Annotated in this window: 47 protein-coding genes and 1 rRNA gene (1 of these 48 running past the window's edge); 24 read left to right on the top strand and 24 right to left on the bottom strand. The window is 65.1% G+C overall.

What is annotated here, in order from left to right; all coding sequences use genetic code 11:
* Nucleotides 1–531 carry the 5' end (the start) of a putative bifunctional diguanylate cyclase/phosphodiesterase gene (locus BLR29_RS12905; RefSeq protein WP_092137386.1) on the bottom strand. 795 nt of this gene lie to the left of the window's left edge, so the window shows 531 of its 1,326 coding nt (coding positions 1–531); its start codon is at nucleotides 529–531; the stop codon falls past the left edge of the window.
* 276 nt (nucleotides 532–807) lie between these two features.
* Here BLR29_RS12905 and BLR29_RS12900 point away from each other — a divergent pair, with 276 nt between their 5' ends.
* The 8 genes from BLR29_RS12900 to BLR29_RS12865 all read left to right on the top strand — a co-directional run bounded on the left by BLR29_RS12900 (nucleotide 808) and on the right by BLR29_RS12865 (nucleotide 10,588).
* Nucleotides 808–2,427 (top strand): methyl-accepting chemotaxis protein, encoded by a 1,620-nt coding sequence (locus BLR29_RS12900; protein WP_092137385.1) that lies wholly within the window; start codon nucleotides 808–810, stop codon nucleotides 2,425–2,427.
* A 33-nt stretch (nucleotides 2,428–2,460) separates the two neighbouring features.
* Nucleotides 2,461–2,937: a chemotaxis protein CheW gene (locus BLR29_RS12895; protein WP_092137384.1), complete on the top strand. Its 477-nt coding sequence runs from the start codon at nucleotides 2,461–2,463 to the stop codon at nucleotides 2,935–2,937.
* Nucleotides 2,934–4,247 (top strand): CheR family methyltransferase, encoded by a 1,314-nt coding sequence (locus BLR29_RS12890; RefSeq protein WP_092137383.1) that lies wholly within the window; start codon nucleotides 2,934–2,936, stop codon nucleotides 4,245–4,247. The genes BLR29_RS12895 and BLR29_RS12890 overlap by 4 nt, the downstream gene beginning before the upstream one ends.
* Nucleotides 4,240–4,965 carry a chemotaxis protein CheW gene (locus tag BLR29_RS12885; RefSeq protein ID WP_092137382.1) on the top strand — a complete coding sequence of 242 codons (726 nt, stop codon included), beginning with the start codon at nucleotides 4,240–4,242 and terminating at the stop codon, nucleotides 4,963–4,965. Before BLR29_RS12890 ends, BLR29_RS12885 begins: the two co-directional genes overlap by 8 nt.
* Entirely contained in the window at nucleotides 4,962–7,307 is a 2,346-nt protein-coding gene (locus BLR29_RS12880; protein WP_092137381.1) for a hybrid sensor histidine kinase/response regulator, read from the top strand. Before BLR29_RS12885 ends, BLR29_RS12880 begins: the two co-directional genes overlap by 4 nt.
* Nucleotides 7,304–8,341, top strand: a complete 1,038-nt coding sequence (locus BLR29_RS12875) for a chemotaxis response regulator protein-glutamate methylesterase (RefSeq protein WP_092137380.1) — start codon at nucleotides 7,304–7,306, stop codon at nucleotides 8,339–8,341. Before BLR29_RS12880 ends, BLR29_RS12875 begins: the two co-directional genes overlap by 4 nt.
* Nucleotides 8,342–8,439: 98 nt before the next feature.
* On the top strand, nucleotides 8,440–9,492 hold the full coding sequence (locus BLR29_RS12870; RefSeq protein WP_369804601.1) for a response regulator: 1,053 nt from the start codon (nucleotides 8,440–8,442) through the stop codon (nucleotides 9,490–9,492).
* Nucleotides 9,493–9,808: 316 nt separating this feature from the next.
* A complete protein-coding gene (locus BLR29_RS12865) occupies nucleotides 9,809–10,588 on the top strand; it encodes a DUF4397 domain-containing protein (RefSeq protein ID WP_092137379.1) in 780 nt (259 codons plus the stop codon).
* A gap of 53 nt (nucleotides 10,589–10,641) precedes the next feature.
* Here the strand turns inward: BLR29_RS12865 and BLR29_RS12860 are convergent, their stop codons facing one another.
* The 4 genes from BLR29_RS12860 to BLR29_RS12845 all read right to left on the bottom strand — a co-directional run bounded on the left by BLR29_RS12860 (nucleotide 10,642) and on the right by BLR29_RS12845 (nucleotide 15,037).
* The gene (locus tag BLR29_RS12860) at nucleotides 10,642–10,974 is read right to left on the bottom strand and encodes a helix-turn-helix transcriptional regulator (protein WP_092137378.1); all 333 of its coding nucleotides are present in this window, start codon (nucleotides 10,972–10,974) and stop codon (nucleotides 10,642–10,644) included.
* A 171-nt stretch (nucleotides 10,975–11,145) separates the two neighbouring features.
* Complete coding sequence (locus BLR29_RS12855; RefSeq protein WP_092137377.1) at nucleotides 11,146–12,648, bottom strand: tripartite tricarboxylate transporter permease; 1,503 nt, start codon at nucleotides 12,646–12,648, stop codon at nucleotides 11,146–11,148.
* A gap of 13 nt (nucleotides 12,649–12,661) precedes the next feature.
* Nucleotides 12,662–13,123 (bottom strand): tripartite tricarboxylate transporter TctB family protein, encoded by a 462-nt coding sequence (locus BLR29_RS12850; RefSeq protein WP_092137376.1) that lies wholly within the window; start codon nucleotides 13,121–13,123, stop codon nucleotides 12,662–12,664.
* 426 nt (nucleotides 13,124–13,549) lie between these two features.
* The gene (locus BLR29_RS12845; RefSeq protein ID WP_092137375.1) at nucleotides 13,550–15,037 is read right to left on the bottom strand and encodes an MATE family efflux transporter; all 1,488 of its coding nucleotides are present in this window, start codon (nucleotides 15,035–15,037) and stop codon (nucleotides 13,550–13,552) included.
* A gap of 296 nt (nucleotides 15,038–15,333) precedes the next feature.
* Between BLR29_RS12845 and BLR29_RS12840 the strand changes: the two genes are divergently transcribed.
* Nucleotides 15,334–16,761, top strand: a complete 1,428-nt coding sequence (locus BLR29_RS12840; protein ID WP_092137374.1) for an NAD-dependent succinate-semialdehyde dehydrogenase — start codon at nucleotides 15,334–15,336, stop codon at nucleotides 16,759–16,761.
* 161 nt (nucleotides 16,762–16,922) lie between these two features.
* Here BLR29_RS12840 and BLR29_RS12835 read toward each other — a convergent pair whose 3' ends face one another.
* From BLR29_RS12835 to BLR29_RS12805, 7 genes are all read right to left on the bottom strand, one after another.
* Nucleotides 16,923–18,143, bottom strand: coding sequence for a DUF2252 domain-containing protein (locus BLR29_RS12835; RefSeq protein WP_092137373.1), 1,221 nt, complete (start codon nucleotides 18,141–18,143; stop codon nucleotides 16,923–16,925).
* 55 nt (nucleotides 18,144–18,198) lie between these two features.
* Nucleotides 18,199–18,558, bottom strand: coding sequence for a cytochrome C oxidase subunit IV family protein (locus tag BLR29_RS12830; protein WP_092137372.1), 360 nt, complete (start codon nucleotides 18,556–18,558; stop codon nucleotides 18,199–18,201).
* 8 nt (nucleotides 18,559–18,566) lie between these two features.
* The gene (locus BLR29_RS12825) at nucleotides 18,567–19,274 is read right to left on the bottom strand and encodes a heme-copper oxidase subunit III family protein (RefSeq protein WP_092137790.1); all 708 of its coding nucleotides are present in this window, start codon (nucleotides 19,272–19,274) and stop codon (nucleotides 18,567–18,569) included.
* A gap of 17 nt (nucleotides 19,275–19,291) precedes the next feature.
* Entirely contained in the window at nucleotides 19,292–19,960 is a 669-nt protein-coding gene (locus BLR29_RS12820) for a cytochrome c oxidase subunit 3 family protein (RefSeq protein ID WP_092137371.1), read from the bottom strand.
* A complete protein-coding gene (gene ctaD / locus BLR29_RS12815; RefSeq protein ID WP_092137370.1) occupies nucleotides 19,957–21,714 on the bottom strand; it encodes a cytochrome c oxidase subunit I in 1,758 nt (585 codons plus the stop codon). The genes BLR29_RS12820 and ctaD overlap by 4 nt, the downstream gene beginning before the upstream one ends.
* 19 nt (nucleotides 21,715–21,733) lie before the next feature.
* On the bottom strand, nucleotides 21,734–22,903 hold the full coding sequence (locus BLR29_RS12810) for a cytochrome c oxidase subunit II (RefSeq protein ID WP_092137369.1): 1,170 nt from the start codon (nucleotides 22,901–22,903) through the stop codon (nucleotides 21,734–21,736).
* A gap of 260 nt (nucleotides 22,904–23,163) precedes the next feature.
* Complete coding sequence (locus BLR29_RS12805; protein WP_092137368.1) at nucleotides 23,164–23,667, bottom strand: hypothetical protein; 504 nt, start codon at nucleotides 23,665–23,667, stop codon at nucleotides 23,164–23,166.
* Between the two features lie 316 nt (nucleotides 23,668–23,983).
* Here BLR29_RS12805 and BLR29_RS12800 point away from each other — a divergent pair, with 316 nt between their 5' ends.
* Both BLR29_RS12800 and BLR29_RS32420 read left to right on the top strand, forming a co-directional pair.
* A complete protein-coding gene (locus BLR29_RS12800) occupies nucleotides 23,984–24,166 on the top strand; it encodes a hypothetical protein (protein ID WP_092137367.1) in 183 nt (60 codons plus the stop codon).
* A gap of 38 nt (nucleotides 24,167–24,204) precedes the next feature.
* On the top strand, nucleotides 24,205–24,369 hold the full coding sequence (locus BLR29_RS32420; protein ID WP_176860939.1) for a hypothetical protein: 165 nt from the start codon (nucleotides 24,205–24,207) through the stop codon (nucleotides 24,367–24,369).
* A gap of 55 nt (nucleotides 24,370–24,424) precedes the next feature.
* Here the strand turns inward: BLR29_RS32420 and BLR29_RS12795 are convergent, their stop codons facing one another.
* Nucleotides 24,425–24,610 carry a rubredoxin gene (locus BLR29_RS12795; protein WP_092137789.1) on the bottom strand — a complete coding sequence of 62 codons (186 nt, stop codon included), beginning with the start codon at nucleotides 24,608–24,610 and terminating at the stop codon, nucleotides 24,425–24,427.
* 91 nt (nucleotides 24,611–24,701) lie between these two features.
* Nucleotides 24,702–28,730 (bottom strand): DUF748 domain-containing protein, encoded by a 4,029-nt coding sequence (locus tag BLR29_RS12790; protein WP_092137366.1) that lies wholly within the window; start codon nucleotides 28,728–28,730, stop codon nucleotides 24,702–24,704.
* 313 nt (nucleotides 28,731–29,043) lie between these two features.
* Here BLR29_RS12790 and BLR29_RS12785 point away from each other — a divergent pair, with 313 nt between their 5' ends.
* Nucleotides 29,044–30,357: an MFS transporter gene (locus tag BLR29_RS12785; protein WP_092137365.1), complete on the top strand. Its 1,314-nt coding sequence runs from the start codon at nucleotides 29,044–29,046 to the stop codon at nucleotides 30,355–30,357.
* A gap of 80 nt (nucleotides 30,358–30,437) precedes the next feature.
* Here BLR29_RS12785 and BLR29_RS12780 read toward each other — a convergent pair whose 3' ends face one another.
* From BLR29_RS12780 to BLR29_RS12770, 3 genes are all read right to left on the bottom strand, one after another.
* Nucleotides 30,438–31,508: an extracellular catalytic domain type 1 short-chain-length polyhydroxyalkanoate depolymerase gene (locus BLR29_RS12780; RefSeq protein ID WP_092137364.1), complete on the bottom strand. Its 1,071-nt coding sequence runs from the start codon at nucleotides 31,506–31,508 to the stop codon at nucleotides 30,438–30,440.
* A gap of 588 nt (nucleotides 31,509–32,096) precedes the next feature.
* A complete protein-coding gene (locus BLR29_RS12775; protein WP_255371251.1) occupies nucleotides 32,097–32,408 on the bottom strand; it encodes a hypothetical protein in 312 nt (103 codons plus the stop codon).
* Between the two features lie 137 nt (nucleotides 32,409–32,545).
* The gene (locus BLR29_RS12770) at nucleotides 32,546–32,833 is read right to left on the bottom strand and encodes a transposase (protein ID WP_092137363.1); all 288 of its coding nucleotides are present in this window, start codon (nucleotides 32,831–32,833) and stop codon (nucleotides 32,546–32,548) included.
* A gap of 276 nt (nucleotides 32,834–33,109) precedes the next feature.
* Between BLR29_RS12770 and BLR29_RS31940 the strand changes: the two genes are divergently transcribed.
* The 4 genes from BLR29_RS31940 (at nucleotide 33,110) to BLR29_RS12755 (ending at nucleotide 37,225) form a co-directional block, all read left to right on the top strand.
* Nucleotides 33,110–33,364, top strand: a complete 255-nt coding sequence (locus BLR29_RS31940) for a hypothetical protein (protein WP_143018453.1) — start codon at nucleotides 33,110–33,112, stop codon at nucleotides 33,362–33,364.
* Between the two features lie 515 nt (nucleotides 33,365–33,879).
* Nucleotides 33,880–34,836: a LysR family transcriptional regulator gene (locus BLR29_RS12765; RefSeq protein ID WP_092137362.1), complete on the top strand. Its 957-nt coding sequence runs from the start codon at nucleotides 33,880–33,882 to the stop codon at nucleotides 34,834–34,836.
* Nucleotides 34,837–35,138: 302 nt separating this feature from the next.
* Nucleotides 35,139–35,801: a response regulator gene (locus BLR29_RS12760; protein ID WP_092137361.1), complete on the top strand. Its 663-nt coding sequence runs from the start codon at nucleotides 35,139–35,141 to the stop codon at nucleotides 35,799–35,801.
* A gap of 71 nt (nucleotides 35,802–35,872) precedes the next feature.
* Entirely contained in the window at nucleotides 35,873–37,225 is a 1,353-nt protein-coding gene (locus BLR29_RS12755; protein ID WP_369804600.1) for a cobyrinate a,c-diamide synthase, read from the top strand.
* Between the two features lie 156 nt (nucleotides 37,226–37,381).
* Here BLR29_RS12755 and BLR29_RS12750 read toward each other — a convergent pair whose 3' ends face one another.
* On the bottom strand, nucleotides 37,382–37,843 hold the full coding sequence (locus BLR29_RS12750) for a MarR family winged helix-turn-helix transcriptional regulator (RefSeq protein ID WP_092137359.1): 462 nt from the start codon (nucleotides 37,841–37,843) through the stop codon (nucleotides 37,382–37,384).
* A gap of 43 nt (nucleotides 37,844–37,886) precedes the next feature.
* Nucleotides 37,887–39,500: an MFS transporter gene (locus BLR29_RS12745; RefSeq protein WP_092137358.1), complete on the bottom strand. Its 1,614-nt coding sequence runs from the start codon at nucleotides 39,498–39,500 to the stop codon at nucleotides 37,887–37,889.
* Nucleotides 39,501–40,087: 587 nt separating this feature from the next.
* Here BLR29_RS12745 and BLR29_RS12740 point away from each other — a divergent pair.
* Complete coding sequence (locus tag BLR29_RS12740; RefSeq protein ID WP_092137357.1) at nucleotides 40,088–41,179, top strand: porin; 1,092 nt, start codon at nucleotides 40,088–40,090, stop codon at nucleotides 41,177–41,179.
* Between the two features lie 212 nt (nucleotides 41,180–41,391).
* Here BLR29_RS12740 and BLR29_RS12735 read toward each other — a convergent pair whose 3' ends face one another.
* The 4 genes from BLR29_RS12735 to BLR29_RS12720 all read right to left on the bottom strand — a co-directional run bounded on the left by BLR29_RS12735 (nucleotide 41,392) and on the right by BLR29_RS12720 (nucleotide 48,597).
* Nucleotides 41,392–42,894: an AdeC/AdeK/OprM family multidrug efflux complex outer membrane factor gene (locus BLR29_RS12735; protein ID WP_092137356.1), complete on the bottom strand. Its 1,503-nt coding sequence runs from the start codon at nucleotides 42,892–42,894 to the stop codon at nucleotides 41,392–41,394.
* Nucleotides 42,891–46,037, bottom strand: a complete 3,147-nt coding sequence (locus BLR29_RS12730) for an efflux RND transporter permease subunit (protein WP_092137355.1) — start codon at nucleotides 46,035–46,037, stop codon at nucleotides 42,891–42,893. The genes BLR29_RS12735 and BLR29_RS12730 overlap by 4 nt, the downstream gene beginning before the upstream one ends.
* Nucleotides 46,038–46,063: 26 nt before the next feature.
* Nucleotides 46,064–47,227, bottom strand: coding sequence for an efflux RND transporter periplasmic adaptor subunit (locus tag BLR29_RS12725; RefSeq protein WP_143018452.1), 1,164 nt, complete (start codon nucleotides 47,225–47,227; stop codon nucleotides 46,064–46,066).
* Nucleotides 47,228–48,189: 962 nt separating this feature from the next.
* Nucleotides 48,190–48,597, bottom strand: coding sequence for a hypothetical protein (locus BLR29_RS12720; protein ID WP_092137353.1), 408 nt, complete (start codon nucleotides 48,595–48,597; stop codon nucleotides 48,190–48,192).
* 478 nt (nucleotides 48,598–49,075) lie between these two features.
* Between BLR29_RS12720 and BLR29_RS12715 the strand changes: the two genes are divergently transcribed.
* The 7 genes from BLR29_RS12715 to BLR29_RS12685 all read left to right on the top strand — a co-directional run bounded on the left by BLR29_RS12715 (nucleotide 49,076) and on the right by BLR29_RS12685 (nucleotide 57,136).
* Entirely contained in the window at nucleotides 49,076–49,621 is a 546-nt protein-coding gene (locus BLR29_RS12715) for a sigma-70 family RNA polymerase sigma factor (protein ID WP_092137352.1), read from the top strand.
* Between the two features lie 357 nt (nucleotides 49,622–49,978).
* Nucleotides 49,979–51,379, top strand: a complete 1,401-nt coding sequence (locus tag BLR29_RS12710) for a lysine N(6)-hydroxylase/L-ornithine N(5)-oxygenase family protein (protein ID WP_092137351.1) — start codon at nucleotides 49,979–49,981, stop codon at nucleotides 51,377–51,379.
* A 3-nt stretch (nucleotides 51,380–51,382) separates the two neighbouring features.
* Nucleotides 51,383–52,630 carry an MFS transporter gene (locus BLR29_RS12705; RefSeq protein ID WP_143018451.1) on the top strand — a complete coding sequence of 416 codons (1,248 nt, stop codon included), beginning with the start codon at nucleotides 51,383–51,385 and terminating at the stop codon, nucleotides 52,628–52,630.
* Nucleotides 52,620–53,243 (top strand): GNAT family N-acetyltransferase, encoded by a 624-nt coding sequence (locus BLR29_RS12700; protein WP_176860937.1) that lies wholly within the window; start codon nucleotides 52,620–52,622, stop codon nucleotides 53,241–53,243. The genes BLR29_RS12705 and BLR29_RS12700 overlap by 11 nt, the downstream gene beginning before the upstream one ends.
* A complete protein-coding gene (locus BLR29_RS12695) occupies nucleotides 53,227–55,089 on the top strand; it encodes an IucA/IucC family protein (RefSeq protein WP_092137348.1) in 1,863 nt (620 codons plus the stop codon). Before BLR29_RS12700 ends, BLR29_RS12695 begins: the two co-directional genes overlap by 17 nt.
* Entirely contained in the window at nucleotides 55,089–55,832 is a 744-nt protein-coding gene (locus BLR29_RS12690; RefSeq protein WP_092137347.1) for a siderophore ferric iron reductase, read from the top strand. The genes BLR29_RS12695 and BLR29_RS12690 overlap by 1 nt, the downstream gene beginning before the upstream one ends.
* A 95-nt stretch (nucleotides 55,833–55,927) precedes the next feature.
* Nucleotides 55,928–57,136 carry an aromatic ring-hydroxylating oxygenase subunit alpha gene (locus BLR29_RS12685; RefSeq protein ID WP_092137346.1) on the top strand — a complete coding sequence of 403 codons (1,209 nt, stop codon included), beginning with the start codon at nucleotides 55,928–55,930 and terminating at the stop codon, nucleotides 57,134–57,136.
* A 250-nt stretch (nucleotides 57,137–57,386) separates the two neighbouring features.
* On the opposite strand, the gene rrf is transcribed toward BLR29_RS12685, so the two are convergent.
* Nucleotides 57,387–57,500 (bottom strand): 5S ribosomal RNA (rrf, locus tag BLR29_RS12680).
* Nucleotides 57,501–57,671 lie beyond the last annotated feature (171 nt).

The raw sequence follows: 57,671 nt of genomic DNA, 5'->3' as shown, positions 1-57,671 counted from the left end.
CGGCTTGAAGAAGCGGATGGTGCGTCCGCCATCGTGCTTGGCCCGGGCCAGCGCCAGGCTGGCGGCGGCCAGTACGTCGGACGAGGTATCGCCCCCGGCTGGCATCACGCAGGCGCCAACGCTGGCCAGCACGTGGTGCCGGCGGCCATTCAGTTCATGGGGGGCGGACAGCATCGACAGGATGGCGGCGCTCACATGGCGCACCAGCGTGGGGTCCGAGATGGAAGTCAGCAGCACACCGAATTCGTCGCCGCCCACTCGTCCGATGACGGCATCGCGCGGCGACGCATCGCGCAGGCGACGGGCCACATGCTGCAGGATGGCATCGCCCTCGGCATGGCCGTGCATGTCATTGAAGGCGCGGAAATCGTCGATGCCAATCAGCAATAGGGCAAAGCGCGGCGTCGGCTCGCTTTGCAGACGCGCCTCCAGTCGCTTCAAGAATGCCTGGCGGGCGGCCACGCCGGTCAGCGGATCGATATCCGCCGGCGGCAAAGCGCCAGTCGCCTGTGCCTCCGACTTGGCCACCATCCCTGCCTTATCAGTTGTGATGAACATGGTTCCCGCTCAAGCTATTTGGCAAGTGTGACGAAAACCATGGAAAAATCAAGCGCTTCGGTTTTTCGGCGCGAGCGCGCAACGGCGCGGCCTGGCGGGCCGGCAGCCGTCGTTGAAATGACCGGGGCGTTACAGTACCCTACGCCGCAATTGCCAGCCACCCGCAACAGGGTTCCCCCCACTGGGTGATGGCGCCTTGCCGCCGGCCATGCCAGGCGGCCCAACAAGAAAATCCTCGCGAACCCGACCGTGAAACACTGGACCATTCGCACGCGCATCCTGGCGAGCTTTACTTTCATCCTGCTGGTCATGACCCTGATGAGCGTCGTGGCCTACAACCGCCTGTCCGCCATCGAGCGCGAGACCACGATCATGCGCACCGACGCGCTGCCGGGGCTCAACTACAGCGCCGCCATGCGTGGAATCTGGGGCGAGATCTATGTCCTGGCATGGCAGACCGTGACGGCACAGGACGGCGCGGAGCGCACCCGGCTGCTCGCCCAGACGCGGGACGCCACCACGCGCCTGGATCGCCTGGAGCAGTTGTATGAAGCGACCATCATCCGCGATGACGATCGCAGCCGTTTCCGGACATTCCGGGAAATTCGCGCCAGGTATGACCAGGCCGCGCAGTCCTACCTGGATCCGGCCAAATGGAAGGATACGACCGCCGCGGAGGCCGCCCTGCGCGGCAGCGCGCACGACATCTGGCTGGATGGCCGCAAGACCCTGCAGATGCTGGTGGACGACAACAACGCCGTCAACGACCGCGCGGCGGCCGGCATTGTCGGCTCCGTGACGGCCGCCAAGACCAATATCGAGGCCTCGCTGGCGATTGCGGTGCTGGCCGCCGCGATCTGCGGCTTCCTGCTGCTGCGTGCGATCACCGTGCCGATGCGCTCCATCGTGTCCCTGCTGACCACCATGCGCGGCGGCGACCTGCGCCAGCGCATGGCCCTGGAACGCCGCGACGAATTCCTGGCCGTGGAGGAAGGCTTCAACCAGATGTCCGGCGAGCTGACGTCGCTGGTCGGCCAGGCGCAGCGCTCCGCCATCCAGGTCACCACCTCGGTCAACGAGATCGCCGCCACCGCGCGCCAGCAGCAGGCCACGGCCACCGAGACCGCGGCCACCACCACCCAGATCGGCGCCACCTCGCGCGAAATCTCCGCCACCGCGCGCGACCTGGTGCGAACCATGGGCGAGGTGTCGCATGCCGCCGAGCAGACCGCGGGACTGGCCGGCACGGGGCAGGTCGGTTTGTCGCGCATGGAAGCCACCATGCACCACGTGATGGAAGCCGCAGGATCGGTCAACACGCGCCTGGCCACGCTCAACGAGCGCGCCGGCAATATCAACCAGGTGGTCACCACCATCGCCCGCGTGGCCGACCAGACCAACCTGTTGTCGCTGAATGCGGCCATCGAGGCCGAGAAGGCCGGCGAGTATGGCCGCGGCTTCTCCGTGGTGGCCACGGAAATCCGCCGGCTGGCCGACCAGACCGCCGTGGCGACCTACGACATCGAACAGATGGTCCGCGAGATCCAGTCGGCCGTGGCCGCCGGCGTGATGGGCATGGACAAGTTCTCCGAGGAAGTCCGCCGCGGCATGTCCGAGGTGACGCAGGTGGGCGACCAGCTGTCGCAGATCATCGGCCAGATCCAGTCGCTGGCGCCACGCGTGCAGATGGTCAACGAAGGCATGCAGGCCCAGGCCGGCGGTGCCGAGCAGATCAATCAGGCGCTCATGCAGTTGTCGGAGGCCGCGCAGCAGACCGTGGAATCGCTGCGCCAGTCCGGTCAGGCCATCGACGAACTGACGCTGGTGGCCAACGAGCTGCGCAGCGGCGTCTCGCGCTTCAGGGTCTGAGCGAGCCCCGCCCTGCTCCCCCGCTCCCCCGACATGACACTGTTCCTGCTGTTCCGCATTGGCACCGACCACTACGCGATCGACACCGCGGAGGTGGCCGAGGTGCTGCCGCTGACCACGGTGAAACAGATCCCCGGCGCGCCGGGCTGGGTGAGCGGGCTGATGGTCCGGCACGGGCAGCCCGTGCCGGTCATCGACATGAGCGCGCTGGCCACCGGCACGCCCGCGGCGGCACGGACCAGCACGCGCACGGCGCTGGTGCACTATCGCCGCCCCGAGGCGGATAGCGATGCGCCAACGCGCCTGCTGGGGTTGCGGCTCGAATACGCGACCGAAACCCTGCGTTGCGATGCGGCGTCGTTCGTCGATGGCGGCATCGATCCCGCCCATGCACGGTATCTGGGTCCGGTGCGCCATGACGCACGCGGACTGGTGCAATGGGTGCGCGTGTCCGCGCTGCTGCCCGATGCGGTCCACGCGCTGCTGTTCCCCGAATCGGCCCCGGCATGACGGACGCCCCGCACCCCCAGACCCCGATCGAGGCCCTGCTGAAGGAACGCATCGGACTCGACGCGGCCTCCGTTGGCGCCGGCGTCATCGCGCGCGCCATCCAGGAGCGCCAGGTCGCCGTGGGCACGCACGACACCACGAGCTACTGGAACCTGCTGCACGTGGTGCCCGACGAGCTGCAGGCCCTGATCGAGGCCGTGGTCGTGCCAGAAACGTGGTTCTTCCGCCATCGCGAAGCGCTGCTGGCGCTCGGCCGCTTTGCGGCGCAATGCGTGTTCGGCCGTGACGTGCCGATGCTGCGCGTGCTGAGCGTGCCCTGTTCGACCGGCGAGGAACCCTACTCCATCGCCATGGCCCTGCTGGACGCGGGGCTCCCGCCCGAGCGCTTTCGCGTGGATGCGGTGGATGTCAGCGCACGTGCGCTGGAACGTGCGCGCGCCGGGCAGTACGGCAACAATGCATTCCGTGGCAGCCCGCTGGATTTCCGCGATCGCTACTTCACGCCCGTCGCGGCCGGTTACCGTATCGCGGACAAGGTACATGCCCAGGTGCGGCTGCTGCAGGGCAACCTGCTCGACCCGGTGCTGCTGGCCAGCGAGCCGGCCTACCACGTGGTGTTCTGCCGCAACCTGCTGATCTATTTCGACCCGGACACGCAGCAGCGCGCCGTGAAAACACTGACCCGGCTGACAACGCCGGACGGCATGATCTTCGTCGGTCCGGCCGAGGCGAGCCTGCTCACGCGCGAAGGGCTATCCGGCGCGGGCATTCCGCTGGCGTTCGCCTTTCATCCCCAGGCGGCGCGGCCGCCCTTGCAGCCGGCTGCGGCGTCCGCGATACCCTTGCCTGCCGTGCCCGCCGCGCCTCGCATGCCGTCCGGCGGGATCGCGCGGATACGGCCACCGCATGGCGCGGTGGCACGCACGCCGCAAGTCGCCGCACACCTCGCACATGCTGCACACGTCGCCACCGCTCCGGCCCCCGCACCGTCGCGCGATGCCGATGCCCTTTCCGCCATCGCCGCCCTCGCCGATCGTGGCGAACTGCCCGCCGCCACGGCCGCTTGCGAACGCCACCTGGCCGCGCACGGCCCGTCCGCCGATGCCTATTGCCTGCTGGGCGTGCTGCACGACGCCTCCGGCCACGCGGCGGACGCGCATGCCGCCTATCGCAAGGCCGTGTATCTGGACCCCGGCCACGAGGAAGCGCTCTATCATCTGGCCGCTTTGCTCGACAGCGAAGGCGACGCCGCGGGCGCGCACCGCCTGCGCGAGCGCGCCCAACGTCATGCCCGTGTAAGCCATGGCTGAACCCCTGACCGCCCCGCCCTCCCTTGCCGCCGGACTCGATGCCTGCTGGCGCCGTATCGGCGTCTCCGGCGACGGCTCCTGCCCGCTGCTGGCCACCCACATCCATTGCCGCAATTGCCCGACCTACGCGCAGGCCGCCGTGACGCTGCTCGACACGCTGTCGGCCGGCCAGCTGGCGGACCCTGAAGCACTGGATGCCGCCAACGCCGGCGATGCGCAGGCGGACCGCGCGGCCGGCCAGTCGTGCGTCGTGTTCCGCGTGGGCGACGAATGGCTGGCACTGCCGACTGCCGTGCTCGGTGAAGTCACCGCGCCGGCACCCGTGCACTCGCTGCCGCAGCGTCGCCACGCCGCGCTGGTCGGGGTGGCCGCCGTGCGCGGCGCGCTGCTGACCTGTGTCTCGCTGGCGCTGTTGTTCGGCGGCACCGAAGCCGGAGGCAAGCCCGACCGGGGAAGCGACAAGACCGACAACAAGGGCGATACGCAACGCGCGGCGCGGTTCCTGATCCTGGGCCAGGGGCGCAATGCCATCGCGCTGCCGGTGTCGGAAGTCGCCGGCGTCCGGCGCGTGCCCGCCGCCGCGCTGATGCCGTTGCCGGCCACCCTGGCACGCGCCTCCGCCCATTACACGCAAGCCTTGTTCGAGCATGAAGGCCATACGGTCGGCCTGCTGGATGCCGGCCTGTTGCGGCACGCGTTGTCGCGGAGCCTGTCATGAATCCGGAACAATTGCGCGATGCGTCGATGCTGGACCTCTTCGCGCTGGAGGCCGAATCGCAGGCCGAGGTGCTGAACGCGGGCCTGCTGGCGCTGGAGCGCGACCCGGCGGCCGCCATTCACCTCGAGGCCTGCATGCGCGCCGCGCATTCGCTCAAGGGCGCCGCGCGCATCGTGGGACTCGATGGCGGCGTGCGGGTGGCGCATGTCATGGAGGATTGCCTGGAGGCCGCGCAGCGCGGCGGATTGCGGCTGACACCGGCGCACATCGACGCGTTGCTGCAGGGCACCGACCTGCTGCAGCGCATTGGCCATCCTCCCGGTGGTGACGTCAACTGGGCGGAGCGTGACGGCAAGGCCGAGATCGACGCCTATGTCGCACGCATGGGCGCGCCGCTCGACAACGCCATGACGATGCCCGCGCCGGCGTCAGCCACGATCGTGGCCGAAACGCCCCCGGCTGCCTCAACCGTCGAGGCCGCAGCGACAGCCACAACGGCCGACCTCGCGCCCACTCCGGCCGTCATCCCGCCGGCCACCCTGCGTGCGCCGGAGCCGCCTGCCGCCGCGCCCGCCGATCCCACGGATGGCCAGGAGCGGACGCTGCGCGTCAACGCGGATCGCCTTGACCGCCTGTTGGCCATGGCCGGTGAAGCGATGGTCGAGTCGCACTGGCTGCGCCCGTTTGGCAGCGCGATGCAGCAGGCGCGGCGGCAACAGATGCGCGCCCTGCAGGCGCTGGACGGCATCCAGGCGCTGCTGGCCAGCCCCGATGGCACCGTGCCACGCCTGCGTGCGGCGCTGGCCGACGCGCGCCAGATCCTGGAAGACAGCCACGGGCAGATGTCGCAGCGCGTGGCGGAATTCGACCAGTACGATCATCGCGCGAGCCGGCTCTCGCGCCGGCTCTACGACACGGCGCTGTCGTGCCGCATGCGTCCGCTGTCCGACGGCATCACCGGCTTCTCGCGCATGGTGCGCGACCTGGGCCGGTCACTGGGCAAGACGGTGCACCTTTCGCTATCCGGTGAAAACACCCAGGTGGACCGGGACATCCTGGAACAGCTCGATGCACCGCTGGCCCACCTGCTGCGCAACGCCGTGGATCATGGCATCGAGGCGCCGGAGGTCAGGCGGGCCGCGGGCAAGCCCGAGGAGGGTCGCATCTCGCTTCACGCGCGCCACAACGCCGGGCGGCTGGTGATCGTGATCTTCGACGACGGCGCGGGCGTAGACCTCGAGGCGTTGCGCGCCACCATCGTGCGGCGCGGGCTGGCGCAAGTGGAAACGGCGGCGCGCCTGTCGCAGGCGGAACTGCTCGAGTTCCTGCTGCTGCCGGGCTTCAGCCTGCGCGAAACGGTTTCCGAAGTCTCCGGACGCGGCGTCGGACTCGATGCCGTGCAGGACATGGTGCGCGCCGTGCGCGGCAGCCTCAGGCTGTCGCAGCAACCCGGCACCGGCCTGCATTTCCACCTGGAGCTGCCACTCACGCTGTCCGTCGTGCGCGCGCTGCTGGTGGAGGTGTCCGGCGAGGCTTACGCCTTTCCGCTGGGCCACGTGCTGCGCGCCATGGCCGTGCGCCGCGACGACATCGAGCAGATCGAGCAGCACCAGCATTTCCGCTACGACGGCCGTCCCGTCGGGCTGGTCAGCGCGGCCCAGCTGCTGCAGCGGCCCGAGCATCCACAGGACGGCGATGCTGTGCCCGTCGTGGTGATCGGCGAACAGGACCGCGTCTATGGCATCGCCGTCGATCGCATGCTCGGCGAGCGCATGCTGGTGGTGCAACCGCTGGCGCAGGGACTCGGCAAGATCAAGGACATCGCCGCGGGCAGCCTCACGGACGACGGCACGCCAGTGCTGATCTTCGACGTCGAGGACATGCAGCGGTCCGTCGAGAAGCTGGTGTCGGAGGGCCGTATCGAGCGCGTGCGCCAGGCCGGCACCGAAGCCACGCTCGTGCGCCGCAAGCGCGTGCTGGTGGTGGACGACTCCCTCACCGTACGCGAGCTGGAGCGCAAGCTGCTGGCCGGGCGCGGCTATGACGTCGTGGTCGCGGTCGACGGCATGGACGGCTGGAACGTGCTGCGTGCGGAGCCGTTCGACCTCGTCATCACCGACGTCGACATGCCCCGCATGGATGGCATTGAACTGGTGAGCCGCATCCGGGCCGAAGCGCGCTTTGCCCAGCTTCCCGTCATGATCGTCTCGTACAAGGACCGCGAGCAAGACCGCGAGCGCGGCCTGCAGGCCGGCGCGGACTACTATCTGGCCAAGGGCAGTTTCCACGACACCGCACTGCTCGACGCAGTGCAGGACCTCATCGGGGAGGCACGCGCATGAAGATCGGGATCGTCAACGATTCTCCGCTGGCCGTGGCCGCCCTGCGCCGCGCCATCGCGCTGGACGCCACGCACGAGATCATCTGGGTCGCCGGCGATGGGGAGCAGGCCGTGCAACTGGCCGCAAGCCATACGCCGGACCTGATCCTGATGGACCTGCTGATGCCGGTCATGGACGGCGTGGAGGCCACGCGTCGCATCATGGCGGACTCGCCATGCGCCATCGTGGTGGTGACCATGGACCTGGGCCGCAACGCCAACCAGGTCTTTGCCGCAATGGGCCACGGCGCAATCGATGCCGTGGACACGCCCACGCTGGCGGAGCCCGACGCGCAACTGGCCGCCGGCCCGCTGCTGCGCAAGATCCGGAATATCGCGCGACTGCTGGGCGGACGCGCGGCCGCGCCGCCATCGCTGACCGCTGCCACGCGGGCCCCCGCCGCTCCGCGACTGGTGGCCATCGGCGCGTCCGCGGGCGGACCCGCCGCGCTGGCCAAGCTGCTTGGGGCGCTGCCGGCGGACTTCGACGCGGCGATCGTCGCCGTGCAGCATGTGGACGAAGCGTTTGCGCCGGGCATGGCCGAGTGGCTCGATGCGCAATGCGCGCTCCCGGTGCGCATTGCGCGTGCTGGCGAGCCCCCCCAGGCGGGCACGGTGGTGCTCGCCGGCACCAACGACCACCTGCGGCTGGTGGCGGGGGCGCGGATGGCCTACACGCCCGAGCCCGGCGACTACCTGTACCGGCCGTCCATCGATGTGTTCTTTGAAAGCGTGGTGGAGCATTGGCGCGGCGAGGCCGTGGGCGTGCTGCTGACCGGCATGGGCCGCGACGGCGCGGCGGGCCTCAAGGCGATGCGTGACCGCGGCTACCTGACCATTTCACAGGACCAGGCGACGAGCGCCGTCTACGGCATGCCCAAGGCCGCGGCGGCGATGGGCGCAGCCAGTGAAATCCTGCCGCTGCCGCTGATTGCCGCGCGACTGGTGCGGGCCTTTGGCGGCCGACGCGCCGGCGCGGCTTGCCCGCCGACATAGCGAGGTTGGGAATTCAGCCATCACGACGGGGTCCCGCTTCAACGGGCGACGGGAATGGCACAGGGACCCCGAAGAAAGACAAGAACAGGATGCGGAACATGCCAAGACACAATGATCCGGCCGGTGCGGCGGCCGATAGCGCAACCCCTGGCGCGACCCATGGCGCGGCCAGGGCGGCCAGCAGCGAATACATGGCGATGGTGCTGCTGGTCGACGACCAGGCCATCATCGGCGAGGCCATCCGTCGGGCGCTGGCGGGCGAGCCGGACATCGACTTCCACTACTGCGCCCAGCCCGACGATGCCGTGGCCGTGGCCGAGCGCACGCAGCCCACGGTCATCCTGCAGGACCTGGTCATGCCCGGTACGGACGGGCTGACGCTGGTGCGCCGCTATCGCGAAAACCCGGGCACGCGCGATATCCCCATCATCGTGCTGTCCACCAAGGAAGAGCCGACGATGAAGAGCGCGGCATTTGCCGCGGGGGCCAACGACTATCTGGTCAAGCTGCCGGACACGATCGAACTGGTGGCCCGTATTCGCTATCACTCGCGCTCGTACCTGAACCTGCTGCAGCGTGACGAAGCCTACCGCGCATTGCGCCAGAGCCAGCAACAGCTACTGGAAACCAACCTCGAACTGCAGCGGCTCACCAATTCCGATGGCCTCACGGGCTTGTCCAACCGCCGCTACTTCGACGAATACCTCGGCGCGGAATGGAAGCGTGCGCAGCGCGAGCAGACCCAGCTGGCCTTGCTGATGATCGACGTCGATGCCTTCAAGGCGTACAACGATACGTACGGGCACGTGGCCGGTGACGAAGTGCTGCGCCGCGTGGCGGCGGTGATCCGCGAGAACTGCGCACGCCCTGCGGACCTGCCTGCGCGTTTTGGCGGCGAAGAGTTTTCGATGATCCTGCCGGCAACGTCGCCAGGCGGCGCGCGCCTGCTGGCGGAGAAGGTGCGACGCGCGATTGAATCGCTGCGCATCCCGCACACCGGATCGCCCACAAGCCAGTTCGTCACCATCAGCATTGGCGGCGCAGTGATCGTGCCCGATGCTGACGCGAACTTCAGTCGTCTCGTCGAGGCCGCCGATACCGGCCTCTACCAGGCCAAGCGAAACGGGCGCAATCAGGTCGTGATGGTGTAACTCTTTCCGGGGCCTCGATGGCGAGGCGCCCGGCCCCCTCGACGACACGTCGCAGCGAGCGCCGGATCGATACGCCAAGGCGCTGCAAGGATGGCGCTCGCGATGTAAGAATTTCCACACGCATCCGTTCTGGATGCCCCTGGACCCGCCGGTTTGTATCCGCTACACGCACGCATCGCGACGTGCGTGTCAGCCTTGCAACCAGATTGTCGGACTCCTCCGACAGTGGATTCGGAACCCTCCGCCTGCCTGCCTCCACCCGCCATGCCTATCGTTGCATCAGGCAAGCGCAATCCCAATGGCATGAGGTGAATCCATGAAACCAATCAAGAGCAAGATCCTTCTGGGCCTGGCACTGGCGGCCACGGCGGTGCTGGCTGCATGCAGCGGCGGTGACGACAGCATTGACGATCGCGTGGGCCTGAGCAAGCCGTCGGTGCGCGTGATCCATGCGATCACGGCGGGCCCCAATGTCGACGTCCTGCAGAACGGCACCAAGACCTCGCTGCAGAACATTCCGTACAAGACGGTGTCCGGCTATTTCGACGTTGCCACGGGCAGCAACCTGTTTGCGTTCAACCTGACCGGGACGGCGACGCAGATCGGCGCCACGACGGTCGATGCCCATACGGGCCACAAGTACACGGTGGTCGCGTTGCCAGGCACCGCAACAGCGGATGTGATCCAGATCGACGATCCCTATGGCAAGGGCATTCTGTCCACCTCCGCACGCATTCGCGGCCTGAACGCGTCGATCAACGCGCAGAACGTCGACATGTACCTGACCACGCCTGCGCTCGACCTGAACACCGTGTCGCCGACGATTGCCGGCGTCTCCTACAAGAACGCGGTGCCGCCTTCGGGGCAGGATTCGATCTATGTGGATGGCGGCACGTATCGCCTGCGCATCACCACGGCGGGCACCAAGAGCGTGATCTTCGATTCGGGGGCGCTGACGGTTGCCAGGAACGACGACTGGCTGATCACCACGATCCCGGCGGACGGCTTTGGTGCCGTGATTCCCAACCGGATCAAGGTGCTGGTGGCGCAAAGCAATACCAGCAATACGACGGCTCAAGAACTCGTGACGCAGTAAGCAGGCAACTGCCCGCCGCGCGCCCTTCAGCGCCGCAACAGGACGCCGCCGCTTCAGGCGGTGTCCTGCTTTTGTGCGTCGCCTGCGTCCTCATCGTTGCTGGCGAGGTCGGACTTGAGCACGTCGAGATGAGACAGGTAGGCGTCCAGCTCCGCGCGGCCACTGTTGGTGATGGAATACACGCGGCCGTTGCCCTCGACCAGTTCGGCCGTGATGGAGCGCGCAATCATCAGGCTGCGCAGGACCGGCCGCAGCGCACGGATGTTCTTGTCGATGCCGCGCTCGCGCAGTCGCTCCATCAGATTGAAGACGGTGGACGGGCTAGCCTGGACAAGCTTGAGGATATAGAGCCGGGATACGACCCGGTCGAGTGATGGCGTTTTCATGGGCGCAGTCGACGCAGCCAGTGCGGGAATTCGGATCATCATGCGCAGCCCATGACTGCAGCCGCAGTCGGGCAAGTTCTCTCTTAAAAAAACGGGGTGCGCGAGGCACCCCGAAAGCTTGCGTTATGCACGCCGGTTTCCGCCGGCGCCGTTCCGGTGCGCCACGGAGCGCTACTCTTCCTGGAACGCTTCTTCGCGCTTGGCCTTGATCGACGGCAGGGCCACCACAGCCACCAGTGCGGCGGCGGCGATCAGCAGGCCCATCGACAACGGACGCGTCACGAATACGCTGAAGTCACCACGCGACAGCAGCAGCGAGCGGCGGAAGTTCTCTTCCATCATCGGTCCCAGCACGAAGCCGAGCAGCAGCGGTGCCGGTTCGCACTTGAGCTTGATGAACAGGTAGCCGATCACGCCGAAGGCTGCGGTCTTGAACACGTCGAAGGTGTTGTTGTTGACCGAGTACACGCCGATGCCGCAGAACGTGAGGATGGCGGGGTACAGGTAGCGGTACGGCACGTTCAGCAGCTTCACCCAGATGCCGATCATCGGCAGGTTCAGGATGATCAGCATGAGGTTGCCGATCCACATCGAGGCGATCAGGCCCCAGAACAGCGCCGGGTTGCTGGTCATCACCTGCGGACCGGGCTGGATGTTGTGGATGGTCATCGCACCCACCATCAGCGCCATCACGGCGTTAGGCGGAATACCCAGCGTCAGCAGCGGGATGAACGAGGTCTGTGCCGCGGCGTTGTTGGCCGATTCCGGACCTGCCACGCCTTCGATCGCGCCCTTGCCGAATTCATGCGCATACTTCGACGTCTTCTTTTCCAGCGAGTAGGCTGCAAACGAAGCCAGTGCCGCACCGCCGCCGGGCAGGATGCCCAGTGCGGAACCCAGCGCCGTGCCACGCAGTACCGCCGGGATCATGCGCTTGAAGTCCGCCTTGGTCGGCCAGAGGTTGGTCACCTTGTTCGTGAACGTTTCGCGCGCCTCCTTCTGTTCGAGGTTCGCGATGATTTCCGCGAAACCGAACATACCCATCGCCAGCGCGACGAAGTCGATGCCGTCGGTGAGCTCCGGGATGTCGAACGAGAAACGTGCGGCGCCCGAGTTCACGTCGGTGCCGATCAGGCCCATCAGCAGACCCAGCACGATCATCGACACCGCCTTGGGCAGCGAACCCGAAGCCAGCACCACGGCACCGATCAGGCCCAGCACCATCAGCGAGAAGTATTCGGCGGGGCCGAACTTGAACGCCAGTTCCGACAGCGGCGTTGCGAAGGCCGCCAGGATCAGCGTGGCCACGCAGCCGGCGAAGAACGAGCCCAGACCGGCGGTGGCCAGCGCCACGCCGGCACGGCCACGTCGTGCCATCTGGTAGCCGTCGATGGTGGTCACCACCGACGACGATTCACCGGGCAGGTTCACCAGGATGGCGGTCGTGGAACCACCGTACTGGGCGCCGTAGTAAATACCGGCCAGCATGATCAGCGCGGCCACCGGGGGCAGCGTGTAGGTCACCGGCAGCAGCATGGCGATGGTGGCCAGAGGCCCCAGGCCCGGCAGCACACCGATCAGGGTACCCAGCACGCAGCCCAGAAAGGCGTACGCGAGGTTCTGGAGGGACAATGCCGTGGAGAAACCCAGGGCAAGGTGACTGAACAATTCCATGTGATGCGTCTCCTTAGCCGGTAATGAAGGCCGGCCATACCGGCATCTGCAGGTTGATGCCGTACACGAAGGCGCCAAGGCTGATCAGCACGAGCACCACGCCATTGGCGAGCGCGCCCTTCCAGCTGAATTCGTGGCTCGCCATCGACGAGACCAGCACCAGCACGAACACCGACAACACCATGCCGAGCGGCTTGAGCAACAGGCCGAACAGCACCACGGAACCGAGAATCCACAACAGGGTTTTCAAGTCCCAGCGAGCGAGCTGATCTTCCTCGCGCTTCATCGACAGGGAACCCACCGTTACGATGGCGCCCAGGAAGGCAAGCACCAGTCCGAGCAGAAACGGAAAATATCCGGGTCCCATCTTGGCGGCTGTTCCCATGGAATAGCCGCGCGCGACGAAGGAAAAGCCCAGACCGACCAAGACGAACATCAGGCCGGAGGCAAAGTCCTTTTGGCTGCGTATGCGCAAAACGAATCTCCTCAAAGTTATGAAAAGCGGTACCGCATGGCACGCCGGCTCGGACGCCCCACACTGCGAACGCGCAGATACGTACACGTTCGACGCGATGGTGCGAACAGTAGAGACGCGATCTTTCAGCCGCCTTTCATTTGTCTGGGGTCTAGGGTATTTCCCAATGAGGCCCACCGTCATGCGTTTTTCGGCAATACATCATGATGTGATGCATCGCATCGCGAGGCCGCACGCGATGTAAGGCAAATGAAAGCGCGCCTCGAAAGGTGAACGTAAGGGAAGGACGCCGCCTGATGCGGCAAGACGGAAAAGCGCGCGGTGCGGGCCTTTCGGTTGGCTTACAGTTTCGCCGCGACGCCGCACGGCGCGCAGCGAATGTCTCTCATGCGAAGAAGTGGATGCTTGTTTCGGCGCGGCGTGGCATCAGCGCAGCGGTGCCGCTGCCGCATTGACGCCTTCGACGGCGCCATCGGTGCCATCCGCGTCCTCGCACGGCGTGCCCATGCTCGTATCCGGCGCCTGGCCCACCGCTTGCGCGTGCGGCGCACCAGGCAGGATGTGGCTGCGCTTCCAGTTGCCGAAGCGGTAGTAGCCAAACGCCAGCGCGACGGATACCACCGAGCCTAGCGGGAAGCTCCACCAGATCGATTCCGCACCGATATGCGGACCGAGCAGCCATGCAAACGGCAGGCGAATCACCCACATCGAGATGAACAGGATGAGCAGCGGCGCCATCACGGCACCCGTGGCACGCACGGTGCCGAACACGACGATGGTGAAGCCGAAGAGGATGAACGACCAGAGCACCACGATATTGATGTGCTGCGCAATGCCGATGGCGGTGCTGTCATCGCCGAGGAACAAGCCGAGCGAATGGCGGTTGAACAGGTAGATCAGTCCGACCAGCGCACCGGTCATCGCTACGTTGAACAGCAGGCCCACTTGCGTGACACGCGACACGCGCGCCCACAATCCCGCGCCGACGTTCTGCGCCACCATCGACGACACGCTGGCGCCCACGGCCAGCGCCGGCATCTGCACGTACGTCCACAGTTGCGACGCCACGCCATACGCCGCAGTGGTCTGCGAGCCATAGGTATTGACGAGCGACATCATCACGATGGCCGACGACGAGATCACGACCATCTGCAATCCCATCGGCAAGCCCTTGTTCACCAGTGCGCGCAGGATCGCCGGATCGGGCTTCAGCAGCGCCAGTTGCTCCCGATGCAGCAGCAGGAAATGGCGGCGCTTGTAGAGCAGCGCGATCATCGCCACCAGGCTCGTCATCTGCGCGATCAGTGTGGCCAGCGCGGAGCCCGCGATACCCAGCGCCGGCAAGGGGCCGATGCCAAAGATCAGCACCGGGTTGAGCACCACGTCCAGGATCGCCGACAGCAGCATGAAGTAGAACGGCGTGCGCGAATCCCCCGCGCCGCGCAGCGTCATCATCACGAAGTTGTAGAAGTACATGAACGGCAACGCCACGAAGATGATGCGCAGGTAGATCACGGCCAGCGGCGCGGCGTCTGCCGGCGTGTGCATCGCCGTCAGGATATGCGGGGTGAAGATGAAACCCAGCACGGCGGCGAGCACGGATAACCCCACGAAAAACGTGGTGCTGGTGCCGACGATGCGGCGCGCCTCATGGATGTCGCGCGCGCCGACCGCCTGGCCGATCATGATCGTGTTGGCCATGCTGATGCCGAACACCACGCCCAGCAGGAAGAAAAGGATGATGTTGGCGTTGGACGTCGCGGTCAGCGCCGCTTCACCCAGGAAGCGGCCCACCCAGACCGAATTGATGGACGCATTGAGCGACTGCAGGATGTTGCTGCCCAGCACCGGCAGGGAAAACAGCAGCAGGGTCCGGCCGATCGGGCCCGTGGTCAGTCTGGCGTCAGGCTTCATGGCGGGGAAGTCGTCAGGCGCCGCTGGAAATGGCGGGAGCCGGTGCGCGTACGAGTGGGAATCTGGCAGTCTAGTCCGCGTGGACCTGCCCTCACAAGCCTGGCGGAGGTGGCCGATTATCGGCCGCGCCGCCCGCCTGCCTGGCAGGAATGCGGCAGGGATCCACCGAGGTCCGCGGCGGCCGGTGAAGGCCCTGTGCGCGAACCGCCCCAACGCGTTAAGCTTGCGGTTTCTCGACCCGACCCGCTTGCGGCACGCCGCCCCGGCGCGCCGTCCAACTCACTCAGGAGACACGCATGTATCAGGATCTCGCCCTCTACATCGATGGGGAATTCATCAAGGGAGGGGACCGTCGCGAGCAGGACGTCATCAATCCGGCGACGCAGGAAGTCCTCGGCAAGCTGCCGCACGCCAACCGCGCGGACCTGGACCGTGCCCTGGCTGCCGCACAGCGCGCCTTCGAGACGTGGAAGAAGACCTCGCCGCTGGAGCGTTCCGCGATCCTGCGCAAGGTGGCGGAGCTGACCCGCACCCGCGCCAAGGAAATTGGCCGCGACATCACGCTGGATCAGGGCAAGCCGCTGGCCGAAGCCGTTGGCGAAGTCATGATCTGCGCCGAACACGCCGAATGGCACGCCGAGGAAGCCCGCCGTATCTATGGCCGCGTGATCCCGCCGCGCAACCCGGCCGTGCGCCAGATCGTCGTGCGCGAACCGATCGGCGTCTGCGCCGCCTTCACGCCGTGGAACTTCCCGTTCAACCAGGCCATCCGCAAGATCGTCGCCGCATTGGGCGCGGGCTGCACGCTGATCCTGAAGGGCCCGGAGGACTCCCCGAGCGCCGTGGTCGCGCTGGCTCGCCTGTTCCACGATGCAGGCCTGCCCCCGGGCGTGCTGAATATCGTCTGGGGCGTGCCCGGCGAAATCTCCACTTACCTGATCGAATCGCCGATCGTGCGCAAGATCTCCTTCACGGGTTCGGTGCCGGTGGGCAAGCAGCTGGCCGCGCTGGCCGGCGCTCACATGAAGCGCATGACGATGGAGCTGGGCGGCCACTCGCCGGTGCTGGTGTTCGACGACGCCGACATCGAGCCCGCCGCCGAGATGCTGGCGCGCTTCAAGCTGCGCAACGCCGGCCAGGTGTGCGTCTCGCCGACGCGCTTCTATGTGCAGGAAAAAGCCTACGACAAGTTCCTGGCCCGCTTCACCGAGGTCATCGGATCGATCAAGGTCGGCAATGGCCTGGACGATGGCACCCAGATGGGCCCGCTGGCGCACGAGCGTCGCATCGCGTCGATGGAGCAGTTCCTCGATGACGCGAACCAGCGTGGCGGCAAGATCGTGGCGGGCGGTTCGCGCATCGGCGACAAGGGATTCTTCTTCGCACCGACCGTGGTCACGGACCTGCCCGACGATGCCAGGCTGATGGTGGACGAGCCGTTCGGCCCGGTGGCCCCGGTGACGCGCTTCAAGGATGCGGAGGAAGCCCTGCGCCGCGCCAACAGCCTGCCTTTCGGCCTGGCGTCGTATGTCTTCACGAATTCCCTGAAGACCGCCAACCTGGTGTCGAGCGGGCTGGAAGCCGGCATGGTCAACGTCAACCACTTCGGCATGGCGCTGGCCGAGACCCCGTTCGGCGGCATCAAGGACTCGGGCATCGGCAGCGAAGGCGGCCAGGAAACGTTCGATGGCTACCTGGTGACGAAGTTTATTACGCAGGTTTGATGCAGTGCGGCGGCGCCTGGCTCGCAAGCCAGGCCCGCCAGCTTGACGCAAGCTTGACGCGTTCCTGACGCGTTCCAGACGCACCCGGCAGGCCTGACGCCCTGCCAGTTGGCGCCCTCCCCCTGCGGGGAGGGCAGCCAGCCCCGGCACCTCCCCTCACATCACCTCTTCTTCCGGGCCAACTTCTCGGCCGCGCCCCGCGCGATGCCGTAGTCCTCGGTGTACGCCCTCCACTGCGCCAGCGACACGTCCCTTCCGTGCTTTGCCAGCCGCAGTGCCGTCGATTGCCAGCGCCCGCCCGCGGCAAAATCCTGCAACTGTTCGATCCGGTCCGCGGCATGATGGCCGCAGCCGCGCAGGTGCGCCCACGCCGCCGCGTGCGCCATCGTCGCCAGCACCGCCTGCAACGCGGCCTTGTCGCGACAATGCTCAAGGTCGACGCGATCGGTCGTCGGCTGCAGGCTCTTGACGACGTATGACGCGCTCCCCATCGGCACATAGGACAGCAGCGCCGGCGATGCGGCCTGCATGACTTGCTGGATTGCCACCACGCGTTGCGCGTCGCTGCCCCAGCGCGGCTGACTGCGCTTTGGCATGCGGTCCCATGCGCTCGGCGCGGCGCGCTTGATATCGATCAGCCGGAGCGCGGTCGGCACGTCCCGCTCATGCGCCAGCACCACATAGCGTTCCAGCCCCAGGCTCCCGACGCCGGCCACGCGTCTCGCCACATCTTCCGCCACGAACCGATGGCCGTGATGCTCCTGCTTCGAGTACTCCGCCAGGATCTCGATGCCACTGTGGCGCCCGGCCTTGTCGGCGGGCATCGCGTGGCGGTCGAACTCCAGCCGGCGCCGGCCATCACGCAGCTCCGTACGAGAAGCCAGCAGCGCACCGCGCTTGCGGCGCTTGACCTGCCGCAGCAGCGTGGCCACCAGTCCGATGGCCGTGGCACGTTCCACCCAGCGAGGCTTGCCGGCGCGCAGCGCGGTCGTGTATTCCGACAACATGTGCGTGCAGGCGGCACGGGTATCGGGCTCGGACAGCCCGAACCGTTCGCCGGCCACCATCACGCTCGACAGCATCCGGACCACGTCGACCGTCAGTGGCGCCACCATCGCATCGTCAAAATCATTCAGGTCGAAATACACCAGGCCGTTGTCGCCCTTGAACGTGCCGAAGTTCTCCACGTGCAGGTCACCGCAGACGTACGTGGTGGGCGCCTGCAACAGGTCAGCCTCCGTTGCCATCGATGCGGCATAGAGATGGTTGGTGCCACGGAAGAACGCAAAAGGGTCTGCGGCGATGGCGGCCAGCTTGAGCGTCAACCGCTCGGGATCGCGGCCGTGGTTGTAGAGCAGGATGCTTTCGGTAGCGGCGTGCATGGCTGGCAGGTTCCTCGCATGGGAGCCGCGCGGCTGGGCCGGGTGTAACCCGGCTTCAACGGAAGAAGACGCCGCGCGTGAGGAAAGTGTAGTCTGCCTCGGCCGCCATCAGCCACACCAGTACCAGCAGGCACAGCGGCGGCAGCAGGATGGCGCAGATCAGCGCCATGCGTTCCCACGCCATGTGCATGAACACGGCGATGATCAGCCCCGCCTTCAACGCCATGAACAGCAGGATCAGGAACCAGCGCAGGTAACCGGACAGGTGAAAGTAGTCCACCATGTATGACATCGTGGACAGGATGAACAGCAGGACCCACACCTTCAGGTACAGGCCGATCGGATGTTGCTGGCCGCTGTGCGCGGGCGCGTGTATCGCCGGGTCGGGCGGGGGAGCGGTGGGAGTCGATGCCATGGCCAGCCTCACCAGAGATAGAACAACGCGAAGATAAACACCCAGACCAGGTCCACGAAGTGCCAGTACAGCCCGGCGATCTCCACCACCTGGTAGTTGCCGCCCGCCTCGTAATGACCGCGCAGGACCTTGCTGGCGATCACCAGCAGGTAGATCACGCCGCAGGTCACGTGAAAGCCGTGGAAGCCCGTGATCATGAAGAACGTGGAGCCGAACTGCGCCGCCCCCATCGGGTTGCCCCAGGGCCGCACGCCTTCATCGACGATCAGCTTGGTCCATTCGAACGCCTGCATGCCGACGAAGGACGCGCCGAGTATGGCGGTGGCCAGCATCAGCAGCGCGCATTCGCGGCGCTGGCGCCGGTAGGCGAAGTTGACGGCCATCGCCATGGTGCCGCTGCTGGTGATCAGCACGAACGTCATGATCGCGATCAGGATCAATGGAATAGGCTCGCCACCGATCTGCAGCGCAAAGACTTCGCTCGGATTCGGCCAGGGCACCGTGGTGGACATGCGCACGGTCATGTAGCCGGTCAGGAAGCAGCTGAAGACGAAGGTATCGGACAGGAGGAAGATCCACATCATGGCCTTGCCCCACGACACCTTGAACGCGCGCTGGTCCGACGACCAGTCGGCCACCAGGCCCTTGAGGCCCTCCGGCATGTGATCCAGCCCGCCCGGGGACGGTTGCGTCGACGAAGTGGCTTGCGAGGACATCGTCATTCCCTCCCCTCTTATGCGGTGCCGCAGATATAGCGCACGATTTCCGGCGTCAGCCAGCCCAGCGCGGCAAGCAGCACGATCCAGACCGCGAGCAGGAAGTGCCAGTAGCGCGCGCACAGGCCGATGCGCATCACGGTGCGCGTGCCGCTGCCCCGGTCCGTCATGACGAACGCGAATCCCACCAGCCCGCCGAGCATATGCAACCCGTGCATCGCCGTCAGCAGGTAGAAGAAGCTTCCGGCCGGGTTGTTGGCCGGCACCACGTGCAGCGCATAGAGGGCTTGCCAGGCCCATAGCTGGGAGGCCACGAATGCGGCTGCGCCCAGGCCGCCGATTCGCAACGCGCGGCGTGCACGCACCATCCTTCCGGCCCGGCCCGCGCGCACGGCGACCTGCATCGCCACGCTGGCGCCCGCCAGCAATGCGGTGGACAGCCAGACCTGCCACGGCAGCGTGACTTGCTGCCAGTCCGGGCTATCCATGCGCATCGCGTACGCGGCCAGGAACAGCGAAAACAGCGCTGTCACCACGCCCATGAACACCCACAGCCCGATGCTGCCGGGTGCGCGCGTGCCATGACCATGCGTGGCGTCTCCGCCCGTCGAGCCGCCCTCGGGCGATTCGCGCGAGACGCGGAAGACCCCGGCTGGCGTGTCGGTCGCAAGCGATTCGGCGTTCATGCTACGGCTCCCCGGCTGGCATGCGGTTCGGGTTCGGCCCCGCCGGCATCAGGCGGCGCATTCTGCGCGATGAAGTCTTCCGGGGCCCCGGGCACGCTGTACGCATAGGCCCAGCGGTGCGCCACCGGCAGATGCGGCCCCCAGTTGCCGTGCTCGGGCGGCGTCTGCGGGGTCTGCCATTCGAGCGACGCCGCGCGCCATGGGTTCGGGCCGGCCGGCTGGCCGCGCCGCAGGCTCCACATCAGGTTGAAGACAAACAGCAACTGCGCCGTGGCCACCACGAAGGCCGCGATCGAGATATACATGTTCATCACATGCGCCGACTCGGGGATAAAGCTGTAGTTGTCGTAGGCGTAGTAGCGGCGGGGCATGCCCAGAATGCCCAGGTAGTGCATCGGGAAGAAGATCGCGTACGTGCCAACGAACGTCACCCAGAAGTGGATGCGGCCCAGCGTGTCGTTCAGCATGCGCCCGGTCACTTTCGGATACCAGTGGTAGATGCCGCCAAACACCACCAGGATCGGCGATACCCCCATCACCATGTGGAAGTGCGCGACCACGAAATACGTGTTGGACAGCGGAATATCCACGCTCACGTTGCCGAGGAACAGTCCCGTCAGGCCGCCGATCACGAACGTGCTGATGAACGCGATGGCAAACAGCATCGGCACCGAGAAGTGAATATCGCCGCGCCACAGCGTGATGACCCAGTTGTAGACCTTGATGGCCGTGGGCACCGCGATGATCAGCGTGGTCGTGGCAAAGAAGAAGCCGAAATACGGATTCATCCCGCTGACGAACATGTGGTGCGCCCACACCACCACGGACAGCAGGCCGATGGCCAGGATCGCCCAGACCATCGTGCGGTAGCCGAAGATGCTCTTGCGCGAATGCACGCTGACCAGGTCAGACACGATGCCGAACGCCGGCAGCGCCACGATATAGACCTCGGGGTGACCAAAGAACCAGAACAGATGCTGGAACAGCAACGGGCTGCCGCCCTTGTAGTTGAGCTGCTGGCCCATCGACACCATCGCGGGCATGAAGAAGCTGGTGCCCAGCGTCTTGTCCAGCAGCATCATCACGCCGGACACGAACAGCGCCGGAAATGCCAGCAGCGCCAGGATCGTCGCCATGAAGATGCCCCACACGGCCAGCGGCATGCGCAGCATCGTCATGCCTTCCGTACGGGCCTGCAGCACCGTGGTCACGTAGTTCAGGCCGCCCATCGTCGCGGCGACGATGAAGATCACCAGCGACACCAGCATCAGGATGATGCCCCATTCATGGCCCGGCGTGCCGGGCAGGATGGCCTGTGGTGGATAGAGCGTCCAGCCCGCCCCGGTTGGCCCGCCGGGAACGAAGAAGCTGGCCAGCAGCACGATCACCGACAGGAAGTAGACCCAGAAGCTCAGCATGTTGAGGAACGGGAACACCATGTCGCGCGCGCCCACCATCAGCGGGATCAGGTAGTTGCCGAAGCCGCCCAGGAACAATGCCGTCAGCAGGTAGATCACCATGATCATCCCGTGCATGGTGACGAACTGGTAGTAGCGGTTGGCGTCGATGAAATCGAACTTGCCCGGAAACCCCAGCTGCAAACGCATGAGATTGGACAGCGCCACGCCCACCAGCCCCACCACGATGGCGACGATGGTGTACTGCACGGCAATCACCTTGTGATCCTGGCTCCAGACGTAGCGCGTCCAGAAACTCTGCGGACCGTGGTGGGCGGCATCATCGGCGTAGGCCATCTCTTCCTCCCGCTTTGTGTCACTGCTTGCCGGCCTGCGGCGTCCCGGCGGCGCCGGTGCCCAGCGCACGGATATACGCGGACAGTGCCGCCACTTCGGCATCGGTCACCGGCATCTTGGGCATCAGGGGTCCGAAGCCCTTCACGACCCGGGCCTGCGGATCCTCGATTTCCTTTTTCAGGAACGCATCGTCGACGGGCGCGCTGCTGCCATCGACAAACGCCTGCGTGCTGCCGAACAGCCCCTTCCACGTCGGCCCCACACCGGGGCTGCCATCGATGCTGTGACATCCGACGCAGCCCTTGCTTTGGGCCAGCGCGCGTCCCTGCTCGACCAGGTCCGTGCCAGCGGCGGACGGGGTAGCCGCCGTGCCGGGCGCCGCCACCGGCGGTGCGCTCTTCGCCATCGTCAGCGCGAACGTCGGCTGCTTTGCCAGCCACGCGTCGAAGGCCGCCTGATCCTCCACCACCACATGCCCGCGCATGTTGTAGTGCCCCACGCCGCAGAGCTGCGCGCAGAGGATGTCGTACTTGCCGGCCTGCGTGGGCGTGAACCAGAACGACGTCACCATGCCCGGCACCATGTTCATCCGTGCGCGAAATGGCGGCACGTAGAAGTCATGCAGCACGTCCTTGGAGCGTAGCAACACCTTGATCGGGCGATTGAGCGGCAGGTGCACCTCGGGGCCGACCACGATCACATCGTCCTGCCCGTTCGGGTCGTCTGGATTCAGCCCGAGCGGATTGCCGGCGTTGACGAAGCGCGGATCCGAAGTACCGAGCTCGCCACTCTTGCCCGGAAAACGGAACGCCCATTGCCACTGCTGCCCCACCACTTCCAGCACCATGGCCTCGCGCGGCGGCCGCACGTAGTCGGCATACACGATCAGGCCGGGCGCCAGCAGCGCCATGATGCCGACCGCGGTCAGGCCGGTCAGCCAGAGATCCATCTTGCGGTTTTCCGGCTGGTAGGCCGCGCGATGCCCTTCGCGATGGCGGTAACGCCAGACGATGTAGCCGATGAACAGGTTGATGACGATGAAGAAGATGCCTGTGATGACCAGGGTAATGGTCAGCGTGTCGTCCATCTGCTTCCAGTTGGACGCAAGCGGCGTCGCCCACCACGGGCTCAGGAAATGAAAGAGCACCGAAGCGACGACGAGGACAACGAGTGCGATGGCCATCGCCATATCCACCCTCCTCCACACGGCACCGTGCCGCGAGGGATGTGCAAGTCACGCAGGTGGAATAAGACTAGTGCATCGGCTCAGGTCACTGCAAGGCGACATCCGCACATGCGTGTGCGGCGCTGCACCAGGCACACGCGGGATGCGGCGCAGCATAAAAAATGGCGGATGGGATTCGCGATCCCAACCGCCATCGTTGCCGCGCGCGGCCCGTGTAATAGCAAAGCGCGCGACGCAACCGGTACATCCCAGGCAGGACGCCGCTAATGCGACACGTCGCGCGACTCCAGCTTCCAGTAGCACAGCGCGATGCATATGCCGAAGATCATGTGGCCCACCAGCGTGTGCCAGCCGCGCGCGTCGACAAACCACGCGAACATGCCCGTCATCACGTAGAAGTTGAACAGGTAGACCACCACGCCGAACACGGCTCCGGCCAGCATGGACATGCCGATACTGGAATCCAGCTGGAACGGCGCGATGATTGCGCAAAGCACCATGCCCAGTATCGCGCCCAGCACGAAGTGGATCACCAGCGCCGCGGCCACCGTGGCCATGCTGAACAGCGAGGTCTGCAGCACCTCCGGACCCATCACGATCGCCGCGATCATCCGCGTGGTGGCCCACGGGTTGATGCCCGACACCATGGTCGACCAGAACAGTTCCACCACGATCAGCAGCGCGCCCGCCGCCAGCCCCGATACGGCAGCCGCACCCCAGTCGGGCAGGCGGCGCACGTAGTGGTGCGATTGCATGTGAAGTTCCATAGCGCCCTCCAGCGTCCTTCGTCTCCAATCGATCTCTACGCGACGCTCGGCCAGGCCATGGGGTCGCGCATGTGTCCAGCATAGGATACGCGCCGCAAGCGCGGCATACGGTGCGGGGGAAACGCCACGGTCTGCAGCGTGCCCGGCGCAAAACACGCGATGAAAGTCTTCGATCCGATACTTCTGGCGGCAGTGAGGGCGGGACGGATGCGGACTGCGCAGGCAAGCGGTGCGGGAGAACCCCGAGCGCGCTCGCCTTGTATTCGCCACACAGGACCTATACTGAATTCACAAAGAAGCAAGACAGGAGACCGCCATGCTGCACCTTCAGGCGCATGATCTTGTATTCCTGATCCCCATGGCACTCGTCGGGCTGTTGGCGATGGGTGCGATTCCGGTAGCCGCCAAGGCGCTTCGCATCAGTTGCCGTTGCGCGGGCGCGATCATCGGTGTCCTGCTTGGGGTGCTGGTACTCGAGGCGCTGCCGCTATTGATCTAGCGGCCTGGCCTGGCGCCTTTTGAGAGAGGGGAGGCGCGATGTCGCTCACCGTGATCGCCACGATCATGGCGACGCTGCTGATCGTGACCGTGGCCACCGCATTCTGGCGTTGCAGCCATCCGTACCGGATGCGCTACACGCGATGCGCGCGCCGGCGCGGGCGCGGGCGCGTCGGCATCTTCCGTTCGACACAGCGCCACTAGCGCGCCGTGCCGGACTGTGCGTTGCCAGGCGGCAACGCATTCCATCACCGGATGATCAGAGCTCGATCATCGCAAAGTCTTCCTTCGTCACATCGCATTCCGGGCAACGCCAGTCCGCCGGGATGTCTTCCCAGCGCGTGCCGGGGGCGATGCCGTCATCGGGCCAGCCCTGTTCCTCGTCGTACACCCATCCGCAAATGATGCAAACCCAGGTCTTGTAGACAACGGCTTCCTGCTGCAAAACGCTCTCCGAATCGAAAAATGGACCGGCCGAATGATACGCGGTTTGGCGGCGGCGCGCCTCAGGCGCCGCCGCCGCCAAACCGCTCCGGTCACTGACGAATCGAGAAATCGACGCGATTCGGGGCGCCCTTGTCCTTGATGCCTTCGGCGGTGAGCTTTGGCGCCGTCAGGAAGAGTTTCGCATCCGGCACTTTGCCGTCATTTTCGAGCGATTGCTTGACGGCCAGCGCACGCTGGTCGGCCAGGGCACGCAGTTCGGTATCCGTCACTGGGGCGTTCTCCAGCAGCAGCTTTTCCATTTCCTGCGTCGGCAGCGACTTGGTCAGGCCGATGAAGTTGCGGGGCTTCTTGAACGATTCGCGCTTGTAGACCGCTTCCAGGTACTTCGGATATTCCTGCGGCGATACGGTCACGCGCGCGCCCTGCTGGCCACCTTCGCCCTCCTCGGCCTGGTCGCCCGCCTGCGCGCTGCGGCGCAATTCGCGCTGCTTGGCATCGGCCACGCGCTGGTTCAGCCAGACGCGGCGGGCGCCATCGGCATCCGTGGCCGGGTCGATACGGCCGCTGATCTCCAGCCTCAGCGACGGCCGGTCGTTCAGCGCCTTGCCCACGGTGGTGATCTTCTCGCGCGCGGCATCGTTCAGCGTGGAGGAGCCCGGCGCAAACTCGATATAGCCAAGCTCCTCGCCACTGCCGCCGAACGCCGATGCAATCAGCGCGAACGGCGACGTGATGGCCTTGGCCAGCAGGTTGACGATCACGCGCACGATCACGCCGCCGATGCTGAACTCGGGATCGGACAACGACCCCGACACCGGCAGGTTGATGTCGATCACGCCATTGCGGTCCTTGAGCAGCGACACCGCCAGCAGCACCGGCAGCTTCACCGCATCCGGACTATCCACCTTGTCACCGAACGTGAGCTGGTCGAGGTAAAGGTGGTTCTTCGCGTCAAGCTTGCCGTTCTCGATCTTGTACGCCACATCCACCGTGAGCTTGCCCTTGGTGATCGGGTACCCGGCGTACTTGGCCGCATACGGCGTCAGGCGCGTCAGCTCCACGCCGGCGGCCTTGGCGGCGATGTCCAGGAAAAGCTGCTCGCCAAGCGGATTGATCTTGCCGCTGATGCTGACCGGCGCGTCGTCATCCAGCCTGCCATCGAGCACCAGGTCCGCGGGCGTGGGGTCGCCGGACGACACCTTCGACACCGACCCCTTCATGTCGGTCAGGTTCGCGGTGTAGTTGGGCTTGACGAAGAAGTCCGAGAAATTGATGTTGCCTTTGTTGATGGCCACCCCGCCCAGCCGGATCTGCGGGCGCGTGCCCGCTGGCGCAGGCGCAGCGGCGGCAGGCGCCTGGGCGGCGGGCGCGGATGCGGGGCTTGCCTGCGTCAGGCTGGTGGAAGGCGCCGCCTCCCCCTTCGCCGCGCCGCCGGCCATCACGTCCTGCAAGTTCAGGCGGCCGTTGGCATTCAGGATCACGCGCGCATAGAAATCGGACAGCGCCACGTTGTTGATGCCCAGCTGCAACGGCCCCTTGGCATCATCCATGTTGAAGTCGATGCCGGTCACCGCCAGGCTGCGCCAGCGCAGGAAGTCCTCGCCGGTGATGCGGTCCACGGAGCGCAGATTGCCCGCGATGGCGTTACCGCTGAAGCGCGCCGCGATCGGCTTGCCGGCTGGAGCATTGACGCTCAGCTTGCCCTTCACGGTCATCACGCCGCTGCGCAAGGCCGCGTTGAACCGATCCGCCAGGTACGGCTGCAGCGGGGCAACGTCGAGTTCGCGCAGATCGAGCTGGAGCTGCGCTCCCGGCGCGGTCGGCAGGATATCGCCCTCCATGTTCATGACGCCCTTGCGGCCGCTTTCCGCATGCAGCTTGACGGGCACCGGCGCGGCCGCAAGCGGCCACGAGATCGCGCCGGTATCCAGGCCGACATTGCGGAACTGGTGAACCACCGGGCGGCCACGGTTGGCGTCAGCCGGCTCGTAGTCGGCCAGCCGCGCAGCGCCGCGATCGACCGATACCTTGCCGAGTCGCACCTTCCAGCCGGGCGCCGCACCACTGGTGCCGTTGGCGGCAGTCGCGGCGTTGGCGCCATTGGCGGCGGGCGTGGCGGGCCGCAACGCCTGCGGGGCTTGCGGCGCCTTCGCCGGCGCGGCCTTCTGCTCCGCCGATGCGGCGGCCCAGATGCGCGCCATCTCCAGCAGTTCGCCGCGATGATCCCGCGTGGCTGCTATCTGCGGCTGCACCAGCGACACCTGCCCCGCCGCGAAGCTTTGCTTGGCCAGGTCGAGGTTGATGTCTTCCACCACGAGCTTGTCCGCCTTGACGAGCGGCAGGTTGGCGCCCTCCAGGTCAGCCACGCGCGGCTGGGTGCGCGTCACACGGACGGCACGCCCCTTGTTGCGACCATTATTGCGATCGGCGTTGTCCGCGCGATCCTGGCGGCCGGCGCGGTCGGTGTTGTCCGCCGCAGGCGTCGCCGGCAGCTTGACCGGCTCGCGCGTCGTCACGTAGACCGGGGAGAGTTCCAGCCGCGATTTCTCGAGCGTGAACTGGAACACCGGTTGCGACCAGGCCATCTTGTAGTGCAGTTCCGCGTTGACGCCGGTCTCGCCGAACTGGCTTTGCAGTTCGCGCGGCCACCATGCGGAGAAGCCCTGCGGACGCAGCCCCGTGGACTCCAGCGTGCCGGCCAGCGTGCCTTGCTTCAGGCCCAGTTCGCCCGTGTGCTTCAGCGTCTGGCCATCGGCGATGGTCACCGTGGCGTTGAGCGTGGCGGGCTTGTCGCCCGTGCTGGCCAGACCGGTCACATCCACGTTGACGGGGCCGATGTCGAGCTTGCCGGGACCCGACGGCGCGAGCTCATCCGCAAATCCCAGCTTCGCCTCCTTCAGCGTCACGCGGTCCACGGCGTACGACCACGGTGCGCTCTCCGCGGCGGGCGGTGCCTGCACGCCAGCGGCGGCTGGCGCCGATGCCGGCGCGGGCCGGGGTCCGGCTGCGGCGGCTGAGGCGGGTGTGGCCGCGGGCGCGGGCGCCTTGGCTGACTCGGGCAGGAAGGCTGTGGCCAGGTTCAGTGTGCCGTCGGCGCGGCGGGCCGCCTGCAGGCCGAGCCCTTCGAGGTCGATGCTCTTGACGTGCGCCGTGTGCGCAAGCGGTTCCACGCGATCCAGGTCCACGGCCAGCTTGCCCGCCTTGATCAGCGGAGCACCGGCATGGGTCTGGACGTCGGCATCGCGCAGCGTGATCGTGCCGGAGACAAACAAGTCCTGCTTGTCCTTCGCCTGCAGGAAACCGACCTTCAGCCGTGTATCGACAAGCCCGCCCTTGACCTCGGCATCCTTGAGGCGCGGAGCGAACGGCATGTACTTCGCAACCTCCAGGCCATCCAGGTTGACGTTGAGATGGGTCTCGCGCGTATCGGCAAACGGCTGCGACGTGCCGTCCAGCGCCAGCGGCGTGCCATTGATCTTGGCGAAGAGCGTCGGGCGCGTGTTGATCGTGACGTCGTGCGGCAGGTTGGACAGGAACGGCAGCGTCAGCGTGAAATTCTCCACGCGCTGCGTGGTATCGAGCGGCTTGTCCTCGTAGACAAAGCTGCTGTTGGTCACGGCGATATTGCTGACGGAGAAGCGCGCCGGCTTGCTGTCGGCCGGCTTGGGCGGCTGCGCGGCAAAGCGCTCCTGCACATCGGCAAAGTTCATGCGGCCGCTGGCGTCGCGCACCACGTGCACGGCCAGCCGGTCGATATGAAGGAAATCGACCACCGGGGCCAGGTGCCAGACCGATGCGGCCGACGTGTTGGCTTCGACCTCGCCGAGCGTCACCATCGGCGTCTTGCCGTCGGGCTCGAAGATGGTCAGGTCCCTGAGCGTCGCGGCCAGCTCGAACGGCCGCACATGCGCCTCGCCCAGCGTGACCTTGCGTCCCAGTGACTCCGTCGCGTTTTTCTCGACGAGGTATTTGATCAGCGGCGGACCGCCGAAATATCCCGCGAGCCCGAATACCGCCACGGCGGCCACCACGCCGCCTGCCACACGCACCGCCACCCGCCGGCGAGGCGTCGCCATGGCGGCCCCGGTGGCGGACTGGATGGAATCCTTGAAAGCCATGTCACCCCAGAAGATTTGACCCCACACGCCCAACTTTCATGGCGCTTTGTGCCCCGGATTTCACTTTTTATTTCATTATGGACACGGATTATGGCAGCGCAAAGGGAGATTTTGAATCGCCGGTTGCGCGAGCCCAGAGGCCGATTGGGTTGATCTGGTATCTTTACGCCTTTGCGAAGCGTCAGTCGCAAGCCTGCCGGCCTACCCGCCATTCCAGGTTCGCCAAATTCCGCGCTGTCATCCCTTCGGCCGTCTCTCTCACGTCACCCGTGTTGCGCGCTTCGCATGTGAATTCATCCATGCGAGTCATTTCATGTCCACCTCCAGCAGTACTGCCGGGGCACTGGGTGCGCAAGGCGGCAAAGCCGCACGCCCGCTGACCGGCCAGGATTACAAGACGCTTGCCCTTGCCGCCCTCGGAGGCGCGCTCGAGTTCTACGATTTCATTATTTTTGTCTTCTTCGCCACGGTGATCGGCCAGCTGTTTTTCCCGCCGACCGTGCCGGATTGGCTGCGCCAGCTGCAAACCTTCGGCATCTTCGCGGCCGGCTACCTGGCCCGTCCGCTAGGCGGCATCATCATGGCGCACTTCGGCGACCTGCTGGGCCGCAAGAAGATGTTCACGCTGTCCATCCTGCTAATGTCCGTGCCGACGCTGCTGATGGGATTGCTGCCCACCTATCATGCGATCGGCCTGCTGGCCCCCGTGGCGCTGCTGCTGCTGCGCATCCTGCAAGGCGCGGCGGTCGGTGGCGAAGTCCCCGGCGCATGGGTGTTCGTCTCGGAACACGTGCCCAATCGCCATATCGGCTATGCCTGCGGCACGCTGACCGCGGGCCTGACGGCCGGCATCCTGCTGGGCTCGCTGGTGGCGACGGGTATCAACACCGTCTTCACCCCGGCGGAGCTGGCGGACTATGGCTGGCGCGTGCCGTTCCTGCTGGGCGGCGTGTTTGGCATCGGCTCGATGTACCTGCGCCGCTGGCTGCATGAGACTCCGGTGTTCGCCGAGCTCCAGCAACGCAAGGCGCTGGCCGAGGAAATGCCGCTGAAGTCCGTCGTGCGCGATCATCGCGGCGCGGTGCTGGTGTCGATGCTGCTGACCTGGATGCTGTCCGCCGGTATCGTCGTGGTGATCCTGATGACGCCGACGTTCCTGCAGAAGCTGTACGGCTTTGACGGCCGCACGGCGCTGGTGGCCAACAGTGTGGCCACGCTGTGCCTGTCGGTCGGCTGCGTGGTGGCTGGCGTGCTGGCCGACCGCATCGGCGCGCGCCGCACGCTGTTCGCTGGCGGCATCCTGCTGGCCGCCACGGCCTACGCGCTGTACACCATGATCGGCGCCCGCCCGGACCTGCTGCTGCCGCTCTACGCGCTGGCCGGCTTTTTCGTCGGCACCATCGGCGCGGTGCCTTACGTGCTGGTGCACGCGTTTCCGGCGCAGGTCCGGTTCTCGGGCCTGTCCTTCTCGTACAACATGTCCTACGCGATTTTCGGCGGCCTGACGCCGGTCGTCGTCACGCTGATGCTGAAGAATGATCCGCTGGCGCCGGCGCACTATGTGGTCGGCGTCTGCCTGATCGGCATCATCACCGCGCTGTTTGTGCGCAATCGCGCGCGCGGCTGACAGGGCCGCGACCTAACGGGCGCGTCCAAACAAAAACGGGGAAGGCCAGAAGCCTTCCCCGTTTTTTTGTTGCCTGCGATTTATGCCGCGGCGCGCCGATGCTGGCGGAAAAACTGCCACATCAGCTCGCTGGCGTTCGGGCCGGTCTCGCTGTGATAGCGGATCTTGCCGTCGCCACCACTCCAGGCGTGGCCCAGCCCTGCCACTTCGACCAGCCGGACGAGATCGCGATTCCAGCGGCCGAAGCGCGCTTCGCGGAAATCGCCGTCCGGCACCGGCGGGGCGTCGTTGGCCGCCGCCGTGCCCAGGCGATCGTCGAGCCGGTTATAGGCCAGGAACTGCCGTGCCAGCTGGCGCCCGTTGACCGGATGCACGGCGTCGTCGGCCATGCCGTGCACCACGATCGCGGGCATTTCCGGACCGCCAGGCGACACCCCGGCGGCATCCAGCAGCCACGCGGGCTCGGCGGTGGACCCGTGCTGCATGGCCTTGAGCCCCGCGCGCGGGGAATCGGCGGCGCCGATCACCACGCCGGAATGCAAGCCAACGGCGGCCACCTTCTGCGGATAGCGCAGCGCCACCACGGCCGCCATCGCGGCGCCTGCGGACAAACCCGCCAGGTAGATTTCATCCGGCCGCACGTCCGGCCGGCCGGCCAGTTCGTCGATCAGCATCGCGACGGCCTGGGCCTCGCGCCCGCCCTCCTCGGCGGCCAGATCAAACCATTGCCAGCAACGATGGACGGATCGCCGCAGCGGTTGCTGCGGGTAGACAACGATAAAGCCCTCCCGCTCGGCCAGCGCATTCATGCCTGTGCCGGCGGCCAGATCTTCCGGCGTCTGGTGGCAGCCGTGCAGCATGACCACCACCGGTAATGCGCCCTTGGCGCGGGATGGAATATAGAGGCGATACGACAGTTGCGGGACGAGTTCGCCCGGCAATGGCGCCAGTCCGAGGCTGTGGGACTGCCAGGCGCCCGGCAAATCGCCTGGCGCGGGATCGCCGACCGCGGGATTGCGGGAGCGGCGGGTAGCCGGTTGCGCCATATCCAGGCGCCCCAGCCACGATCGGAATTGCTTTGCGGTCCGGAATTGCGCGCGACCGATTTGTCGCAATTGCGCTTCCCAGTCCGTGGACATGCTTTTGACCATGTGAAGACTCCTGCTCGTCTTGGAACGGGTCCCCTCCCTTGTTGTGCGACGCAGCATAACACAGGCATCGTGACGAGATCGGCAGTATTGTCTGCAAGACACAACATGAATATTTGAAACAATTCCGGGCTTGCAGCGTGCGGGCGCCGGGCAGCGGATGGGTCGGTCGAAAACACCCACATCAGCACCACAAAAGAATGCAGAACCGCTCGCGATAAAGGCCGTTAGCTGGCTTTTATGCTGGACGCGGGCAAATGAACACCAGACGAATTCGCTGGAATGACCCGGAACTCGCCCGATAGCGGTGCCTCCTCCTGCACCTCGTGCCTGTCCTGTATGGTCTACCGATGGGGTTGTGGCGCCGCAGCGAGCGGGGACCTCCCGTCGCTATTCCCGGCACGACTCCGCCAGCGTGGGGGCGACACCCTGAGCACCCAGGGCAAGCCGGCATGGCGGTCTGGTTCACGTCGAGGTAGTTGTCGCGGTTGACGTCAATGTCGACATCGTGCGATCGCCGTGGCCTTCAGCGTGCTCGCCGACTGCGCTTCTGCCCGCAGTCGGCCGCACACAATCCCTGGCTCGGCGCGCTTACTTCTTCGCCTGCGCGCACTCCTGGCGATAGGCCTCTTCCAGTCGCTTGCGATCCGGTGCCCGCTCCAGCGTGGAATAGGTGCGGCCGTCAGCAGTGGTGACGGTCGATTTGCCTTGCGACCATTGCGGCCCCTTGGGCAAGGCGCTGAGTTGGTCCAACAGCGACTGGCAGCGCTGGCGCTGCGATGCACTCAGCGTGCCGTCGGTGTCCTCCACGGTAGCCGTGGCAGGATCGAGCATGCGCGGCGGCGGCGGGGCCACCATCGGCGTGGACGGATCCAGCGGCGGCGCCGCCCCCGCCTGGCCCATGGACAGTCCGAGCCACAGCGCCACGCCCAATGCTGCAAAAAACCTATTCACCCAATACTCCAGAAATCGACGCATCGCCTGCACGGTGCGCCTGCAAAAAAACCCCGGTATGCACGGCGCCGGCCACGAACCGGATGTCAGTGGTCCTTGCCGTTGCCGTGGCGGCCGGTACGGTTGCGCAGCAATTCCAGCTTGAGCAGCGCGTCCGCAAGCATACTCTTCAGGCGTGCGTTCTCCTCCTGAAGCTGCCGGATCCGCCGTCCATCGGGTGCATCCGCCTGGCGCGGCGAACCATACTTCGCGCGCCACCCGTAGAAGGATGCATCGCTGAAGCCATATCGCGCGCAGAGCTCCCGCACGGGCACGCCATTGGCGGCCTCGGCCAGATACATGCGGATCTGCTCTTCCGAATAGCGTCTGTTCACACCCTTGCCTCCGCTCGCCGAGTGCCCGCGCGGCGGGCGCGCTGGCCTGCCGACCTTGCCGTACGTTAGCCTACGGCTCGCGCAAAAGGCAATTCAGTGTCTTCGCGGCGCGAGTTAAGCAAATTGAGCGGAGATTCCAGCCAGCTCGGCAAGGCACCGTGAAGGGCATTTGGGATGCGCGCGCCGATACGCGTGGCGCATGGATTCATCCGCGGGTGCGTTGGAGGAAGCGCATCTGCGGCACTTTCGAAAACGCGACCAGGAAGCTGCCAAGGGATGAGCGAAGAAACTGCCTGGCGCGTTGCAAGGGGACGTTCTCTGGAGCCGCCGAAAGCGTCGTTCAAGCGCAGCGAAAATGCGCTGACGGATCGACGTGGCGCGGGCCGTGCAAGAGCCTCATCGACGCAATCGGAGCACGTAAATTTTGTCACTCCAATTTGGAAAAAACCGATTGCGAGGCCAGCAAAAAACAATCGCATTAAACCGCAAATTGCACACGTCGATTGCTTTCGAATGACGTACGACATGTGACATCGACGCCCATATTCCTTTGCGGCAAGCGGGTTTCGGCGTTGTCTTCTTGTCCGGACAAAGTAGCGTTGGATCTCATCGAATTGCAAGAATTCGAACCACGTTCCTAGTAGTTCTTAAGATGTTGTATTAAGATTCCTCGGCATCAACTAAATTTCGAAACGCCTGCAAAGCACGCCACCCGGTATTTGCAGACAGGCGTCCCGACGGCACCACACCTGACTGGCAAATACAGGTGATGAACAGCGAGCCGCCGCCACGTACCGGCCTGAAGGCAGAGGAAGCACTGCCGCAATGTGCGATATCAGTCGCCCTGTTGCGTCATGTAGCTTGCCAGTTTGATCAGTGACCCGGGCAAACCTAATCCCCCGCCCAAGCAGTCTCAAGCATCGACCGCCGTAAGGCGCACTGCGTTTCGCGTGTGCCGGCCTCAAAGGTTGCAAGAGGTTGCGATTGTCTTGCATCACTAACAAGAACAAAGACAAAAAAAATGTCATGGATCGGGAGAAGTCAGCATGCGGCACGTCAGCACCAAGCTTTTGCACGTTTTTGTTCTCCTGATGGAGTACCGCGACCTCAATGCCGTCGCGGCCTGCACCCAGGGCCGCGTGCCCACGGTGGCCTATAGCCTCGCACGATTGCGGGAGATTACCGGCGATGCCCTGTTCGTCAAACGCAACGGCACGCTGGAACCCACGCCGCATGCGCTGCGGCTCGAACAAACCGCGCGCCAGATCCTGGCCAAATGGAACCTGCTGGTACGCCCGCATGACACCTGCGCCAGCCATGACACGAGCGGGCGTCGCCGGATTTCCATCGGCTTCTCGTCGTCGATCGGCGACCCGGTCATCACCGAAATCCTCACCGCGCTCTGCGAGCAGTTTCCGCACGACAGTTTCATTACGAGACCGGTTATTGCAGGCGCGACGCTTGCGGCCAACCTGGATAATGGCGAACTGGATTGCGCGTTCGTCGTCGATGGCGCCAACGTGCCGGAAGGCGTCATCCCGCACAGCATACTGGCCACGCCGCGACGGCTGGTCAGCGCCGCCCGCGTCAGCGGCAACGACGACTCGGAAAGCGACTGGATCCTGCTGCAGGAAGATTGCGAGGCCAGCAGCCCGCTGCATACCTTCCTGGCCCGCCAGGCCAACACTCCGGGCCATCGCGAAACAGTCGTGCCATCGTGGCACACACAGATCACGCTGCTGCATTCGGCCGGCGGCATCTGCCCGGTGCTCGATTTCAACGTGCCACTGGTCACGCGCGACCGCAAGACGCGCCTGCTGCCGCCGCCCAGCAATTTTCCCAGTTGGGCCGCGCTGCATTTCTGGATGCCGGAGCACACGCCGGACAGTGCCGCGTTGCGCGACATCATGGATGTCGGAACGGCGGTCTTGCGCGACCCGCTCAAGGCCATTGACGGTCGCCGGCATGCCCGCCCGGGGCCGCGGCGCCTGGCGCTCGCCTGATCGCCACCTCCTCCGAAGCTAGCCGTCAGGCCCCGCTGCATTGCCTCCGCGGAGCCTGACCACGCATGTCTGCGGATTTGCATTGCAAGTCGTGATGCATTTTGCGAATCCTCTCACTCCGTTCCGATTCGCCGCGCATTAATCTCGCCGGGCATTGCCGTGCTCCGGATTGTCTCCCGTTTGGTTCGTGAGCATGCATGCGCGCAGTTGCTGCGTGTTTGCGCCGCACGCCCCTCCCGCGTGCGGCGCTTTTTTGACGTCAGTTGAGGCCAAATCGGATCTACGTGTACAGGAGTCACCGGATGACATTGAGGATTTTGCTGGCCGACGACCACCCCGTTATTACGGCGGCGATCCGTGCCAGACTGCAGACACAGACCGGCTGGGAAGTCTGCGGGGAAGTCGCGGGCGCGACGGAGTTGCAGCAGCAGGTGGAAATTCTTCGCCCCGACGTTGTGGTGACGGACTACCACATGCCGGGGCCAGCGGAACTGGATGGCGTGCGCCTGCTCACCGGGCTACGGCGCCGTTATCCGACGCTTTCGGTAGTGGTGTTGACCATGATCACCAATCCACTCGTGCTGCGCACGATCCTGGATACGCGCGTGCACGGCCTGTTACTCAAGGACTGCCCGCTGTCCGAGGTGGTGACCGCCATCGTCCGTGCCCAACGTGGGTTTACCTATGTCGGCAAGTCGGCCCTGCGAGCGCTTGCACCCACCGATACGCACACCATGTTGCCCTGCGGCCGCAATGGCATCCGGCGCTTGTCCGCTCGCGAAATGGAAGTGCTGCGGCTCTACCTGACTGGCCGCACGGTGACGGAGATCGCCGGCACGCTGTGCCGCAGCGTCAAGACCATCAGCAGACAGAAAAATTGCGCCATGCATAAGCTCGGGGTCAGCAACGATCGCGAGTTGTTCGCGTGCGCCGCGCTGCAAGGCGTGGTGCTGCCACTGGGCTGAACGCGATGTCCCGCGATCGCTATAATCGTCGGCGCCGGCTGGCCACCCGGCCATCCGGAACGAATTCCGACATGCCTGCAGACCTTCCTCTCACTTCCGCCGACTCGATGCCCGAAGGCCGCGCCGTGCCCGCGCTGCTCGTGGCCGCGCCCGCCTCGGGCCAGGGCAAGACCACCGTGACGGCCGCGCTGGCCAGACTTCACGCCCGCCAGGGGCGCGTCGTGCGCGTCTTCAAGACCGGGCCCGATTTCCTCGACCCCACGCTGCTCGCGGCCGCCAGCGGGGCACCGGTCGACTCGATCGACCTCTGGATGACCGGCGAGGCTGACGCCCGCGCAAGGCTGGCCGCCGCCGCGCAATCGGCCGACTTGATCCTGGTGGAAGGCGTGATGGGGCTACATGACGGCACGCCGAGCAGCGCCGACGTGGCCCGGCTGTTCGGGCTCCCGGTGCTGGCGGTGATCCAGGCCGGGGCGATGGCCCAGACGTTTGGCGCGCTGGCCTATGGCCTGGCGCACTACGGCCAGCCGTTCCGCGCCATGCAAGTCCTGGCCAACGGCGTGGGCACCGGGCGTCATGCCGACATGTTGCGCGGCAGCCTGCCGCCGGATATCGCGTGGAGCGGTGCGTTGCCGCGCGATGCCTCCGCCGCCCTGCCCGAGCGGCACCTGGGACTGTTCAGCGCCGATGAACTGCCGGACCTGATGACGCGGCTCGATCGACTTGCCGATGGGCTGGCCGAACTGCCTGTATCGCAATTGCCGCCGCCGGTAGCGTTTGGCCAGCCTGTGTCCACGCCTGCGCCAACTCGCCTGCTGGCCGGCAAGACCATCGCGATAGCTAGGGATGACGCATTCCGCTTCATCTATCCAGCCAATGTGGAAACGCTGTCGGCACTCGGCGCGCAAATCGCCTGGTTCTCACCGTTGCGCGACGCCGCGCTGCCGGCCTGCGACGCGCTGTGGCTGCCGGGCGGCTATCCTGAACTGCATGGCACCACGCTGGCGGCAAACGTCGCCATGCTCGGCGCCCTGCGCGAGGCCCATGCCCAAGGCCTGCCGATCCTGGCGGAATGCGGCGGCATGATGGCTCTGTTCGACACGTTAGTCGACAAGGACGGAGTTGCCCATGACATGGCGGGCCTGCTGCCGGGGACGGTGACGATGCAGCGCCGGCTGGCGGCGATCGGGCATCAGGCAGTCACGCTGCCGGGTCTGCCCGGCGACGCAATCCGCGGCCACACGTTCCACTACTCGCAAACGCAGTCTTCGCTGATGCCGACCGCATATGCCGTATCGCCGCGCGATGGCGGCCAGGGCGAAGCGATCTACCGCGTGGGGACGCTTACGGCATCCTACGTGCACCTGTACTTTGCGTCGAACCCGCAGGCCATTGCGGCACTGCTTGGCGGGCCGACTGCGTAGCGGGGCTGGTGCAGCCTCGGGGGGAAGCCAAAGGGAATTTCCCGGACAACTTCAGGGGACAACTTCAGGGGGCAACCCAAGTGGCAGCTTACGATGCCACCTGGAGGTTGTTTCAGAATGAAGCGAAGCGGTCCTGGCCAGCGGAGCAGGCGACGCTCAGGCGGCGTCGCGTTCCGCCAGCGTGCGGGCGGCCGCGTCGGCAATGCCGGTTTCGAGCTGCGCGAGGCCCTTGGACAGATTGTGCATGGTCGTCTCCGACACATTGGCCAGCACGTCCTGAAGAAATGCCGAGCGGCGCGGCATGGCCTGGTCGACGATCTCGCGGCCGAGCGCGGTCAGCGTGACATTGGTCATGCGGTTGTCGCGCTCACTGGTCGTGCGTTCGATCCAGCCAAGTTCCTGCAGCGACTTCAGTTGTCGCGTGAGCGCGCCAGGATCCATCCCGACACGATCTGCCAGTGGCTTCTGCGCGATGGGGCCTTCGTGGCCATACAAGGCGAACAGGATCCGCCAGCGCGGCAGCGGATGACCGATGCGTTGTTCGAAGGCGGACGCATAGGCCCGGTAGGTCCGTCCAAACTGCTGCAGTACGGCCAGGCTTTGTCGCTCCAGTTCCACTTCAATCTCCTGTAGGCGGATGCCATCATCCGCGCGGCAGTCGTCAGTCTGCGGCCATCACGGGCTCATGGACCCGCACTAGTTTCACCGGCGGCACGCGGCGTGCGCGCCAGATGCCCAGCAGGGCCGCCATCGCTGCCAGCACCAGGCCGATGTGGATGGCACCCACCAGCGACACCCGCGCCTGTTCCAGCAGCAGGGCTCCATTGTGCCCTGCCTGCTGCAGGTTAGTCAGCAATTCGGCCTGCGCCGCCTTATCGATCAGAATTTGCGGGTCGGTCATCTTGCTCGCCCATTCGCTCGCATGAGCCGCAGCGAGTGACGCCTCCACGCCCGTCGTGTAGCTACGGGTCACCAGTGTGCCGACCAGCGCAGTCCCCACCATCCCGCCGACCATCCGCAGCGATTGCAGCATGGCCGTGGCGATGCCGAGGTGAGCGCGGCCCGCGGTCTGCTGCGCGAACACCGTGAGGTTGGGCATGATGAACCCGAGCCCCAGCCCGCCCAGCAGCATGATGCCCAGCAGCAGGTTGTGATGCATGCCACGCGTGGCTTGCGACAAGCCGAGGCATGCCAGTGCCAGCAAGGCAAACCCGGCGTAGAGCATGCTGTTTGGCTGCGGAATGCGCGTGATGATGCGGCCATTGAGAATGCTGCCCACCGTAATACACACCACCAGCGGCGTCACCAGCAAGCCGGCCTCCTTCGGCGAATAGCCAAACCCGCCCTGGAACAGCAGCGGCGCGTAGAGCAGCAACGCGAACATCGCAAAGCCCGCCAGCACCGCCAGCACAAACAACGGTGCCAAACCCGGATTGCGGAACATGTCAAGCGGCAGGATCGGATTGGCCGATCGGCGCGACCATTGCCACAGTGCCACGAACGCGGCCACTGACAGAACGAGCAGGCCAATCGTGACGACGCCGAGCCCGCGGTCCGGCAACCATTCGACGGAAAGCTGCAGGCTGCCCAGGCCCAGCGCGATCAGCAGCGCACCCAGCCAGTCCACACGGGCGCGCTCCGTATGAGTCTGCTGGCGCAGATGCGGCAGGTAGCGCCAGGCAAACCAGAGACCAAGCATGCCGACGGGCAGGTTGACATAGAACACCGCGCGCCAGCCATACCATTCGGTCAGTACGCCACCGAGGGAGGGCCCCACCGCATTGGCCAGCCCGAACGCCGTGCTCATCATCACCTGCCAGCGAAGGCGGACGTGGGCATCAGGAAACAGGTCGGGAATGCAGGCAAACGCCGTACCTACCAGCATGCCGCCGCCAATACCCTGCAACGCGCGCGCCGCGACCAGGAAAGGCATGCTGCTTGCCATCCCGCATAGCGCGGAAGCGGTGATGAAAACAATGATCGACGCCAGCACGAAGGGCTTGCGCCCGTAGTAATCGCCCAGACGCCCGAAGATCGGCACCGTGATGACGGAGGTCAGCAGGTAGGCGGTGGCGACCCACGCGTAGTACTCGAAGCCCTGAAGTTCCGCCACGACCGTCGGCAACGCAGTGCCGACGACAGTCTGGTCCAGCGCGACCAGCATCACGACAAAGGCAATACCCAACATCGCCAGCAAGGATTCGCGAAACGGCAGGACTTGTCCGCTCCGGACGCCTGGTGTCGCGCTCGGCTCTTCGTGCGAATCGGAAGGCATTTTATTGTCCGATCAATAGTTGCGTAGTCAATGATTATAGGCGAGGGGCGGCGGATTGCCGGAGTTTTTTGACGGTCGGCAAAGCGCTGGAAAGCGGGAGACGTGGATAGTGAGAGCCAGCTTTTGGATGGCGCCGAGGCCACTCGACTAGCTCCCCATCCTGAATAAAGCGCTGACTCATCAACCCCTCGCACGGCCTCAGGCTGTGCACCGCTGGAGCAGATCATGCCGGTCCGCTGCGCCGGATTCGGCCAGTTGCCTGCCCTGAACGTGACGCCGACCACCCTCGCCATGCCGCGGAGGGCGTCGGCGGACACCTCGCCAGTGGTCATCGACCCCAAATCGCATTTCCGCCCTTCCCTCCATAGCGGACTCATGGAGCGCCGTCGGGCCCCTCCTCCCAAGCTGAACACCCCCGCCAGCTTCGCCCCTCGTTCAGGGCCCGCGCCGCTTGCGGCGTGCGCCCCGGGCAACGGCCTGCGCGACCTTTTCGAAGCGTCCGCGCAGGCCTTGAGTTACTCAGGCGCTTGCCTGAGCCCACGCCGCCCGCGCACGCCGGCGGATTTGTTTTTCCGGAGGAATGTTTTATGAAGAAGTCTGCCAGCGGAAGCCTGCTTGCAGTCGGGATGCTTGTTACCGGGCTCTCCCCCATCGCCGCTCACGCCAATTCGGGTGTGACGCTCTATGGCGTCGTCAGCACGGCCGTGCGCTATACGTCCAACCTCGATGGACGCCATAACGACCAGGCCGCCCTCGTCTCCGGCGGTCTGGCCGGCAGCCACTGGGGGCTGCGAGGGAGCGAGGATCTGGGGGGCGGCAACAAGGCAATCTTCAAGCTTGAAAGCGGCTTCGGCCCGGATGACGGGCGCATCGCCTACAACGGCCTGTTCGCGCGCGAAGGCTGGGTGGGGTTGTCGGGCGACTGGGGCAACCTGACGTTCGGGCGCCAGTACAACGCGCTCAATAACGTGGGCTGGGCGTTCAACCCTCTTGCCCAGGGTCTCGGTAACTACTGGTCCGATCCGCTCTACATCGGCGGCGACATCTTCTTCCAGGACTACCGCGTCAGCAACAGCGTCGTCTATCAGCACACCCTCGGCCCGGTCACCGTGCAACTGGACTATGGCCTCGGCGAGCAACCCGGCAACGCCAGCCGCGGCACGACGCTGGGCGGCGGCGTGAAGTACCAGCAGGGCGCGCTGGCACTCGGCGTGGCTTATGACCAACGCCAGAGCGCCGATGGGGCCAACACGCTGCGCAATTACTCGGTCGGCGGATCGTACGCCTTCGGCAAGGCCACCACGTATCTCGGCCACATGGGTCAGCGCGAATCGGCGAGCGATGCGCGCTTTGGCATGTCCTTCGTCGGCCTCGGCTATCAACTCACGCCGGCCTTGCATCTGTCGGGCGCGTACTACCGCTACCAGCAGAGCGGCGACGTGACCACGAAATCCCAGGTCGTACCGATCGCGCTCGGCAGTGGCAGCGCCGACAGCGTTGCACTGGTGGCGGACTACGCGCTCTCCAGGCGAACCAGCCTCTATCTGGAAGCCGATGTCGTCTACGCGCGCGACGGCGCGGTCGGGCGAGAGACCGAATACTGGGCCGGCACACCTGTGCTCGACGACGACTCCACCACACGCGTCGGCGTCATGCTCGGCATGCGGCATCAGTTCTGACGACCGCCGTGCGTTGAGACGAAAGCGCACACATCCGCATCATCAGACGCCGCCTTCGCGGTAGTGGCCCCCATGGGCTGCTGGCCGTGCGGGCGCGGGCAAAAAAAACGGAGGCCACAAACCGCGGCCTCCGTTTCATTTGCTTCCCTTTTCCCTCTTCTCACATCATCTCGACCATCCGGCCGATCGATGCGATCAGCGCAATCCGCCCATCAGGACGCTGGGGTGGCGCCCTTGTTACCCATGCCACTGGTGCTGTTGCCGGCGGCGCCGTTGGGTTCGCCAGGGGTCCCCGCCGCACCCGAGACGTCATTCCAGCCGCCACCCAGCGCCTTGTACAGGTTGACCTCGCTGGTCAGCTGGTTGAGCCGGCTGTCGATCAACACCTGCTGCTGGGCATACAACTGACGTTGGGCGTCGAGCAGCGTCAGATAGTTGTCCACGCCCGTGCGGTATCGACCCTCGGCCAGCCTGAAGTAATCCTGGCTGGCTTCGACCAAACGCAACTGCGCCTGCAACTGATCCGTGTATGTCCCGCGCGCGGCCAGGCCGTCCGCCACTTCGCGAAACGCCGACTGGACCGTGCGCTCGTACGTGGCCACGTTGATGTCCTTCTGGATCCTGGCGTAGTCCAGGCTTGCACGCAGGCTGCCCGCCGTGAAGATCGGCAGGTTGATCTGCGGCGAGAACAGCCACGTCCCCGACCCCGCGTCGAACAAACCCGACAACTGGCGGCTGGCCGTGCCCGCCGACGCGGTCAGCGTGATGCGCGGAAAGAACGCCGCGCGCGCCGCACCGATATCGGCATTGGCCGACTTCAGCCGATGTTCCGCCGCCAGGATGTCCGGCCGGTTCTGCAGCAGATCCGACGGCATGCCAGCCGGCACGTCGGCCACGATCTTCTGATCGAGGGCCAGACCTTCCGGCAGATCCGCCGGTATCCCCGTACCCAGCAGCAGCGTCAGCGCATTGACGTCCTGCGCCGCCAGACGCGTGTAGCGCGACAGCGACGCCCGCGCGTTCTCGACCTGCGTCTGCGACTGGCGCAGATCCAGCCGCGAAGCGATGCCTTCCTCGTAGCTGCGTCGCGTCAGGTTGTATGTGCGCTCATATGTGCCGAGCGTTTCGCGTGTCAGCGTCAGCTGCGCCTGGTCCGCGCGCAGCGTCAGGTAGGCATTGGCGACGCTGGCGACCAGCGCGATATGCGTACTGCGTTGCGCTTCCGTGCTGGCGAAGTACTGTTCCAGCGCGGCTTCGCTCAGGCTGCGCAGGCGACCGAACAGGTCGATCTCCCACGCCGTGGTGCCCAGCGAGATGCCGTACTGGCTGCTGATCAGGCGCTGGCCCGTCGTCGACAGGTCCGCAGGCACACGCTGGCGCGTGCCCGCCGCCGCCACGCCCACATCGGGGAACAGATCCGCGCGCTGGATGCGGTACTGGGCGCGATAGGCGTCCATGTTCAGCACGGCCACGCGCAGATCCCGATTGTTCTCCAGCGCCAGTTCGATCAGGCGGCGCAGGCGCGGATCGGCAAAGTAATCGCGCCATCCCAGTTCCACCGCCGACAATGCCTGCCCGTCGGCCGTGGCCACCGGATAGGCATCGCCTTGCGGGTAGGCGGCGTCCACGGGCGCAGCCGGCCGCTCGTAGTTAGGAATCAGGCTGCAGCCCGTCAACGCGGCGGCTGCGGCCAGGCAAAGGATGGTTTTTCTCATGTTTGTGCTCCCGTTTCGAGGGAGGACGAATCCGGCTTGTGGCGCCGCTCCTTGATCGCGTTCACCACCACGAAGAACAGCGGCACCCAGAAAATGGCGAGCACCGTCGCCGTGATCATGCCGCCGATCACGCCTGTGCCGATCGCGTGCTGGCTACCCGCACCAGCGCCCTGCGACACGGCCAGCGGGAACACACCGAGCATGAAGGCCAGCGACGTCATGATGATCGGCCGCAAGCGCATGCGGCACGCTTCCACCGCTGCGTCGACCAGGCTCTTGCCTTGCTCGTGCAGGTCCTTGGCGAACTCCACGATCAGGATGGCGTTCTTTGCCGACAAGCCAACCGTCGTCAGCAGACCCACCTGGAAGAACACGTCATTGGACAGCCCGCGCGCGATCGTCGCCAGCAGCGCGCCGATCACGCCGAGCGGCACCACCAGCATCACGGAGAACGGAATCGACCAGCTCTCGTAGAGCGCGGCCAGGCAGAGGAACACCACCAGCAGCGACAGCGCGTAGAGCGCCGGCGCCTGCGAGCCGGACAGCCGTTCTTCAAACGACAGCCCGGTCCAGGAGTACGCAATACCCGGTGGCATCTGCTTCATGATCTCCTCCACCGCGCGCATGGCCTCGCCCGAGCTGCGGCCAGGGGCCGGTTCACCGAGGATTTCCACCGCCGGCACGCCGTTGTAGCGCTGGAGCTTGGGCGAGCCATAGCTCCACTTGCCGGTCGCGAACGTGGAGAACGGCACCATCTCGCCCTTGTCGTTCCGCACGAACCACTTGTTGAGATCCTCCGGGCTCATGCGCGCATTCGGCCGGCCTTGCAGGTAGACCCGCTTCACGCGGCCGCGGTCGATGAAGTCGTTCACGTAGCTGGAACCCCAGGCAATCGACACCGTGCTGTTGATGTCCGCCAGCGAGATGCCCAGCGCACGCGCACGCTCGTCGTCGATATCCAGCAGGTACTGGGGTTCGTCGTTCAGGCCGTTGGGCCGCACGCGTTGCAGCACGGGGTCCTTGGCCGCAAGCTGCAGGAACTTGTTGCGCGCTTCCATCAATGCGTCATGCCCCAGGCCGGCCTGGTCCTGCATGTAGAAATCGAAGCCGGTGGCATTGCCGAGTTCCTGCACGGCGGGTGGTGCGAACGCGAACGCCAGCGAGTCCCGGAACGTGCTGAACTTGGCCTGCGCCCGCTTGGTCAGGTCGAACACGCTGGTCGCATCGCCCTCGCGATCCTTGAACGGCCTGAGCAGGATGAACGCGAGACCCGAGCTCTGCCCGCGGCCGGCAAAGTTGAAGCCGTTCACGGTAAAGAGCGAGCTGACGATCTTGCCTTCGTCGTTCAGCAGGTAGTTGCGCATCTGGTCGAGCACGGCCTGCGTGCGCTCCGCCGACGATCCCGCCGGGGTCTGCACCTGGGCATACAGCACGCCCTGGTCTTCTTCCGGCAGGAACGAGGTGGGAATCCGCGTGAACAGGAAGCCCATCGCCACGACGATCAGCACATAGAGGATCAGGAACGGCGAGCGGCGCTTCAGGATGCCCACCACGCTCTTTTCGTAGCGCTGGGTGGAGCGGATGAAGCCGCGGTTGAACCAGCCGAAGAAGCCCTGCTTGTGTTCGCCGTGGTCGCCCTTCTCGATCGGCTTGAGCATCGTCGCACACAGCGCCGGGGTCAGGATCAGGGCCACCAGCACGGACAGCACCATGGCGGAGACGATCGTGATCGAGAACTGCCGGTAGATCACGCCGGTGGAACCCCCGAAGAAGGCCATCGGCAGGAACACGGCGGACAGCACCAGTGCGATGCCAACCAGTGCACCCTGGATCTGCCCCATGGATTTCCGGGCGGCCTCTCTGGGCCCCAGCCCCTCCTCCGCCATCACCCGCTCGACGTTTTCGACCACCACGATGGCGTCGTCCACCAGCAGGCCGATGGCCAGCACCATCCCGAACATCGTCAGCGTGTTGATCGAGTAGCCAAACGCGGCCAGCACGCCGAAGGTGCCCAGCAGCACCACCGGCACGGCGATCGTCGGGATCAGCGTGGCACGGAAGTTCTGCAGGAAGAGGTACATCACCAGGAACACCAGCACGATGGCTTCCAGCAGCGTCTTCACCACCTCCTGGATGGAGTCGGCAATCACCGGCGTGGTGTCATACGGGAAGACCACCTGCACGCCGGCCGGGAATGTCGGCTCCAGCTGCGACAGCGTGTTGCGGATGTTCCTGACCGTATCCAGCGCGTTGGCGCCGGAGGCCAGGCGGATGGCGATACCGGATGCCGGACGGCCGTTGTACTGGGCGTTGATGTTGTAGTCCTGCCCGCCCAGCCCCACATCGGCCACATCCTTCAGGCGCACCTGCGAGCCGTCCGGATTGACCTTCAGCAGGATGTTGCCGAACTGTTCGGCCGTCTGGAGCCGGGTCTTGCCGATCACGGTCGCATTGAGCTGCTGCCCGCGCACGGCCGGCAGGCCACCCAGCTGGCCGGACGCCACCTGCACGTTCTGCGCCTTGATCGCATTGCTCACGTCGAGCGGCGCGAGCTGGTAGCTGTTGAGCCGGGCCGGATCGAGCCAGATCCGCATCGCGTACTGCGAACCGAACACCTGGAAGTCGCCCACGCCCGCGGTACGGGAGAGCGGATCCTGGATGTTGGAGACGATGTAGTTCGACAAGTCCTCCCGGGTCATGTTGGGGTCGGTCGAGACCAGGCCGACGATGACCAGGAAGTTACGCACGGACTTGGTCACACGAATGCCCTGTTGCTGGACTTCCTGCGGCAGCAGTGGTGTGGCCAGCGCGAGCTTGTTCTGGACCTGCACCTGGGCGATGTCCGGGCTGGTGCCCTGCTCGAACGTCACGGTGATGGTCATGGTGCCGTCGGAGTTGGACTCCGACGAAATGTAGCGCAGCCGGTCCAGGCCGTTGAGCTGTTGCTCGATGACCTGCACCACCGTGTCCTGCACCGTTTGCGCGGAGGCACCGGGGTAGGTCACGGAGATGGCGATGGTCGGCGGCGCGATGGCCGGGTACTGGTTGACCGGCAGCGACCGGATGGACAGCGCGCCGGCCAGCATGATGACCAGCGCAATCACCCAGGCGAAGATCGGCCGGTCGATGAAGAAGTTAGACATGGCAATACCTCATGCGTCGGTCCCGGTCAGGACTTGGCCGCGGCAGGCGCGGAAGCGGCGGCGGGTGCCGAAGCGGGGGCCGGCGCGGCAGCGGTGGTGGTGGCTTCGGTAGCCTTCACCTTGGCGCCCGGGCGGACGAACTGGAGTCCCTCGATGATCACGCGGTCGCCGGCCTTGAGGCCATCGGTCACGAGCCACTTGTCGCCAACCGTGCGGTCGGTCTTGATGACGCGCAGTTCGACTTCATTGCCGCCATTGACCACCAGCGCCGTGGCCTGGCCCTTCAGGTCGCGCGTCACGCCGCGCTGCGGGGCCAGGATGGCCGACGTCTTGACGCCTTCCGCCAGGCGCGCGTGAACGAACATCCCCGGCAGCAGCTCATGACGCGGGTTGGGAAACACGGCGCGCAGCGTCACGGACCCGGTGCCCTGGTCGACGGCCACTTCCGAGAACTCGAGGCGGCCGGCCTCCGCGTACGTGCTGCCGTCTTCCAGCACCAGGCTGACCCGGGCCGCATTGGCGCCCGCGCTCTGCAACTGGCCGTTGGCCAGTTCGCGGCGCAGGCGGAGGATGGCCGTGGAAGGCTGCGTCACATCCACGTAGATCGGGTCCAGCTGCTGCACCGTGGCCAGCGCGGTGGCCTGCCCATTGGTCGCCAGCGCACCTTCGGTCACCAGCGAGCGGCCGATGCGGCCCGAAATCGGTGACAGCACCTTGGTGTAGCGCAGATTGATCCGGGCGCGATCCACCGCGGCCTGGGCCTGCAGGAAGGCAGCCTTGGCTTCGTCATGCTGCTGCTTGCTGACCGCTTCCTCGCCCACAAGCTTGCCGTAGCGCTGCGCCAGCAGGCGCGAGGACTCCAGCGTGGCTTCCGCGCTCTTGGCCGTTGCCTCATAGGTGGAGGGATCGATCTGGTAGAGCTGCTGCCCTTGCCTGACATCGCTGCCTTCCACGAACAGGCGCTTCAGGATGATGCCGTCCACCTGCGGTCGAACCTCGGCAATCCGGTATGGCGAGGTCCGGCCCGGCAGGGAGGTGTCCAGCGTGACCGTTTCGTCCTTCAATGTCACGACCTTGACTTCGGGCGTCTGGGCCGCGGGCGGCTTGTTGTCCTTGCCGCAGGCAGCGAGTACCACGGCAATGGCCAGCATGCCTGGAAGCAAAGCACGTCTGGCGCGCGTTGGTTGCATAGCGATTTCCTCGAGGGTGAGACGGAATGGAGTGTCCTGACGCGCAGTCAGGAGGGCGCCACGGCGAAAGCGCGTGGACGCAATTGGCGTGCCTGGTTCCCGGCACAAATCGGTCATTGGGTGTCAGCGGATTGTCGCCATGAGCCCCTGCTTTCGCCAGTCAACTGGCCTGGAGGAAACGCATTGCCAGCCGCGCCGCGCGCGCGTCCGGCCGCAGGGTGGCCGATGGACACCCCCTGCTCCCCGTTTGTCTGAAATGTCCTGCACGATCATAAATTCTGGGTATTACCGTTCTCCGCGCGAGCACGTGCACCGATCTGGTGTGGGCATCGTCTCGCCGGTCGCCACAATAATCGGTTTCCCCGAATCTTGCTGGCGACGGCCTGCACGGTAATGTTTGCAGCCAGGACGGCGCCGATGTTTGCGAGCAGGAACATCGGCGCGTGCAAACAACTCCCTCCTCCGGGAAAGCCGTTGCCGTTCTGCGGCAATGCAGCATTGGAGCCAGCCCTGCAGTAACAGTTCAATGGCCGCAACACCGCCTGCGCGTCATGCTACCAGTTTGGAGAAGAATCGGGATGTACGGAATTGCCGTGTAATCAAGCGAAATACTTCGCCGCATTAACGCATATACATCCGCGAGAACCGCATATTAGCGGCGGCGCCGCATGGGCGAAGGCATCTGCCCGAACAGTGTTTCCAGTGCACCGGACATGCTCGACGCACGACATCCGCGAAGCATGCACGTGCGGCCAGCGAGGCGAGCAAGATGTGGCGTTTTAGTCACGAGTGAAACCCGGGTCGCCGGCTCGATGCAATGAGTCAGACATAAGCCCCACCTTGCACGTGGCAACGCGGGGCTTCGTGGCTAGCCGTGCCGCGTTGAGCGCCCCACGTTGAGCGCCCCCATCAAGGCGCCCACGCTCGGCGCACGCTGCGTACGCGAACGCAGCACAACGACATCAAGCGCCGTCGAGGAACCGGTTGGTGATGCCCACCCGCTGCCCGAGATTCGGGGCACCCCATCGCATGTCACCGCGATAGATCATCGTGCCGTCCGCACGGCCGCTCATCGGCTGACCCATTGTCGATCCCGGGCCCGGTTGTTGCGTCGGCGGCACCAGTTCATAGGACTGCGGCTGTGGCGCGAGGTCCCGCCGCGTAGCGGGTTGCGCGGCGCCCTGCGTGTAGGGATCGAACTTGTCGCCGGCACGCGCACTGCCAGCGTTCGGATTGGTTGTCGTGACGCCCGTCGCACCGCCCTGCGTGTAGGGGTCGCGCGGGCCCGGGGTCGTCTGCGCCACTGCCGACAGCGACATCACCGCCATCGCCCCGGCAGCGAGAACGCTCAACATTCGAATCGATTTCATGATCTGCCTCCTGATGCCATACAGCGGATGCAATCAGCCGGCGACGGCATCGACGCCGACCTGCAAGGACTGTCCAAAGACGGTCTGTCCAGGGACTGTCAAGCGAAAGCCGTGCCGATGGCATCTTGTGACGCGAGCGCGCTGCGGCGTGCAAATCAACGGCCTTAAGCGACGCAATCATGGAGACGATCAGGCATATCCGCGCAAGCTTTTACAAACCACGCGTAAGGCATGCACGCGAGATCTTTGCCTCGTCCGTCATTGACCGTGCCGGCGCGGAATGCCCGGAATCTCGGGAATCCCCGCTAGCCGGCGATATCGCATCGTTTAACTCTGTATTGAAAATTCACCGGCTGTGACCCTGCCTGCCGGAAGGTTTTATTAAGAACGATTCGCATTTGCATTAGCATGAGCCGCTCGTTGAAGAACGGTCCACCTGCGGTGTCGGTGGACGCATGGCCATATCCATGGAGTTCACATGACAGTGATCGACGATCGCACGCCCCCAGCCAGCCCCCGGCAAGCGTCCTCCGCCGCGGTGTCTCGCGTCTTCATCAACCAGCGGCGCAACCTGCTTGGGGTTGCCGCACGAATCCTGGGCTGTCCTTGTCAGGCCGAGGACGTGGTGCACGATGCGTTCCTCAAGCTTTGCCAGGATCCGTGCACCGACGTGCTGCGTTGCGAGGCGAGCTACGTCAGCCGCGTGGTGCGCAACCTCGCGCTGGACAGCTACCGGCGCCAGCAATTCGAGAAACGTCTCTTTACCGCCGAGGCCGGCGAGCAAGACGCGCCGCTCGACACGAACTCGCCGGACCGCATCGCGATTGCGCAGGAGCAGACGAACTGCCTGCGCGACGCCATGCGCCGATTGCCATCGCGCACGCGCGATGCGGTCATGCAGTACTACTTCGAAGAGCAGAGCCAGAAGCGCATCGCCGAACGGCTCGGCATTTCAGCGGCGATGGTCAATTTCATTCTGCAGGATGCCCGCAGCGCGCTGGGCGCCATGACCCTCGTACGCTGACGCCCATGCGTTCACGTTCATGCGTTGACCATCACGCAGTGACGATCGCTCTCTGATCGGTCTGATCGGCCGCGCGGCAATCGCCGCGCGGACCTCCTCTATCCGCTTCTCGTCCGTGCGCGTCCATGCGCAGGGGCACACGCGCCTTCGAATCCGTCGACGCCATCGACACCACTAGCGCTGTCGCGCGCAGGCCCGCGCGTGTAGCACACCGTGTGTGACAGCCGCACGCACGCCCCTTCCCGCGAAAGGTCAATTGCGCAATGTCACTAAACGTAATCCCGGCTCATTCGTCTTGATGAGTATCCCCTTCCGCAAGCGGAAGCGGAGCACCTTCGCGAACCACCAGGGCTAAACATGAGCAATGAAGATCCTTATGACTTTATCAGCATCGGTCTGGGCCCATTCAATCTGAGCCTGGCTTGCCTCGCCGACCCGCTGCCCGGGTTGCGCAGTCTCTTCCTTGAAAAGAAGGAGAGCTTTGGCTGGCACACCGGCATGCTCGTCGATGGCACGACGTTGCAGAACCCGTTCCTGGCGGACCTGGTGTCGATGGCAGACCCGACCAGCCGCTTCAGCTACCTCAACTATTGCAAGCAGCAGGGCCGCATCTACAACTACTACGTGCGCGAGAACTTCTACCTCACGCGCCAGGAATACGACCGCTACTGCAAGTGGGCTGCGTCGCAGCTGCGCAATATCCGCTATCACCAGGACGTGCTGGATATTCGCTACGATGCCGTGCTACCCGGCTATGTGGTCAGCGGCGTGGACACGCATACGGGCACGCCGTTTCGCCATCGCGCCAGACGGCTGGTGCTCGGCATCGGCAGCACGCCCAACCTCCCGTCCTGCCTGCCGGACGATGGCGATGGCGAGCGCGCGCCAATCCATACCTCCGCGTACCTGGCGAACAAGGCATGGCTGCAGCAGCGCCGCACGATCACGGTCATCGGTAGCGGCCAGAGCGGCGCCGAGGTCTATCACGACCTGCTCAAGGACTGCGACACGTACGGCTACACGCTCAATTGGGTCACGCGTTCGCCGCGCTTCTTCCAGATGGAGAACGCCAAGCTGACGCTGGAGCTGATCTCGCCGGCATACATCGACCACTTCTACGACCTGCGCGATAGCGTGAAGGCCCGCGTGCTGGAAGACCAGCGCAGCATCTACAACGGCATCAACAAGACGCTGATCGACCAGATCTACGACACGCTCGACGAGAAGCGCCATTGCCCCGGCACGCGCACGCAGCTGCTGACCAATCTGGCACTGACCGACATGCGCTTCGATGCCGCCACGCGTGGCTACAACCTCACGTTCCGCCATACCGAACTCGGCGAGCAGTATCGCCATGCGGCCGATGGCGTAGTACTCGCCACCGGCTACAGTCATCGTTCGCCAGCATTCGTGCAGGGGATTCGCGAGCGCATCCGCTGGGATGCGCAAGGACGCTACCAGCAGGCCCGCAACTACTCCGTCGATATCCACGGCAACGAGATCTTTGTCCAGAATGCGGGCTTCCACAGCCACGGTCTGACGAATCCGGACCTTGGCATGGCATGTCACCGCAATGCGCGGCTGCTGCATGCGCTGACCGGCGTGGACCACTATCGTGCCGAAGCGCGTACGACGTTCCAGGACTTCTCTCCAAAGGCGGACAGTGGTTTCGTGCGGATCTCGCAGCCAGACCCCGCCGTTCCGCAGCCGTGGACGACACCGGCCACCGTGGCGCACCTGACATCGGTGGTGGGCTAGACCATGAGTTTGCGACTGACCATTGTCATCATGTCCGCGTTTGGCGTCATCAGCGATGCCATCCTGATCGCGTTCTATCCGCAGTTCTTCGAGGTGCGCTACGGCATCACCAGTCCCGTCCACGTTGGCGCGTACATTGCCGCGATCTCGATCGCAGTCATGTGCACGCTGCCGCTCTGGGCGCGTGTGGCCAGGCACGTGGAGACGATGCATCTGCTGGTCTACACCCAACTGGTGGCGGGCACGTTCGGCGCGCTGAGCGCCTGGGCGGACACCGTCACTGGCTTCTGGGTCCTGACCATGTTGATGTTCATGACCAAGAGCAGCTACCTGCTGATGTTCCCGTACCTGATGCGACTGGAGAAAGCAGAGACGCACGCGGCCACGATCGGGCTGCTCTCCGTGGTCGTGCACATCGGCGGCATCTTCGGTGCCATGGCGGGAGGGCTGGCGCTGCAGCAGTTTGGCCCGCGTACCTGCCTGTGGATGATGGCGGCCGGCGACTTCGTGCAGATGGGTCTGTGCCTGTACCTGATCCGCACCGGCCGGGTCGTCAAGGTACTAGGCACGGCACAGGACACGCAGCCATCTGCCGCCAGCCCTGCGGCGCGACGTGGCACGCTCGGTCTGATCCTGCGCCTCAGCCTGCTGATGCTGTTGTTCGACTTCAGCGCCTACCTCGTGCGGCCGTTCTTCTCCGTCTACTGGGAGGACATCAGCGGCATGCGCAACCAGATGCTGACCGGGCTGGTGTTTGCGATTCCGGGCGTCGTGGCAATCGTGGCATTGCTCATCAACAAGCGCGCTACGCGCGAAGGCAGAAGGTTGCTCGACCACACGCTGGGCAACCTGCTGCTGGGCGCAGCCGGTTTGCTGCTGCAGGCGTCACAGTCGGTGCCGCTGGTCCTTATCGGACGCTGCCTCTACGGATGGTCGCTGTTCCAGGTGATCGTCAAGCTGGAGGTGACGCTGTTCAAGGTCAGCACGCCGGATGCCTACGCCAAGGACTTCAGCATCGCCAACTTCTTCCAGAACCTGGGCGTGCTGCTGTCGTCGTTCGGTGCGGGCGTCATCGTCAGCCGCTTCGGCATGGAGGTCACGTTCGTGCTCGCGGCCGTCGGCCTGCTGCTCACCGCGGTACTTGACCGATGGAGCTTTGGCGTCGATCGCCGGCATGCGCAGCCCGCAGCCCCGGCCGATGCGACCAGCGCCGCGGATACCACCCTCGCAGGAGCGCCACATGCCAGTTGAGCGATGGGATATCACCACCGGACCATCCGAGGCCGTGCCCGCCACGATGCGTGCCGCGCTGCATCCACGCATGACGATCCGGCCGCTGTCGGTCAGTCACGATATCGCGACGCTGCATCGCTGGTTCACGATGGACTATGCGCGCTTCTGGAACATGCAGGACCTGTCGCTGGACGAGACACGTCGCTTCTACGCCGACCTGCTGGCAGGGGGCCATGGCGGCGCCTATCTGGGTCTATGCGATGGCGCGCCAGCGTTTGTCGTGGAGTGCTACGACCCCGCGCACGAACCGGTCGGCACGCACTACAGCACGCGCGGCGACGATATCGGCATGCACTTCTTCGTCGGGCCTGCCGACACCCCCGTTCGCCACTTCACGCGCGATGTACTGCGCCACGTGATGGCTTTTTCGTTCTACACGCTCGGCGCCCGGCGCGTCGTCGTGGAGCCTGACGCGCGTAACGACAAGGTCCATGCGTTGAACCGTGCCGTGGGCTTTGTCTACGACCGCCAGATCACCCTGCCGCAGAAGACCGCCTGGCTGGCCTTCTGCACCCGCCCTGATTTTGAACGATCCATTCGAGGAGATTTCAACAATGAACGCCCCGCTTGACGCTACCCTTCATGCCCAGCTTTCGCGCCAGCCCCAATACGTCGTCGGCCATCTGGATCCGACCGTCTGGGCCAAGGTCAACCGCCTGCTGGTACGCAAGGCGATTGCCGAGTATGCGCACGAAGTCGTGATCACGCCGGCCCCACAAGGCACGCCGGATGCCGCTGGCTGGATTCGCTACCGGATCGACGCCGATACGTCCGATTGCCACTACACATTCGACGGACAGCCGATGGCCTTGCGCCACTGGCGGATCGATCCCGCGTCCATCGAGCGCGTGCTGCAAGGCGAGCACCAGCCTCTCGACGCACTGACATTCATTAACGATTTCAAGAAGACGCTGGGCATCCCCGCCGACAAACTGCCAATCTACCTGGACGAAATCAGCAGCACGTTGTTTGGCGCCGCGTACAAGCACAACCGCAAGGCTGCAAGTTCGGCGGAACTGGTCGATGCCGACTTCCAGACCTATGAGGCCGCGATGACTGAAGGCCATCCAGGCTTTGTGGCCAACAACGGCCGCCTGGGATTCGACGCGGAAGACTATCGTTCCTATGCACCGGAAACGGGCTCGCGATTCGCCGTCGTCTGGCTGGCCGTGCATCGTGACAACGCGCATTTCGCCTGCATCCCGGAGCTAAACTATGAAGCGCTGATGGCACGCGAGATCGGCGTCGAGCGACTTGGCACGTTCCAGCGGACGCTCGCGGAGCTCGGTGTCGAGCCGTCGGACTACCTGTTCATGCCCGCGCACCCGTGGCAATGGTTCAACAAGCTCAGCATCGCATTTGCCGCGGACGTGGCCAATCGCAAGATCATCGCACTTGGCTACAGCGACGATCTGTACACCGCACAGCAATCGGTGCGTACGTACTTCAATGCGTCGCAACCCGAGAAGTGCTATGTGAAGACGTCGCTGTCGGTGTTGAACATGGGGTTCATGCGCGGACTCTCGCCGTATTACATGGCCGGCACGCCAGCGATCAACGCCTACCTCGATACGCTCATCAACAGCGATACCACCCTGCAGGCATACGGCTTCAGCATCCTGCGTGAAGTGGCTTCCGTGGGCTATCGCAATCGTTACTACGAAGCGGCCCTGGAAACGGATAGTCCTTACAAGAAAATGCTGTCCGCACTGTGGCGCGAGAGCCCGCTCCTCAAGCTTCGCGACGGCGAGCGGCTGATGACGATGGCTGCGCTGCTGCATACCGACACGGAAGGCAACGCATTGCTGCCGGCGCTGATCCAGCGCTCCGGTCTTGCCGCGAACGCCTGGCTGCGCCAATACCTGCGGGCCTACCTCGAGCCGCTGATGCACTGCTTCTACGCGCACGATCTGGTGTTCATGCCTCACTGCGAGAACCTGATCCTTGTGCTCGGCGGACACACCGTGACACGCGTGTTCATGAAGGACATTGCCGAGGAATCGGCAATTCTGAACAAGGACGCCGTGCTGCCGGAGGGAATTCAGAGGCTGGCCGTCGACGTGCCTGAAGACTACAAGCTGCTGGGGATCTTCATCGACGTGTTCGATGGCGTGTTCCGGCACATGGCGCAGATCCTGGTCGACTCGGGTACCTGCAGCGAGGACGACTTCTGGCAGGTGGTGGCTGACAGCGCCCACGACTACCAGGCCGCGCATCCGGAGCTGAAGGACAAGTTCGCACGCTACGATTTCTTTGCACCGGACTTCCTGCACTCCTGCCTGAATCGCCTGCAGCTGAAGAACAACCTGCAGATGGTGAATCTGGCCGATCCGGCATCCAGTCTCACCATGGCCGGATCGCTGCCAAATCCCGTTGCAGGCCGGGCGCGATCCATCAACGCGAAGTTCGCCGCCTGATGCTGGCGAATCCGCCGGACCGGCTCGACATGTTGCTGGCGACGGCCGCGCGTGTCGTGCCGGGACTCGACGGCACGATCGGCGACGGGCGGGCCTGGAGCCTAGCCCGTGTCGAGGACATCGTGCCGATGGTCCGGCATCTGGGTGCGCTGCATCCCAAGGCCGGCGCGCACTATTGGGCGCTGCGGGCGTGGGGGCTGCATATCTGGCAGCCGATCTACGTTGGCGTGATCGGCACACATCTCTGCCGATTTGCCGCGGATTTGTCGGCGCTCTCGCAACGGGTGGAGGCCGGCTGCATCAGCGGCTTCCGCCTGGTCCCACACGCGCCTGCACACGATAGTGAAGAGGGCAGTCTCGCGCGTACCGCGCGGCAACTCTCGGAAGGCTGGACGCGGTTGTTTACGGAATGGCGTGATGTCGGCCCGTTACCGCTGAAGGCCGCCCAACGCCTTCTGGCCGATTGCGTCCTCGACGCGCTGCTCGCGGTGCAGCGACACCGCTCGGACTGGGATGAATCGCGCATGCACGCGGCGGGCCGCTACTGGCTGGACGCACTGGATCTTGCGGGCGAGAGCGGCTTCCTGACCTACCACGACCAGGCTGGCGCAGCACGGATGGCGCTGGATCGCAAGGGCTGTTGTCTTCATTACCGCCGCAGCGACGGCGAGATGTGCGTTACCTGCCCGCGTCAGAAACTGCCTGAGCGCCTGGCACGGCTGGCAGCACGCGACGGACCGTAAGCGGCCGCATCGCAGTTCATTCACTCCCTTTTGTTTCTTTCCTCGTATGCGCCCTGCAATACGCGGCGGCGCGCACTCGCGCAAGGAGAATTCTCATGTCCGATTTGAGCGAATTGACGCACTTTGAAACAGAGGCACTTCAGCTACCCGTCGCAAGTTATTGCGATGATGAGGTCTTCGCGCTCGAGATGGAACGCATCTTCGCGCACAGCTCCCTCTACGTTGGCCACGAAAAGATGGTGCCGGATCTCGGCGACTGGCGAGCCCTGGGCCATGAAGACAACGGACGCGTACTGGTGCGAAATGGCAATGGCGTAGAGCTGATTTCCAACGTGTGCCGACATCGTCAGGCATTAATGCTGGGGCAGTTCGGCCCCGATGCGCCCAAGGGTGGCAACTGTAGCGGCAACCTCCGCGAGCGGGCAGGCAATATCGTCTGCCCGCTACACGGCTGGACCTACGACAGCAACGGTCAGTTGGTGGGAGCGCCACAGTTCCCCGAGAAGCCTTGCCGCAATCTCGACCGCTTTCCGCTACAGAATGTAAATGGCTTTCTGTTCGAAGGAAAGCGCAATGCCGGCGCGGATCTGCGAGGGCTGTTCGATCGGCCGGAACTGGATTTCGGTGATTACGTACTGGACCACGTGGAGATGCATCGCTGCGACTGCAACTGGAAGACGTTCGTGGAAATCTACAACGATGATTACCACATCGGGCCCTTTCACCCTGGGCTGGGACGCTACGTCCATAGCGAGGGACTTAGCTGGGAATATGGCGACTGGTACAGCGTGCAGCGAATTAACGTGCATCCGACGCTGGAAATCGCAGGCACCGAGACTTACCGCGCCTGGCATGAGCGACTGCTCGCTTACGGCGCCGGCGAGGTGCCGTCGTTCGGCGCCATCTGGGCAACTTACTATCCGACGCACATGATTGAGGTGTTCCCGTACGCACTGGTTGTTTCGACGCTGTATCCGAAGAGCGTGCACGAAACGATGAACGTGATCGAGTTCTATTATCCCGAGGAGCTGGCCGCCTTCGACCGCGAACTCGTGGAAGCACATCGTGCGGCATACATGGAAACAGCGATCGAAGACGATGAGATTGCGGAGCGGGTGGATGCCGGTCGCCGCGTACTGTATCGATCCGGAAAATCAGATGCGGGCCCGTATCAGTCGCCGCTGGAGGATGGGATGCGGCATTTTCACGGTTGGTACCGTGGCTTGATGAGCAACCCGGCATCGCCGACCACGGCGGCCCGCGCCGCACGCCGGACGATCCCGATTGCCAACGCCGTTTGCTGACACGCAATTCGGCTTCGGAGAAAGCAAAAGCCCCGTGGTGTCACCACGGGGCTTTTGTTTGAAGATGGATTTGATTGCTGGCGAGTGCTTTTAGGGCCAATGCAATACTGCCAGCGTGCTGGCGTCGAATGATGACTGTAAAGGCCCGCGCATATGCGTTACAGATAATCAAGCCTAAACGCCGATGCCGAATCTATCGCCACAAAGCAAAACCCCCAGCTTTTGAGGGCTGGGGGTTCTGGGTATAAGAGCCTGGCGATGACCTACTTTCACACGGGTAGTCCGCACTATCATCGGCGCAAAGTCGTTTCACGGTCCTGTTCGGGATGGGAAGGGGTGGTTCCGACTCGCTATGGTCACCAGGCATGAGGGGTTGCCGGGCTGAGCAGGACTCAGCGCGGCGAATAGGGGTGTAGTAAAGATTGGGTTGTGCTTGCAGCAGCGTGGCACAAGGCGGCGAACCGCTATACCAGGCAAGACACACTGGTTATAGGATCAAGCCTTACGGGCAATTAGTACTGGTTAGCTTAACGCA

Source organism: Cupriavidus sp. YR651 (assembly GCF_900101625.1).
In the GTDB taxonomy this organism is placed as follows: Bacteria; Pseudomonadota; Gammaproteobacteria; order Burkholderiales; family Burkholderiaceae; genus Cupriavidus.
Note: the sequence above shows the minus strand (reverse complement) of the source record. Positions and strands in the feature narration are given on the sequence as shown.

Excerpts from the sequence above, each read along its gene's own strand:
- BLR29_RS12895 (WP_092137384.1), top strand. The coding sequence starts at position 2,461 with ATGACACTGTTCCTGCTGTTCCGCATTGGCACCGACCACTACGCGATC.
- BLR29_RS12890 (WP_092137383.1), top strand. The coding sequence starts at position 2,934 with ATGACGGACGCCCCGCACCCCCAGACCCCGATCGAGGCCCTGCTGAAG.
- BLR29_RS12885 (WP_092137382.1), top strand. The coding sequence starts at position 4,240 with ATGGCTGAACCCCTGACCGCCCCGCCCTCCCTTGCCGCCGGACTCGAT.
- BLR29_RS12880 (WP_092137381.1), top strand. The coding sequence starts at position 4,962 with ATGAATCCGGAACAATTGCGCGATGCGTCGATGCTGGACCTCTTCGCG.
- BLR29_RS12875 (WP_092137380.1), top strand. The coding sequence starts at position 7,304 with ATGAAGATCGGGATCGTCAACGATTCTCCGCTGGCCGTGGCCGCCCTG.
- BLR29_RS12870 (WP_369804601.1), top strand. The coding sequence starts at position 8,440 with ATGCCAAGACACAATGATCCGGCCGGTGCGGCGGCCGATAGCGCAACC.
- BLR29_RS12865 (WP_092137379.1), top strand. The coding sequence starts at position 9,809 with ATGAAACCAATCAAGAGCAAGATCCTTCTGGGCCTGGCACTGGCGGCC.
- BLR29_RS12860 (WP_092137378.1), bottom strand. The coding sequence starts at position 10,974 with ATGAAAACGCCATCACTCGACCGGGTCGTATCCCGGCTCTATATCCTC.
- BLR29_RS12855 (WP_092137377.1), bottom strand. The coding sequence starts at position 12,648 with ATGGAATTGTTCAGTCACCTTGCCCTGGGTTTCTCCACGGCATTGTCC.
- BLR29_RS12845 (WP_092137375.1), bottom strand. The coding sequence starts at position 15,037 with ATGAAGCCTGACGCCAGACTGACCACGGGCCCGATCGGCCGGACCCTG.
- BLR29_RS12840 (WP_092137374.1), top strand. The coding sequence starts at position 15,334 with ATGTATCAGGATCTCGCCCTCTACATCGATGGGGAATTCATCAAGGGA.
- BLR29_RS12835 (WP_092137373.1), bottom strand. The coding sequence starts at position 18,143 with ATGCACGCCGCTACCGAAAGCATCCTGCTCTACAACCACGGCCGCGAT.
- BLR29_RS12830 (WP_092137372.1), bottom strand. The coding sequence starts at position 18,558 with ATGGCATCGACTCCCACCGCTCCCCCGCCCGACCCGGCGATACACGCG.
- BLR29_RS12825 (WP_092137790.1), bottom strand. The coding sequence starts at position 19,274 with ATGTCCTCGCAAGCCACTTCGTCGACGCAACCGTCCCCGGGCGGGCTG.
- BLR29_RS12820 (WP_092137371.1), bottom strand. The coding sequence starts at position 19,960 with ATGAACGCCGAATCGCTTGCGACCGACACGCCAGCCGGGGTCTTCCGC.
- ctaD (WP_092137370.1), bottom strand. The coding sequence starts at position 21,714 with ATGGCCTACGCCGATGATGCCGCCCACCACGGTCCGCAGAGTTTCTGG.
- BLR29_RS12810 (WP_092137369.1), bottom strand. The coding sequence starts at position 22,903 with ATGGCGATGGCCATCGCACTCGTTGTCCTCGTCGTCGCTTCGGTGCTC.
- BLR29_RS12805 (WP_092137368.1), bottom strand. The coding sequence starts at position 23,667 with ATGGAACTTCACATGCAATCGCACCACTACGTGCGCCGCCTGCCCGAC.
- BLR29_RS12800 (WP_092137367.1), top strand. The coding sequence starts at position 23,984 with ATGCTGCACCTTCAGGCGCATGATCTTGTATTCCTGATCCCCATGGCA.
- BLR29_RS32420 (WP_176860939.1), top strand. The coding sequence starts at position 24,205 with ATGTCGCTCACCGTGATCGCCACGATCATGGCGACGCTGCTGATCGTG.
- BLR29_RS12790 (WP_092137366.1), bottom strand. The coding sequence starts at position 28,730 with ATGGCTTTCAAGGATTCCATCCAGTCCGCCACCGGGGCCGCCATGGCG.
- BLR29_RS12785 (WP_092137365.1), top strand. The coding sequence starts at position 29,044 with ATGTCCACCTCCAGCAGTACTGCCGGGGCACTGGGTGCGCAAGGCGGC.
- BLR29_RS12780 (WP_092137364.1), bottom strand. The coding sequence starts at position 31,508 with ATGGTCAAAAGCATGTCCACGGACTGGGAAGCGCAATTGCGACAAATC.
- BLR29_RS12775 (WP_255371251.1), bottom strand. The coding sequence starts at position 32,408 with ATGGGCCAGGCGGGGGCGGCGCCGCCGCTGGATCCGTCCACGCCGATG.
- BLR29_RS31940 (WP_143018453.1), top strand. The coding sequence starts at position 33,110 with ATGAGCGAAGAAACTGCCTGGCGCGTTGCAAGGGGACGTTCTCTGGAG.
- BLR29_RS12765 (WP_092137362.1), top strand. The coding sequence starts at position 33,880 with ATGCGGCACGTCAGCACCAAGCTTTTGCACGTTTTTGTTCTCCTGATG.
- BLR29_RS12760 (WP_092137361.1), top strand. The coding sequence starts at position 35,139 with ATGACATTGAGGATTTTGCTGGCCGACGACCACCCCGTTATTACGGCG.
- BLR29_RS12755 (WP_369804600.1), top strand. The coding sequence starts at position 35,873 with ATGCCTGCAGACCTTCCTCTCACTTCCGCCGACTCGATGCCCGAAGGC.
- BLR29_RS12745 (WP_092137358.1), bottom strand. The coding sequence starts at position 39,500 with ATGCCTTCCGATTCGCACGAAGAGCCGAGCGCGACACCAGGCGTCCGG.
- BLR29_RS12740 (WP_092137357.1), top strand. The coding sequence starts at position 40,088 with ATGAAGAAGTCTGCCAGCGGAAGCCTGCTTGCAGTCGGGATGCTTGTT.
- BLR29_RS12735 (WP_092137356.1), bottom strand. The coding sequence starts at position 42,894 with ATGAGAAAAACCATCCTTTGCCTGGCCGCAGCCGCCGCGTTGACGGGC.
- BLR29_RS12730 (WP_092137355.1), bottom strand. The coding sequence starts at position 46,037 with ATGTCTAACTTCTTCATCGACCGGCCGATCTTCGCCTGGGTGATTGCG.
- BLR29_RS12725 (WP_143018452.1), bottom strand. The coding sequence starts at position 47,227 with ATGCAACCAACGCGCGCCAGACGTGCTTTGCTTCCAGGCATGCTGGCC.
- BLR29_RS12720 (WP_092137353.1), bottom strand. The coding sequence starts at position 48,597 with ATGAAATCGATTCGAATGTTGAGCGTTCTCGCTGCCGGGGCGATGGCG.
- BLR29_RS12715 (WP_092137352.1), top strand. The coding sequence starts at position 49,076 with ATGACAGTGATCGACGATCGCACGCCCCCAGCCAGCCCCCGGCAAGCG.
- BLR29_RS12710 (WP_092137351.1), top strand. The coding sequence starts at position 49,979 with ATGAGCAATGAAGATCCTTATGACTTTATCAGCATCGGTCTGGGCCCA.
- BLR29_RS12705 (WP_143018451.1), top strand. The coding sequence starts at position 51,383 with ATGAGTTTGCGACTGACCATTGTCATCATGTCCGCGTTTGGCGTCATC.
- BLR29_RS12700 (WP_176860937.1), top strand. The coding sequence starts at position 52,620 with ATGCCAGTTGAGCGATGGGATATCACCACCGGACCATCCGAGGCCGTG.
- BLR29_RS12695 (WP_092137348.1), top strand. The coding sequence starts at position 53,227 with ATGAACGCCCCGCTTGACGCTACCCTTCATGCCCAGCTTTCGCGCCAG.
- BLR29_RS12690 (WP_092137347.1), top strand. The coding sequence starts at position 55,089 with ATGCTGGCGAATCCGCCGGACCGGCTCGACATGTTGCTGGCGACGGCC.
- BLR29_RS12685 (WP_092137346.1), top strand. The coding sequence starts at position 55,928 with ATGTCCGATTTGAGCGAATTGACGCACTTTGAAACAGAGGCACTTCAG.